Origin of the sequence: Marinomonas transparens (genome assembly GCF_016463975.1) — a bacterium.
Classification (GTDB): Bacteria; Pseudomonadota; Gammaproteobacteria; order Pseudomonadales; family Marinomonadaceae; genus Marinomonas; species Marinomonas transparens.
In genome coordinates this window covers 167,165-224,221 of record NZ_JAEMNX010000003.1, presented here as the reverse complement: position 1 = coordinate 224,221, position 57,057 = coordinate 167,165, and the positions used below count along the sequence as shown (strand labels likewise).

Sequence of the window (57,057 nt, the reverse complement as noted above, 5' to 3'; positions counted from 1 at the left end):
CTTGTTTCCATTTTCGTACCACAGACTCAGACACACCTGATAAACGTGCGAGGGCGCTCATGCCGCCCACCTTCTCAGAAAGCACATTTATACGATCTTTAAACGAGTTATACCCTGATTCGATCGGGTGTGACTCGTTGTTTTGCATTTTTTCGTTCATTTAGATCGCTCGCAAGTATCTGATTTATATCTATTTACCAAAATAAACGCACGCTAATACGAATTATTTTGGGGTGCGACCGCACAAATGTGTTGATTGGTCGTATGTTTGTGCTATCTTATTAAAGGCAAATCATGAACAGAGCCACTAAATACGGACGCTCTATAAAACTGCATAGAAGGAAGCCAAAAAAATGAGCAAGCAAAGCACTCACTCAACAACACTATCTGACTGGCATCGCCAAGACATCATGGCCGCTATTCGAAAGAAGGGAACTACCCTTGCGGAACTGGGGCGTCAGCATGGCTATGAAAGTCCTGCGGCGCTCTATAATGTCTTTAATATGTCGTATCCAAAAGTGGAGCGAATCATCGCGGCATTTTTGGAGTCACATCCCAGTGAGATATGGCCATCCAGATACCAAAAGTCTGTGGTTGATTTTAAAACATCTATTAGCTTAACGCACCTAAAGAAGTAACTGTTTACTTAGTTTAGTCAGCCTATTGTTTAACAACAAGTCGGCGAATTACAAAATGAATACAACGAAATCAGTGATTCGCTTGAATGGAAAACAAGGTAAAGGAAACACCATGACGAAGATTTCAGTGTACCGACACTCGCGTTAGAGACAACACCAATTTCATAAAAATCAAATAGATAGGCGATTCTAAGGCATCGCCCTAGGAAACGTGCGCCCAAAATTTAGGGCCGGAGAGCCAAATGAAACAGTGGTTAACAGCAAAAGAGATCAGCGAGCAGCGTTTGCCCGGTTTGCCAGAGAGCAAGAGTGGTGTGCTGCGCCACGCCAAATTACATCATTGGGAATGTCAGGCGACCTCATCTAATGGTGGTGTGAGCTATGAATTCCATATTTCGAATTTATCCAAGCAAGCTCGCGAGGTGTTGCAAGAACAGCATCGCCTTGCGGTATTGAAAAAAATGACCCTACGAGCCACCAGTTTGCAGGGCAATAACCTATTAACTTTGCCTGCGAGTAAGGCAAAAACCACCCAGCGTCAGCGAGATACGGCGAGCAGCCGTGCCATGGTGTTGCGGGCGATTCAAGCCATGGTAGAGGAAGGCATTAGCCAAGAAAGCGCCATCGCGACTATTTTGACGCAAGCCCAGTTGGGCAGCTTGGCGCAAACGAATCCTGTATTAGAAAAAGCCTTGATGGCGTCTGTGGACCCTCGTGGTCATGGTCAACGTCAGATCGCACATTCGTGTGATGATGTCGCTGCGCGCCATTGTTATCCCAGCAAGCGCAGTATTATGCGCTGGTTTTCTGAGCTGAAGCAGCAGGGTGATTTGATCCCCAAGCAACGGGAAAAAGCGCCATTACCAAAATGGCTGGCGGCTTTTCGTCAGTATTACAACGTGCCAGAAAAGCCGAGCTTAAATGGTGCCTATGAGTTATTCCGCGAAAATTGGTTCGGCGATGGGCCTTGTCCAAGCATTTATGCGGTGCGTCGTGCCATGGATAAGTTGGGTAAGGTGGAGCGTGAAAAAGGCCGCATGGGCAGTCACGATCTGGTCAATATTCGCCCCTTTACTCGCCGTCGTTTTGACCATTTATTGCCCTGCGATATTTACAGTGCCGATGGTCATACCTTCGATGGGGAAGTCTCTCATCCGTTACATGGTCGTCCATTTCGTCCTGAAATTACGACCTTTATTGATATTGCCACCCGTCGAGTGGTTGGGGTATCGGTGACGCTGGCTGAGTCTGGCATGGCGGTATTGGATGCCTTGATGGACGCCTGCAAATGTGGCGTACCGGCACTGATTTATGTGGATAACGGTTCCGGTTATGTGAACCACATGCTGAAGGACGAAGCGAAGGGCATTTTGGCGCGTCTTGGCTCGGAAATGACCCACTCGATTCCCTATAACTCGAAAGCCCGTGGCGTGATTGAACGTGTGCATCAAACCCTGTGGGTTGCCGGTGCGAAAACGCTGCCGAATTACGTGGGTAAGGACATGGATCGCCAAGCCCGTCTCGCCAATTTCAAAGCTTCTCGCCAAGGCGCGCAGAGCGATGGCCCGATCAGCACGCTCAGTTGGAGCGATTTTATGGCATGGGTGGATGGGCGGATCGAGTGGTACAACAAGCGTCCCCACAACAGCTTGCCGAAGATCGATGACCAAGGTACCAAGCGCCACCAGACGCCATTGGAAGTCTGGATGGATAAGGTTGCGACTGGTTGGGAACCCTTGGTTCTGAACAATGATGAGATTGCCCATGTGTTCCGCCCACGGGAAGAACGCACTGTGGTACGCGGCGAAGTCCGTCTATTTAACAACCGTTATTTCTCCCCTGAGTTGGAAGAGTTCCACGGCCTCAATGTGCATGTGGCCTACGACATTCATGATCCGAATCGAGTGTGGGTGTTTGACATGATCACGGGTGAGCTCATTGCTCATGCAGACTGGAACGCCAACGAAAGCAAATATTACCCCGATTCTGTACTCAACCAAGCCCGTGAGAAACGTGCTCAAGGGCGGCTCAATCGCGCCATGAAACGAGTCGATGAGATCGAAGCGGAGCGAAGAGGGAACGGGGTGTTTGATCGACCAGGTGCGATTGAGCAAAACCGCTCGGATCTGTTCGCTCAGCTTGATCAAGCGGTTTTTCAGCCGCAAGCCATAGCGCAAAAAACAGCGCTTCAGCCGCCAGTGAACCAGTACGAAAGCTTATCACCTGCGGGACGCTTTGCGCTGTATCAGGAATGCCAACACAATCAAGACGGGGCTTCCCAGCATCAAGTCTGGATGAAGACGTACCCACTGACCAAGGAATTTAAATACTTCCGCTCATTTGACGAGCAAAAACCGCTCAGCCAAGAAGACGGAACTCATGAAAAGGAGAAGTATTCATGATAGGTATCGCTCAAACTGCCAACCTCGCTTTATGCGACATGGCGATAGAACGCGCTCAATCTCGCACTGAGTCTTTGCCCGGCATGATTTGCCTGTATGGCCCCAGTGGCACAGGAAAATCTATTACGGCGAGCTTTGTTGCTCATCGGCGTCAGGCGTATTACGTGCAAGCGAAAAGCGTCTGGACGAAGAAGTTTTTTCTGCAAACCATACTACAAGAAATGGGCATCAACACGGTGAAAAGCTTGCCGGAAATGCTGGAGATGGCCGCCAAAGAATTGGCCCTATCGAATCGGCCTTTGATCATCGATGAAATGGATCATCTGGTGGATAAAGGTGCGGTAGAGCTGGTGCGAGATTTATACGAATCCAGCCAAGCGGTGATCTTGCTGATTGGCGAAGAACGACTGCCAGACAAGTTGAAAAAATACGAACGCTTTCATGGCCGTGTGCTCGATTGGGTGCCAGCACGACTGGTGGATTTGGATGATGCTCGCAAACTATCAAGTTTTTACGCGGCCAGTATTGAGGTGGCGGATGACTTGCTGGAAACACTTGTCGCTCAAGCCGCCGGTAGTATTCGCCGTCTGGTGGTGAATCTAGAACGTATTCAAGAAGTGGCCCTGTCCTGTGGCTGGACCATTGCGGATCAAACCAATTGGGCAAGTCGCCCGCTGTACACAGGTCAAGCACCAAAAAGGAGGTTGCTATGAATCATGAAGTAAATCGAGTGGAAGGAGATGTTAATCAAGAAGCAAGAGGACTGGCTATGAATCAGATCGATCTCACCCCATGGGGTAGTGAGCCCCCGCACTTTATTGTGTTGCTGGCTGACGCCGTGGCACAAAGCAGCCGTGCCACGGTAGCGCGACAAATTGGTGTCAGCCGTTCAGCGGTATCGACCCTGTTGTCGAATCGTTATCCGAGTAAAACCACCAATAAAATAGAGCGAAAAGTGGTGGAAGCCTTGGGGCGAGTTGATTGCCCGACCTTAGGGGATATCACCTCGGCGCGCTGCCATCGCGTGCGCATTCGCCCTTTTATGAGCACCAATAGCCAAACCATCGCCCAGTTCCGTGCCTGCGCCAACTGTCCGAACAACCCTAATCGTCGGAGCAACAGCTATGAGCAATAAAAGTATGAGCAGTCACCATGTGGGCAATAGAAATCTGGGTAATAGCCAAGGTAGCCAGCCGCTGGCAAAGCCAAGAGCTAGAATGAATCGGCAAAATGTCCATATGCTTAAAAGCCAACTGAGGGTGAGCCAAACCCTTAATATCTTGGTGCGTATGGGGCTGACGATTCTGGAGGTGCATCTGGGAGAAACGACACCCTTGATCATCATACAAGGTTCGGAGAAAGCTAAAAAACTTCACGCTCTGGTATTAAAAAGACGTTTACATAATGGCGTTCTCAGTAGCTATTACAGCACGCAATTAAACCAATGTAGCATCCAATGGGAGAGCAAGTATGTCCACTAATTTGACTCAGTCAAACGTTAGTCAGGGAAAGTCGTTGAACCAACTCACTATGCCGATGGGCTACCGAGAAAATGCCAGTGGTCATCTGGTGCCTGAAAGTGCCATTCGTGAGCAAGACTTGCTGCGCGATCAGGTGGTATCCGGGCTGGTACCAAAAGCATTAGAACTGCATAAAGAATTGCAGGCGTTCAAGCAGCTTGCTCTGCAAGACATAGAAGACCTGATCCAAATTGCTGGGGAACGCTACGGTGCCAAACTGGGCGGTAAAAAAGGCAATGTCAGCTTAACGACTTACGATGGCCGCTATAAAATTCAGCGTGCCTTTCGGGAGGTCTTGGCGTTTACCGAGGAAATAGAAGCAGCCAAGGCTTTGATTGATTCCTGCTTGTCCCGTTGGAGTGAAGGTGCTAGCGACAACATTCGTGCCGTGGTCAGACAGGCTTTTCGAGCCAATACCAAGGGGGAAATCAAAACCAGCAAGATTCTCGACCTGATGCGACTAAAAATCGAAGACGACGAATGGATTACCGCCATGGATGCCTTGCGGGATGCGCTTAAATCCATTGGTACCGCGGTGTATTTACGCATCTATGAGCGTATTGAAAATACCGATCAATATCGGCCTGTGTCATTGGATCTCGCCGCTTTGTAAACGGATAAAACGACTAAGCTCGTGACGTTTATCGAAATCTCTTACTAGGATGTGTAGAGGGCGAAACATGACAGGTACGTTGACAAAACCACCCATAGAGGTGGTTTTTCCGTTTCTGGCTCTGAGTATTCTGTGCTTAAAATTAAACTAGCTTACTTTTCGTAGCACGTCCGCAGAGAAATTGGCAGTTTGTAGATTGGTGGGTTTATCAGATGGATACCATTCGCAAGTGTATAGGTTTGATGTGCAGTTTGGGGTGGCTACTACGGTCATAGTGGGACCAGTGGATTTGAGTTCAATTGACCCTTCGATGTTGAGTTTAACTGAGTTACCGACAGCAAGCTTTTTAGACATAAGCATCACCTAGTTATGAATCACCTATTGATCATAGACCGAATGCTACAAAGTTACCGTAATGATAGGTAAATAAATGTGAGCGTTAGAATTTTTTACTAACGCGACCCCATGCTAGTTTTTCCTGCATGATGACTTTAGAGCCTTGGCAATCCTTATTACCCGACTCCGCGCAGCAGCTTATCCATGTGATTGGTTGGGCGGATACCGCACGCCTGATTAATGCTTTTGGTGGCACCACCTTACCCATGCCCTCTGGTGTGAACGCGATTGGTCGTGCGACCTTAGCTGTGTTAGCGCAGAAGATGGGCGATGAGGTAACGGAAAAACTCGCTCACTATTATGGTGGCGCGCCCTTGTATGTGCCACGTTGTGATGCGGCGTTACGCCGTGCCCGTGATAATGCCATTATCAGTGAATTCGAAACCCGCATTCGGGCGAACGAAACCGCTACCAAGGCGGTAAATGTGTTGGCGATTCAGCATAAGTTGACCGATAGGCGTATCTGGAAAATCCTCAAAACCACACCGCCGGATGATCCTACTCCGGATCTTTTTGCCGGTTTTTCTTAAGCACGATTACTGCGCTTGCCAATACTTCGTTAAAAATAGACTCAAAATGCTCATTTATAACCCATAAACGCGGCTTTGGCATCCTCGGCAATTGCTCCTGCATTGCCCTATTAACCACATCCGTGTGGTTATGCGTCGCCCTAACACTTACATCCATGTAAGTGTCCGCTTTTTCGTCTATTTTTGCCTCGTCTTTGCTTCGCTCGCTACATCGTCTCACTTCCTTAGTATTTATCGTAAGCGATAACTTTCTTTAATATTTTGTTGAAAGTAGAGCATCAGTTGAAATAGAGCGGCGTTTCGAAGAGGTAGGCGCTAGTTTCGATGAGAAGCGCCGCTCTGTTTAGACTATCCAATGATTCTCTTAACCTTCTTTTTTCCCGATTATAAAAAACCAACCTCGCAGAATAACGTCTTTATTTGACCTTCTATCACTGAATTCGCTCCGTCGGTGTCGGGTTCGATCTTCTTGTAACTTGTAGGAAAGCAAAAGTGGTGAGTCACGATCTGCCACGAATTTCCAGTGATGAGAAGGAGTCAATACGATGGGAGCCCGTCGAGACATTAACAGCATTAACAGTGTGGTGATTCATTGCGCCGCGACCCCCAATGGCCGCGCCTACAGTGCAGAGCAAATTGATCAATGGCACAAGGAGCGCAATTTTCAGCGTGATATGAGCATCTCACCGGGCTACAGCCCGTTGCAGCATATTGGCTATCACTTTGTGATCGAGCTGGACGGTACGCTGAAGCGCGGTAGACCACTGGAAGAAGTCGGCGCCCATGCCTATGGACATAATCAAGCCAGTATAGGTATTTGCATGGTAGGTACCGACCAGTTTGCCTTGGCGCAATGGCATACCTTGCTCAAGCTGATTCAAGGCTTAGAAGCCCATTTGGACATGATGCTGTCTTTGTATGGACATAATCAATTGAGTTCGAAAATTTGCCCAGGTTTTGATGTACCTGCATGGGTAAAACGTAAATTCCGTCCGTTAGATAAGCACCTTTTAGAGGAGGTATTCAATGGGCTGGTTTAGCAGTTTGTTTTCTTCCGGGGCTGGCACCTTGGTGTCGTCCATTGGCGAGGTGGCCGATCGTTTTATTGAATCCCCCGACGAAAAAAGCGCCTTCAAGCTGCAAGTACAGCAACTCGTCCAACAAAGGGACAGCGAGGTGGAACAAAGCCTGCGCAAAGAGCTGGAATCGAAAGAACGCATCTTGGTGGCGGAACTGAATCAAGGGGACAGTTACACCAAACGAGCACGGCCTACCGTGGTCTACGCCGGTTTGGTGTTTATTGGCATTAACTATGTGGTCTTCCCTCTGATTGGGCGCTTTGCACAGGCTTTTGGTGTGCAAGTAGACGCCACGCCATTGGCCGATTTCCCCGTGGATTTTTGGGCCGCCTGGGGAGGGATTTGCGCCACTTGGTCGATTGGCCGATCTCTAGAAAAACGTGGCAATCAAGCGCCACTGACACGACTGACGACAGGCTCTAAACCTGTATCGAAACTATTGGAGTAATAACGAATTATGGATCAACTAGATTTGGCGGCGGACTTTGAAGAGCGTTTTCGTGCCGAGGCCATTAAACAACATGTACACAGCTTTTCTGACGCCGAGGTTATTTACTGTGAAGATTGTGATGAAGAGATTCATCCTCGACGTCGTGCGGCTTTGCCCCATGTGACGCGCTGCATTGAATGCCAGCAGGATGAGGAGAGACGCTGATGGAAACCGATTGGGATCAATGGAAATTTTGGTTCGACGTGAGCCAATGGGGGGTGATGGTTGTCCTCTCAGTGTGGATATTTATTGACAAAGGTCGTGCCAAAAACAGCGACGCGATAGAGGACGTGGCGATGAATCAACAAACATTAGATAAGCGAGTATTGCGTTTGGAGAACAAAGCCGCGACCCACGAAGACATCGCCAAACTTACCGCCGAGGTGGAAGGGCTGAAAAGTACCTTAACCCGCCTTACCGTCACGACCGACCGAATACACGATTATTTGTTAAATAAAAAAGAAGGCTAGGGAATCGCTTTCCCCCCATTGGGTGAATCGCTCGCCGTTTTTTCATTAAGCTGGTTTTGTTACTCATTTTATTAAGGAGAATGTCTTGGCTATCATGACCCCCATTGAAGTATTAAACGTTATTCGTTATGAGGTGAGCGCTGCTCATAAAAATACTAATCAGGCTTCCCAGCCATCGCTAAATGCTTTTTGGCAGAAGCTCAATACGCTGCAAATCAACAGTCAAATTGTCATTAGCCATCTGCAATATGATGGCGTAGAACCCCTAGACGAATATGTTGAGCTCTGTAATAAAAGTGATCTGGTGGTGGACTTGTCTGGGTGGCAGCTCGAAGCGGGTTTACCAGACCAGTTGTTCGTTTTTCCTGAAGGCTATTTGATGCATCCTCAGCAGACAGTGCGAGTGTATACCGACAGTTCGAGTGAACTTAGTTTTCACAGTAAGAAGCCAATCTGGAACAACTCTGGTGACTGTGGCCTATTAAAAACGCCAGATGGCGAACTGGTATGCCAGTGGGCGTACCGCAATAACGCCCATGCTGATGTGTCTATTTCTCATATTCATGTGGATGGCAAAGAGCATAGATCTGAAGGCGATGAGTTTGTTGAATTGACCAATATGGGACTATCCCATCTGGATATTAGCCATTGGACACTGGTTGCTCAGCGTAACCATACCTCTTTTGAGTTTCCCTCTAAAACAGTCCTAGGGCCGCATCAGACGTTTCGGGTGTATACCAATAAAGCGGATTGCGGCGAAGGTCAGTACAGCATCAATAGCCGAGCGGCGATATGGAATAACCAAGGCGGGGCTTGTTTGTTGTGTGATGACACAGGGCGAGAAGTATCCACTTATAAGTATTAATCATAAAAAGGGGCATGTCGCCCCTTTAGCTATTCCTTTTTAACCCCATTCTATATCTGGTAAATTGCCGAGTATTTCTTGGTAAGTTGTCCATCCCGTTAGGGTTTCGGTAACCACTGATAAAGGTTCCGCTCCTATGTCCGCTAGATTGGCTTCACCTGTTGTGAGTATCGGAAAGGCCAGCTTTTCTAACGGTGGACAAAATTCCGCTGCTACACCAGGTTTATTTCCCCTCGCGTCGATTCGATACCAACCATGTTGCTTAAGATAAACCGCGTTGAGCCCGTGCAGACAAAATGGCGGCACATCGGTAATGGTTAAACGTTGATAGCATAAGCCAGCCGGAATATTATTCGCCCGCAACAAGGCCGCCAGCAAATGACTCTTGGCGTAGCAGTACCCCGTACTTTCTTTAAGCACATCCGAAGCTTTGCAAGTAATTGGGTTTTGTTTGTAGTCTAGGCTGTGATTAACCTGATCCCGCACAAACTCAAAACAGGCTTTGGCGATGTCAGCATCGTCAGACAAACCTTCCGCCAGTGACTTGGCCTTAGCCAGTACGTTTTCGTCTTTCCAATCAATGTATTCAGAAGAAGCGAGGTATTGTGTGGTTTCCATATTTGTCCTTTGCTTCTTATTAAAGTAGCTAGAATTAGTTCTTAATTTCAAATGAGAAGCGAGTAGCGTTTAGAATAGGTTTCCAGATTTAAAAAACAAGACTCGAGCCGTACAAAGCTATTTACGGACACTATAAATATTGATTGTATGCAATGACGAGGTGGAAGATATACATGGGTTGTTCAAGCTCTTATTTAGTACGGAGAGCATTTTTCTAGGTGGTCTTGATAATTAGGAATTTGCAAAGATGAATACAGTGTGCGAAAACAATAGAAAGTGATAGTTTGAATTGTATTATTAATGCAACTAAAATATAGTTGCATCTCGAAAAAGGAAGTAAGGCTTGCTATGGGGAAGCATCAAAAAATCAAATCTAAGATTTTTAAAATACCTACAAGCACTAACTTGACTTGGAAAGAAGCAAGCAGCTACCTAGAATCAATTGGGTTCACCAAGTTGGAAGGGGATGGTTCAAGGGTTAAGTATTTTCACGAACAGACTAAGACTCTAATATTACTTCATAAGCCGCATCCTGGTAATGAGTTGAAAGAGTATCTCGTGAAGCAGATTCGAGAACACTTGAAAAAGCATGATGCTAAGCTAAATGTAGGGGGCTAAGATGGCTAAAAAAGTATTAAATTATAACGGTTATATCGGTAGTGTTGATCTAAGTCTAGAAGATGAGGTAATGCACGGTAAAATTGAGTTTATTAATGACTTAGTGACATATGAAGGTCAAACAGTAAGTGAACTTAAAATGGCATTTGAATGCGCAGTTGATGATTATTTAGAGACTTGTATTCTGGTCGGAAAAGAGCCAGAGAAGAAAATGTCAGGTACTTTTAATATAAGAATAGGTGCTCAGCTACACAGAAACGCGGCAGAATCTGCACTAATCGAAGAAATATCTATTAACGATTTTGTTAAGAAAGCTATTGAAGAGAGAATTGGAGAAGGAGAAAAAAACCTTCATCTACATATTCATCCAGCTACTGAACAAAAAACGTTATTCATCAAGAAAGATGTTGACCATTGGGAACAAAAAGAAAGCCTCGAGTTCTCAACAAGTCAACCTACTTTAAGGCTAGTGAATTAAAAAGTTATGATTGAACGTATTAGGTATACAGGGGTAGAGCTCAAAAAGGCCAGCTTTGTAAAATTTGAGGTGGATTCTGAAGGTGGAACGATCGGTTTAGAAGCGACGCCTGACTTGATTGTGATAACTAGCTCAGAATTGGATGGAACTACATTTTTTTCCATCCCTGTAGAAGCAAAGATATGGGGGGAAGATAAGGGGACTGGTGATAAAGTTTTCCTTTGCGAAGCTCTTTTAGACGTTGATTTTGCTTGTACTAAAGATGATGCGAATGAAGAAATATTGAATGAATTAGTTGTATCAAAGGAATGGTATTTCAGAAACTATATTGCATTATCTGTTAAGACATCTTTAGAATCGATTTTATCTAATACTGCATATGACGGTATTGAAATTCCACTTGAGTGAGAGATATCAATACCGTTAAAAACCGCTCTTGAGGCGGTTTTTTATTGTTGTCATATCTAATATTTACATCCATGTTAATCACCTTGATTTAGCTATTGGCGAACGCATCCTGCGCTGCCATAAATTCTTATACCACAAACTTTCCTTTGAATTAATGACCTAATTTTCTCGCTTTTCTCTCGCCCTGTGTGCGTCTCTCTATGCTCAACCCTTTATGTTGTCCTGTGTTTTGCGCAAAAAGCGTTTCTAACGGGGGGCTAACGGGGTTTATGGGCACGTCTTAGTTCTGCTGCTGCCTTTTCTCTCATATTCATGACTGAACTGCCTTTCATCTTAGCGGCGTGACTGAACTGACGTTTGTCGCTTGGGTTTTGTGGATGCTTTTCTGCGTGGGCTTTTTCACTTTCTTTTCTAACGCTGAACCTCTTCGCGGTTCTTGCTCATCGGCTTGCCTTTAATCTTGCCACATCGAAATGCAACGCAATGCAGGACGTTATCGGGCTTCGCCGTTGTGGTGGGGCAAGATTCATCTATATGAGGGTTTTATTTGATGTTTGCTCAAGTAGACAGTGCGATGAAAGCCGCTATCCAAGCCGCCTTAGGCAGTCATGTTAATGAGGTAGCCACTCACCCCGGTCATTGGAGTGCGGATGTGGTGAATAGCATGTTGCTGAGCGCCCCTGCGGTGTACACCAGTTTTGACAAGGGCACCTTGCTCGATGAGAACAAGCTGAAAAGTCGCTGGCATTTGTATCTGGTGACCAAGTCTCCCGCTGAGGATGAGCAATCGTCGGCTTATGCCATGGTGACGACCTTGTTGTCGGCCTTGCATGGTTTGGATCTGGGGCAGGCGGATGAGCTGACTTTTAAGTCAGTAAAGAATCGTCCAGACCTCGCAGAAGACCAAACCGGCTATCAATGCCACGAGATCCAGTTTTGGCTGGAAATGCCTTGGCCTGATTTGGTTGAGGTCGGCACCTTGGATGACTTTTTAGGTTATCACGCAGAACAGCAAGGCGCGGATAGTGACGATGTGTTGGTCGCTGCGGATGTGACCTTGTAATCGACTTTTAGCTTAGCTTTTCACTCGGCTTTTTAGTTCAGAGAAGGAGAAACGGAGAAACCATGCAAGCACCATCAAGCACAGTAACTCAAGTGAAAGTGCGTCCCGCCTTAGGGCGACAAGTACGCAAAGAAAACGGCCAAATCATACCGACTGACGGTATTGACGTGGTGCTATCGAAATACTACCGCCGTCGCATTAGTGACGGAGACCTTATCGCCATTAATACACTAGGAGAGAAATAATTATGGCTATTTCCTTTGACAATATTCCCGCAACGCTACGCAACCCGGGTACCTATATCGAATTTAATAACGAACTAGCGGGCGCCTCGTCCACCATGTTCAAAGTGGCCGTTGCTGGTCAACGTCTAGCAAGCGGTTCTCAAGCGGCGGGCATTCCAGTTCGCGTTACTGACCCAAGCCAAGCGATGGCTTTGTTCGGTCAAGGCTCTATGTTGGCGGCACAATGTGAGGCCTTCTTGAATGCCAATACCGACACAGAAATGTGGGCGATTGCACTTGATGACGATACCAACGGCACCGCAGCGGTAGGCTCTATTACGGTTGCGACAGCACCGGTTAGCGCTGGCACCCTAGCCCTTTATGTTGGTGGCGTCCGCATCAGTGTTGGCATTAGTGCAGGTGACGATGTGGCCACAGTGGCAACTTCTATTGCGGCGCAAATTAATGCCGCATTGGATCTGCCCGTTACGGCAACCTCTTCTGCCGGTGTGGTGACGGTAACAGCCCGTCATAAAGGCGAAGTCCTTAACGGATTAGACCTTCGTGCCAGCTTCTACGATGAAGCCATGCCAGCCGGTTTAACCTTAACTTTTGCCGCTTTATCTGGCGGCGCGGGTAACCCAGATGTGGCCGTGGCGTTAGATGCGATGGGTGACGAATGGTTTAACTGGTTGGTTTGCCCTTACACAGATACCGCTAACCTAGTGCAAGTCGAAACTGAGCTGGGCGATCGTTTTGGTCCTATGCGTCAGATCGGCTGTCGTGCCTTTGTGGCTTTCTCTGGAACACATGGCGAAACCGGTACTTTCGGGTCAAACCGCAACAACCCACATGTGACTTGTATGAGCACGGGCACTAGCCCAACGCCGACTTACCTTGTCTCTGCGATCAACGCCGCTGTCGCTGCGAAATCCTTGGCGATTGACCCAGCGCGTCCGCTACAAACCTTGGTATTAAAAGGCATGTTGGCCCCAAGCCGTCATGAACGTTGGAGCAACAGCGAACGTAACTTGTTGTTATTTGATGGTATTTCTACTTTCACAGTGGGCAGCGATGGCACTTGCCGCATTGAGCGTCAAATCACCATGTATCAACAAAATTCCAGCGGTTTAAGCGATGCCAGCTACCTAGATATCTGTACGCCAGAAACCCTAGAACGCATTCGTTACGAGCAGCGTCTGATGATCTCGCAACAGTATCCACGTCATAAATTGGCCAGCGATGGTACGCAATACGGCGCAGGCCAAGCGATTGTGACACCACAAATCATTCGCGGTCAGCTGCTTTCCTTGTATCGCACTATGGAGCTGAAAGGCTGGGTAGAAGCTTACGACGGTTACGCAGAAAAATTGATCGTAGAGCGCGATATCGATGATGCGAACCGTGTTAACTGGCGTGATACCCCGAATCTGGTTAACCAGCTGCGTATTACGGCCGGCAAGCAACAATTCATTATTTAACCATTCATCATTTAATCAAGCGCTGAAACAGCGCTTAGCAAGAGTAGGAGCAATTACATGGCTAAGGTCGCAAAGAAACTGTATTTCGACATTCCTAATATCGGGCGCGTGAACTCGCTGTCTGGCGCTACGTTTAACCCCGGTGGTCAAAAGCGTGAAGCCATTATGGCCGACACTGGCGTGGCGGGTTACACCGAAGAGCCTGTGGCAGCATCTTGTGAATTCAAGATAGTGAACACCACAGACATTAACCAAGATCTACTGCGCAACTTGGTAGACGTGAACGTTACCGTACAGGACGACAACGGTAAGGTTTGGGTCATCAACGGCGCTTGGATGACGGAACCACCGGTGTTATCCGGCGGTGAATACAGCTGCAAAATGCAGGGCATTAGTGCTGACCTAGTTAACTAGGTCATCACGACACTGCCCTTTTAACAAGGGCAATAACCTAATCAACAATGCTTTAGAAGGAAACCACGATGCATCAAGTCACGTTACAAAAAGGCCTGACGGTCGGTGACAAACAACACTTAAACGCCGTTCTTCGTCCGTTGTCGGCGGGGGATATTATCGCCGCAATGGAAGAATCTGAACGCGTGATTATGGCACCGAACGCGGAGGGCAAATATGAACCGGCCCTGTTGCTATCCAACGCTTTAATGGGGGTGAACACCCTGCGTCGTCAAGTGGCGATGTTAGGCGACATTCAAGGCCCATTGGAAGTGGAGCAATTCAAATTGCTGTCTGACATCGACTTGGATCTGTTGCAAAAGGGCGTGACGGCGATGGACATGGCGACGGCTAAGGCGATTGTTGAGCGGGGGCGAGATGTCGCTACGGGCTCAGATGATTGAGCGAGCCTTGGTGCTTTTCTCAACTCAGCTTTCTTGGACTCGTAGCGATTTTCTTTCCATGACAGAGCGCCAGCTAGTGCGCCTGTCGACCAATTTGAAAAGTATAAGTAGGTAATTATGAGCGATCTAGAGGCATCACTTGCTATGAGCACTCGTGCTATGGACATTGCTGCCAATTTTTCACAGCGCACCCAGTCGTATGGCGATGCGTTGTCGAAAATGGGTCAACGCAGTCAACGGGTAATGGATGCCTTTAGTGACTCTGTGGGGCAGGCAACTCGTCTCATCGAGCGTTTGAGTGCACAGCAACCTATGACTCAAGCAGCGTCTTCAAAAGTCGGTGATACGCCAGCGAATGAGGGTGAGAGCAGCAAGAGTAGTATTTCCAGCGTCTTCCAACAGGTGGAAGACATGGCCACCGGCGTCATGACGACGGTGACAGAAGCCGGCGAGTTTGCCGACGCGGCTGCGCAAACTTGGCAGGCGGTCAAGAGCACAAAATCAAAGGGCTCCTTAGATTATTGGAGTGACCTGTATGCCAACGCGAAGACCCTGTTTAGCGAAGGCGCAGACGTATTAGAGGCCGTTGAATCCCTATCCGATGGGGTTTCAGGCAAGGCTTTGGATAAAGTTCAAGAGGATGCGTATTCATCGACCGTCTCCGCCTCTCCTTTGTCCAAAGACCTTCTAGTTTCAAGCGAATCCCAAGGGAAGATACCGGCTGCTATTGGCGAAAATAGCTCAAATGTGCAGGCGGCTCCTTTGTCCAAAGATCTTTTTATTTCTAACGAATCCCAAGGGAAGATACCTGCTGGTGGGGAAAATAACTCAGACGTTCAATCTGTCTTTGTGGTCAACATGCCAGAGTCTGGTTTTGTCGCTAACCATCAAAATACCAGCGCACAAACCAGTAACACCAGCGGGCAATCTTGGATGGATCAGCTAAAAAGTGCGGTCGACCTTGGTAAAGATATCGTCGACTTAGGCAAGGACCTTGGAGAATTTCGAGGTCGTATAACAGGTAAGTCGAAAGCTAAAGCTGAAGTGAATATGCCAAGAGTATTGCCTCGTATAGCGGAGCAAGTGGATGCGGACTTTGATCAACCTAAGACGCCGAGTAAGCAGATTACCTCATCAAGATGGGGCAAATTTGGCAAATTCAATAGTGTAGTGAATGCGGCGGTTGGCGTCGCTGAAATGGGCCGTGTTTGGTCCAGTGATGCCAGTACCCAAGACAAGGTGCAAGCCTCGGGCGGCGTCGTTGGCTCAGTCGCAGGCTCAGCCTTAGGCACATGGGGCGGTGCAGCGGCAGGAGCGGCGATTGGCTCTGTGGTGCCGGTTATCGGCACGGCCATTGGTGGTCTTGTCGGCGGCGTGATTGGCTCCATCGGCGGCGGTTTTGCCGGCGACATGGTCGGCAGCAATATGGTTGGCAACAACATGATCGATGGCTTCATGGGCCTGTTTTCAAGTAATGATGACAAGTCAGCAGCGGATGCCAAACAGCGCGCCTTACCGAGCGAAGAAAGCGTCAGGCAGGCTCTCGCTGAGTTGAAGATCAGTGTCGAGGACAAGCGCGTCAGCGTGTCTTCGATCAAAACGGACAAGCTGAATTTAGAAATCAGCGGTAGCTCTATGGGAGGTCTGCAATGACATGGCGTAATCGATTACAACAGGGCTCGTTCCGTGAAATCGCTTTTTTCACGGATCAAGCCAGCGGACAGGCAGGACGACGGGTTGCGGTGCATGAATACCCGCAGCAGGAAGCCTACTTTGCCGAAGACCTAGGTAAAAAAGCCGAAACAGAACGCCTAAAAATGTTTGTTTCTGGTGAGGACTATGACCTTACCCGTGATCGACTCATGAAAGCCTTGAATAAGCCGGGCGTCGGTAAGTTGGTGCACCCTTATTTGGGCTCCATGATGATTCAGGTAACGGATTATGACTGGACCATCAGTACACAACGGGGCGGCTATTGTGAGTTCAATGTGCAATACGTGCGTGCCGGTAAGCGCTCTTATCCACTGTCTAGTAACAACAGTGCAAGTATCTTGTCCGCTGCCATTGTTAAGGCAAAGGACACGGTTAGCAAGGATTTCGCTAAGACCTTTAGCGTCGATAACACCGCCTCTTTTGTGGAAGACGCGGCAAGACAACAGCTTAGCGAAGGGGTAGCCGTATTGCGTACCTTGAATGGTCAGATCACAGGCTACCTCAACCCCTTGTCTAATGTGGCGAATAAAATTGACGACTTTGTCGATGAACTGGACGACAAACTCGTGCAGCCGAAAGCCCTAGCAGACGCTTTGAATAGTGTGGTTGAAGAGGTGTTTGATGACATGGACGAGATGAAAACCGTGCTGTCTGGTTACCAACATACCCTAGACACCTTTGTGACGACCACTGTGATTGGCAGCATTAACGACGTCACCACCGCCCTTGTGACGGAAGTGAATACCGTGATTGGGGGCATTGACGAGACGGCGACCAAGCTGACCACTCAGATGAGCTCGGCCATTGATGTTGTCAGCACCACGCTGACAACACAGGTGGATGCACTGGTGGATGAAATAGAAGGGGCGACTGAAGCGCTGGCACAGGACATCAATAGCGCCGTTGAAGAGACAGTAACCTCCCTTAGTACGCAAGTGAACAGCGTGGTTGATGACATCACCACCACACTGAGTTCTGAAGTGACGCGGGTAACCGGCCAAATTGATGAGCTAGCCACCCTGCTAGAAGAGCAGGTGGACGAGGCGGATGAAGCGCTTAATGGGTTAACGACCTCCCTCACGGAAAACGTCAATGCCGCGAAGCAGACAGTGGATGCCATGGTGGTTTCCTTAGCGGCAGAGACTAAGGCGGTGATTAATGATGCCGTGCTGGCCCTAGAAACCGAAGTGAGCCGAGTGGTGGCCGAAGCGGGCGACGAAGCCGCTTCCCTTGCGACAGATGTGGAAGCTCTGATTGAGGAGATGGAAACCCGTCTCACGGATCAGGTTAAAACCGTGATTGTGGAGACGACGGAGTCGATTACCACTCAGGCAAACGCCGTGATGAACAAGGCTAACGCCATGGTGGCATCCATCAATGCCGAGCTGAAGAAGGAGATCAAAACCTTTAACCGTCAGCAGGAAGCCTTGAATAGCGCAGCGATGAATACCTTGTTTACTGCCACCTCAACCTTGGCGATGGCTAAGTCCATGGTGGAACAAAACGGCTTATTCACCACTTTGAGCGAAGCGAAAAAAGCTCGGGATCTGGTGTTGTCACACATCGACGAATTGATTGAAGTGGGCACGGATGAAGCCTACGAAGCCTGGGCCGATTTACAAACCGCCATTATGCGCCGACTCGACGAGCTAGAGCCTAACTTGGCTAAAGAAGCGAAGACGCAGATTGAGCAATCTATGCCGGCCTTGGTGATGGCTTACGACCTGTACGGTGACGCCCGCCGCGAACTGGAGTTCATTCGCCGTAACGGCATTGTGCATCCTTGCATTGTACCGGCTGGTGTCGACTTGGAGGTGTTGCAATGAGTGGCCTTGTGGATGCGTCTTTGGCAGATGAATTGATCGTTCATATCGGCGGCAAGGTGCATAGCTACTGGACGCAAGCGACGATTGCTCGTTCCATGGAGCGGGGTGCCCATTCCTTTGATTTGTCTTTAACGGACAGTTTTGAGATCGCCGACAGTGCCATGCAAAACGCCCTAGTACGCAGTGTGCAACCGGGCATGGACGTGGCGGTGCTGATTAACGATGAACAGATTGTGGCCGGTTATGTTGACGATGTGAATGTCTCCTACGATGGCAAAAGCCACAGTTTGAATATCACCGGACGTAGCAAAATAGCGGATCTTATTGACTGTTCCGGCGCAGGGCAACAATTCCAGCTAGGCCAAAGCTTAACCGACATAGCTAACACACTTTGTCAGCCCTTTGGTATTCAGGTCAGCGTGGCGGACAGCGCAACCAGCGCCGCCAATGAGCCTTTTAAAAGTGATCAAATGCTCGACCTGGGACAACCAATCTGGGAATTTCTCGAAGGCTTGGCGCGCCTAAAAGCCGTGCTCTTGGCATCCGATGCGGATGGCAATCTCGTCATCACTCGGGCGGGCGCCAAGATGGCCGACGTGGCGCTGGTATTGGGGGAAAACATCAAAACCGCCTCCAGTACCTTTAGCGATCGCAGCGTGTTTAGCGAATACAGCGTCTATGGTCAGCAGGCGAAAAACCCGTCGACCAATCAGGATGCTAAGGCCATCACCCAGAATAAAGGCAATGCCAGCGCCGAGGGTGTGCGTTATCGGCCTTTCGCCGTCAGTGCGGACATTCCGTCCGATACGGCGGCCTGTGAAACCCGAGCGAAATGGCAAAAAAACGTGTTTGAAAGCCGTGCCAAAAGCATGACCTACACAGTACAGGGCTGGCGTCAGAGGCCGAATGGCAAGTTATGGGAGCCCAACGCCTTAGTGTCTGTTGAAGACCCTTGGCTGGGGTGGGATGGGGAATTGCTTATTACCGAAACCCGCATCACCTTGGACGAAGGCGGTTCGAACACACAAATTCATCTGATGCCGAAAGGGGCGTTTGACCTCTTGTGATCAAACACTGGTTTTTAGCGGATTGAGAGAGGCTAAGGATAACTATGTTAAACACGTTAATACGCAAAATCCGCCGCTTGGCGGGTCGCGCCTTGATTCGTCGAGTGCGCTACGCCAACAAGGTGCGCTATTTCCAAATACAGCAAGAAGACGGAATGCCCCTCGATAACGTGGAGCATTTCGAACCCTTTGGTTTTACCTCGCATCCCTTGCCGAACGCGGAAACTGTGGTACTGGCCTTTAACGGTAACGGCTCCCACAGCATCGCCATTATGGCGGGTGATCAGCAATATCGCCTTGAAATCGAAGAAGGGGAAGCGGCGATCTATAACCATTTGGGGGACAAGGTACACATCAAAAAAGACAGCACCATCAGTGTGGAAGCGGCAACCAAAGTTGAGCTGGTCACCCCCCATACCCATATCACGGGCAAGCTTACCGTGGCAGAAACCATTGACGCCACCGGGCAGATTACCTCGGCTGACAACATTACTGCCGTAGGCATAGTGCAAGGGGCGAGCCTAGTAAACGCCGCTGGTTCGGCGAGCATGGGCGAAGGCGGCACCATGCAAGTGACCGATGTGGTTGCGGGGGGCATCAGCCTGACAGGCCATACCCACAGTAATGGTAACAATGGCGGCAATACAGGAGGTCCACAATGATCATTTCTTTAGGTTACAGCGATGCGCTGGGCGGTTTGGATATAGTCCCCGCCACGGGCGATTCGCTGACCTGGTTAAACAATGCCATTTCCATTTCGCTCTTTACCGATGCCCGTGCCAGTGATGACGACACCTTGCCTGACAGCCGTCAGGACAGGCGCGGCTACTGGGGCGATATGGATCTGGATGACAATCAAAGCTTGGGCAGCAAGCTATGGCTATTGAGCCGTAGCAAGATCACCCAAGACACCTTGAACGCCATGCACGACTACCTCACTGAGGCGGTGCAGTGGCTAATCGACGAAGGCCACCTGTTGGCGATTAAGGTCACAGTGGAACGGGACACCCAAGGAATACAGGGGGCTGGCGATCAGAATCGAGTTAACTTTCGCCTCGATTGTCAGCTTAATGATGGTGAGTGGGTGTCGGTTTTTAGAGCACACGAGATAACCAACGGAGACGAATAGAATGGCTTTTTCACGCCCAACACGAACAACAATTCAAGCACGAGTCGCCGCTGACCTAGAGCGACACAGTGGCCAAAAGGCCACTCGACGTGGCGATGTCTATTATCCCTTAGCGCAAGCGCTGGCGGGCGCTTCCCATGGTTTACATGGGCATTTGCAATACAACGCGGATCAACTGTTCGACGACAGTTGTGATGACCAAAACCTACTGCGCCGCGCCGCTGAGCTGGGCATTTATCAAACCCGCGCTTACCGTGCTTCCGGTAGCGCCACCATGACAGGTAACGATGGCGCTAAGGTGCTGGCGGAAACCCTGCTGCAAACCGATGACGAGGTGAAGTACCGCATTACCGAACAAGCCAGCATAGACGGTGGCACAGCGACGCTGAAGATTACTGCTGTGGAGGCGGGCAGTGCTGGCAACCTAAAAGCCGGCAGCAAGCTGCGCTTTATCAGCACGCAACTGGACATTGATGTGGAAGTGACGGTGGTCAGCTTAACCGGCGGCAGTGATATGGAAAGCATTGACCGAGTCCGCGCGCGACTTGCCGAACGCCGTAAAAACCCCAGTATGGGGGGCAACAAAGCGGACTATATCACCTGGACCCTAGCGGCCCACAGTGACATCACTCGCGCCTGGTGTTACCCGAACGAAGCGGGTTTGGGCACGGTCACCGTGCGCTTTGTGACAGAAGATCTTGACTCGCCGGTACCGAGTGCTACCCATATCGAAGCGGTAGAAAACTACGTGGACGAGAAGCGTCCAGTGAGTATGAAGCGTTTTTATGCCTTACCTATCTCACCGAAACCTCTGGATATTCAGTTTGTTTCGCTGACCCCCAACACGGCTGTAGTGCAGGCTGCGGTAAAGGCTGAGTTAAAAGACCTATTGCGTCGCCAAGCAGAGCCGGGTGGCACGCTTTATCTCAGCCAAATTCGTGAAGCCGTGTCACTGGCGACGGGGGAAAGCAATCATGTCATTAATCTGACTGAGGACGCGACCTGTCTAACGGGTGAGTTCTTTGTATTGGGAGACATTACATGGTCAGCCGATTAACGCAACAGATCAGTGAACAAGCCAGCCAATATCAGCAAACCCTATTGGCGCTTTTGCCACAGGGCAGCGCATGGCCACGTAATCCCGATTCGGAACTGGGCAAGCTCATGGCGGGCTTGGCTGAGGAACTGGCTCGTATCGACCAACGTGCCTTGGAGGTATTGAACGAGTCTCACCCAAGTCAAGCCTATGAAACCTTTGCCGAATGGGAAGAGGAATACGGCCTACCAGACCCATGCAGCGGTGCGAATCCGTCGTTTCAAGAGCGCCTTGCCGCCCTGTTACAGACGTACCGTATGCAGGGCAGCCAGAATCGAGAATTCTTTATCGAGATGGCGTCCATCATGGGCTATGAGATCACCATTACGGAATATCAAACTTCCATGTATGGGGAACGCTTTGGTGGCTTATACGGTGGGGAAGACTGGGCTTTTACTTGGCAAATTAACGCCGCCAGCATCAACTTTAAAACGCGACATTATGGTGACCCGTGGGGCGAAGCCTACCGTACTTGGAGCAATCAGCGCCTTGAGTGTGTGTTTAATCGCTTAAAACAAGCCCATACCCACCTTATTTTCAGCTATCAATCAGAGGAGGTAGTGAATGAACTATCCGGATAGAGACGACCTTTTTCTCGGCAAATTTACCGATGGCGACCCGCTTACCGATGTGGATTCCAGTGTCGCTTCATCGGCGGACATGAACGCGCTGTATGACGAGTTAATTTATTTGATTCAACAGGGCGGTTTAACGCCAGAGGTTGAATCTTACAATCAGATTGCACAGTCTGTTGAGAATCAAATTCGCGCCGCAAGCCCTTCTGTGCCGGTTACCTCCGGCTCAGCGGATGCCATCATCTTGACCACACCTGTGGGCAAACAGCCGGTGATTGAGTTGCAAAACTATGACCAAGTGCGCTTTGTGGTCGCCGCCAACAACACGGCAGACGTGACCATCGCCATAGACGGTTTGCCAGTGGTGAACCTGTCGTTAGCAGGCATCGCCGATCAACTGCTCAAAGGCGCGTTAGCGACTATTACCTATATTAACGGCCGCTTCCACCTAACCCAGCAGATCAACCCGCAAACCGGTAATGATGTTAAAGACATTGCCAAAGTCATCACCGACTCATTAGACAGGGTAGAAAACGGCGAAATCGCCTTTGATGGCGCGACACTAAAACGCGCCGATCATCCGGTGTTCTGGTCAAAAGTACAGACCAGCTCTAACCTGATCGACCAAGCCACAAAAGACGCCGAAGCAGAAACCTACGCAGGCTTCTACGGCACAGGCGATGGCAGCACCACCTTTACTATTCCAACCCTAGGCGGCGAATTTATCCGTGGCTATGACAACGGCCGTGGCGTGGATGCAGGAAGGGAGTTTGGTTCCCACCAAATGGGTTCTATTGTATATCAACCCGGTTATATAGGTGGTGTTACTACTCGTTCACCATCAAGTGGTTATTTCGATGGACATCGTATTTTTGGCGATACATATGATGATGGTTTTCAGCCTAATATCGCACAGGGTACTGACATTCAAGGGTATGGGATTAAGGCACCAAGTTATCCGCAGCCTTATGCAAATTATGATGGCGTAGCAACCAGTGGAAATACTTACAATGTTTATAAAGGAACTAGGCCTAGGAATATCGCCTATTTCTTCAAAACCCGAGTGTAACAGGAGCTAACTTATGAACTACCCAGAAAGACCAGACCTTCATCAAGGCAAGTTTAGCGACGGTGACCCGGTTGAAGGCATCGCCGCTAGCGTTATTTCTGCCGAGCAAATTAACGCCGTGTACGACGAAATGATTGCGGTGATTGAAGAAGGCGGTTTAACGCCAGATGCAGGCAAGCAAGATCAACTAATACGTGCCATGGATAGCCTGTATAGCAAGCGTAGCAACCTAGCAAAGCTACCGATTTCTCCAGAGGTAAAAACACCTGATAATCGATTAACTGTGATTGTGAATGATGAAGTATTAACTATCACAGCAGGTCAAGTGATGAGGCTGCATGGTCACTCGGATTATATCTCTTCGGATTACCCGAGCGAATTCAGCATTGATGCGACGAAAGACTACCATTTACGTTTTGATGTCGAGCATGGCTTTAGGCTGATGGACCTAGCGGATCTTGATTACAACCCTGATGGGTTGAATCATAAAGATCCTAGCTTCATTCATTTGTTTAACGACATTTTGCTCGGTGGTGTGATTCAAGGCGACTATATCGCTTCGGTTGTTACCCCAAACAAGAAGTACAGTTATCGCCCTGTTGGCACTGGCACTCTGTTATTGCCTGTTGGCTACACAGATAGCGCGATCAAAATCATCACTCAATTGTATCAGTCAATAGGAAATATATATTTTCCTGATAACTGGGGGCATCATTTGTATATGGTACGTTATGCATCTGGGGATATGGCCACTCAGGGAACTGCGTGGCATAAAAATGGGGGGATTATTACAAGTAATAACCATGTTCTGGAAAGCTCTGTTTCATCCATATCTGGCCTGATTTCAAATGGAGTTTTCCATTATCACCTACATCAATCCGAAGACGGTGCCGTGGATCAGGATAATGCTGAAGAGCTGTTTTCACAAGGCCGTAAAACGCTAACGTTAAGCGAGAAACAACAAGGAATTCCGTTGACGTTTACCGGTGTGGCGGACTGTTCTATTTATGTGGAGGTGGCGTAAATGTTGATTGAAAACCAAGTATGGATCGATGGTCAACTCCATTCGATTAAAGAAATAACTCATTTTTACATTGATGAATCTGGTAACAAACATGTCGATCAAGATGATTCAAGCTGGCAAGAACTTGAATGTCAGTATGAAGATGCATTGGTTTATAGTGAGTTGAATTGGCGTTTGAAAAATGAGCATGATGCCTTTTTAGAGCAACAAAAGAAGGCAGTAGAGAGCATTGAAGAATTGGCTTTTTCAATACGCCGTGAAACCATTGGTGTGGCGGATTATTATGAAACTGCAGGCTGGGCTGAGAAAGCAAGACGTGCAGAACGAGTTGTTTCGGATAATGAATCAGCCGAAGATTTAGCTATTCTGCAAGCTGAAGTGACTCTCAGAGACAAAAATGAAACGCCAAAACAACTAGCACAACGTCAGCTAGAAAAGGCAAGTTCCTTTGCCATGTCGACCTCTGTAATAGATGGTTGGGTATCTAGGTCAACGCGTCTCATTATGGCGCTGGAAACGGAGAGTGAAATTGCTCCATTGGTTGCTGAGCTAAAGCAAAGTATACAAGCTGAGTTAGCGGCTTTGACTGAGGAAATAGAGTAACCCTATCACTGAATCCCACCAGACAGTCTCTGACCTTATCGTTGGGTCACTATAGACAGGAAGAGAGTGGCACGTCGATTAACATCGGGGTGTCACTCTTTTATTCTTTTTATAGATAGAGGCTTTTACACGGCGTTACGAGCGAAGCAAAGACGAGGCAAAAACAGACGAAATAGCGCAGTTTATGGGTTATAAATGAGCATTTTGAGTCTGTTTTTAACAAAGTATTAGCAAGCGCAGTAGTCGTGCAAAGGTCTCGAATAGGAGACAGTCGATGAACTACCCAAACAGCAATGACCTTTATCAAGGTAAATTTACCGATGGCAACCCAGTCGCCGGAATACGCCCCAGTATTGCCTCAGCCAATCACATGAACGCCTTGTACGACGAGGTGATTCAGGCCATTAAGGAAGGCGATGTGACAGAAGACCGAGGCGTCTTGTCACAGCTTGCCTTGTCCATGAGTAACCAGATGCGGGCGAAAAAAATCTTTCTCACTACTGGCACGGCCAATGACATTGTATTGACCACGCCAGCAGGCAAACAGCCGGTTAAGGTTCTGCAAGATAATGATGAAATTCACTTCACCGTGGCGCTGACCAATACCAGCACCATTAGCGTTTCGGTCGATGGATTAGCCCCGATTGCCGTATCCAATATCGTATCTGCCAACCAGTTGTTCAACGGTGCCTTGGCAACCATTAGCTATATTAATGGCGCGTTTTGGTTAACCAAACAGATCAACCCGTTAACGGGCAACGATGTCAAAGACATGGCGAAAGTCATCACCGACTCGTTGGATATAATCGAAGTGGGGGAAATCGCCCTAGATGGTGCCGAACTCACGCGTGCCGAGCACCCAGTCTACTGGGCCAAGGTGCAGGCTACCTCTAACCTAATCGACCAAGCTAGCAAAGATGCCGACCTAAAAAACTACGCAGGCTACTACGGCGATGGCGATGGTGAGACTACCTTTACCTTACCAACATTAGGTGGGGAGTTTATCCGTGGTTACGACAATGGACGTGGGGTGGATACTGGAAGAGGGTTTGCGAGTTTTCAGGGGGATGCGATTCGGAATATAGTTGGGGAAATTGGTCGTGAGTCTCATACTGGCGATGCAATTTTTGGTATAGATAACGTTTCAGTATCAGGGGTATTCACTCAAGAAGAGAATGAATCAACAACAATTCAAGCCGATGGAGTGCGAGATCAAAATACAGTAAAAGTATCATTTGATGCATCTCTTGTTGTTCCAACCGCAAATGAAAACCGGCCTCGCAGCATCGCGTATTTTTTCAAAACCCGTATCTGAGTAAAGCACCTTCCGTAAGTTATTTTTAATTATAGTTAACCGATAAAAACGCCTCATCTAAGCTGATGAGGCGTTTTTTTGTGTCTGATTTTCTTCCCCGAGTTTTATAGTTTCTTCAATCTAAATAGTTGGCTTAGGTTGCAGTTTGAAACGCCTCTGACACTGAACCTTATCAGGCGGTTTTCGCTTTTTCATCGCGTCATTATAGAGGGATAGAGAGAGCGGGGTATGCATGTTGATTTATGAAACCGGCTCTCTCTTTCTTTGCATTAGACGGCTCTATAGAGCTGATATCTAGAGATTTATAAAAGGAGAAAGTCGATGAACTACCCAGACACGAAGGGCCTTTACCAAGGCAAATTTACCGATGGCGATCCGGTGGCTGGCATCCCCGCCAGTATCGCCAGCGCCGATCACATGAACACCGTATACGATGAACTAACCGCCGCCATTGTGGCGGGTGGCGTGGTGCCAGATGCAAATGATGTGACGCAATTGGCCCATGCCATTGGCAAGCAGTTGCGATCCAAGAGGCTGTTGGAAGTATCGGGTACGGCGAATGCCATTATGCTCACCACACCAGAGGGCCAACGGCCAGTGACAGGGCTAAGCGACTATGACGAATTTTCATTTATTGTGGCCGCAACGAATACGGATGTGGTCACCATACAAATCGATTCTTTAGCGGCTGTGCCGCTGTCCGGCGTCGTATCTGATACACAAGTATTTGAAACCGCTCTGCTTACCGTGCAGTACATTGCAGGATCTTTTTATATCGTCAATCAAATTAACCCCAAAACAGGCAATCCGGTGGCCTTGATCGGTAACCTGATTACGTCGCCATTTGCAGCGGTTGGGGCTTGTAAAATGCGCTTTGATGCTGGCGATTTGAGCCGTTATACCCATCCTATTTTATTTGCCAAAGCACAGAAAACCGGGCTGATTGACCAAGCAATAAAAGATGCAGACCTGCAAACCTATGGCGGTTTTTGGGGGGATGGGGATGGCGCCACAACCTTTACCAGCCCAATTTATGACGGGGCCTTTGTGCGCTTTTCAGACAACGGCCGTGGGTTAGATGTTGGGCGTGAGTTGGGCAGCTGGCAAGGTGATGCGATTCGAAATGTTGTTGGTAATTTCGGCAATATAGCATATCAGTCGGGGCAAGTAGGAGGCTCTGGGAGAGGCGCGTTTATAGGAGAAACGGGAGTTTTTGGAAATACACATACTGTGAATAATCTGGAAAGCACTACTGGAGATGGCATTGGTTTTGACGCGTCTCGTGTCGTGCCGACAGCAGATGACAACCGTCCAATGAACTATGCCGTCAACTCTGAATTTTTAGTCTAGGAGACAATCATGACCACACTATACACATTTGATAGATCGACAAAATACTGGCTGTTTACTGGGGTGGTGGAGCAGCAACTGGATGCCATCAGCGGCGACCCTATCCCATTACGCAATGCCACCCATAAAAAAGTCATCAAGGAAAAAGTAGGCCATGTGCGCGGTTTTGTGTCTGGTAAATGGAAGCACTATGTCGATCATCGCGGTACAGAATACTGGCATGAAGACGGCACTAAACACAGTATCACTGAGGTGGGGGAAGCGGTGCCAGAAGGCGCGCTATTGGAAGCGCCCGTTATCTTGCCAACCGACGAAGAACTCGCCGCCGCGGCCCGCGCTAAGCGTGATACCTTGCTCAACGATATGTCATGGCGTTACGAGCGCCATGCCGGTGAGACCCGATTAGGCTTGCCGACCACCGACGCCATTGAAGCATTAGACGAGTACGCGCAAGCGCTACGAAATATCACCAATAAAACGAAATTTCCTAAAAAGATAAAGTGGCCAAAAATACCAGCTTAAGAGCTAAAAATCGGATAATTCTTTTAAACTAACTTGCAACGATAAAACCCAAAAGCGCCTCATTCAAATCGATGAGGCGTTTTTTTTGTATTTGCAATTAAAAAGTGTTTTTAGATAGTCGTTTAAAAAGCCTCTAACACTGAACCTTATCAGACGGTTTCATCTTTTCTCGCAGGTCACTATAGGGGAATAAGAGAGAGTGAACGACTTCCTGATTAGCAGAGAATAATTCGTTCTCTCTTTCTTTGTATTGGAACCCTACTAAATTCAGAAAGGAGACAGTCGATGAACTACCCAGAAATGAGTGGCCTGTACCAAGGCAAATTTACCGATGGCGATCCTGTGGCGGGCATACCCGCCAGTATTGCTAGCGCCAAGCACATGAATGCCGTATACGATGAACTAACCGCTGCCATTGTGGCGGGTGGCGTGGTGCCAGATGTAAATGATGTGGCGCAATTGGCCCATGCCATTGGTAACCAGTTGCGATCCAAGAGGCTGTTGGAAGTCTCAGGTATATCGGACACCATCATATTAACCACCCCAGAAGGCATGCCGCCGGTAACAGAATTAAAGACGATGGATGAGTTTTCATTTTTGGTGAACTTCACTAATGTGACCCCCTCTGTAACTATCCAGATTGATGGCCTTGCCCCCTTGCCTTTATCTAGCGTTGTGGCGTCCCATCAAATCTTTGAATCCGCATTACTGACGGTAAGATACCTAGATGGAGCCTTTTATATCGCCAGTCAGGTCAACCCGAAAACGGGTAATGATACAGGACTAATTGGAACCTTGATTGTGGATACCATGGACGTGGTAAGAACAGGTGAAGTGGCTTTTGATGGGGCTGAGTTGAGCCGTACAGAACACCCTATACTCTGGGCCATCGCCAGTGCCGCCAGTAACTTGATAGATCAAGCAAGTAAGGATGTAGACTTAATAACATATAGCGGGTATTACGGAGATGGCGATGGGTTAAGAACCTTCACTTTACCTATTTTAGGTGGAGAGTTTATTCGCATGTATGACAACGGTCGTGGGGTCGATAGTGAACGTATATTTGGTTCTTCACAAAGAGGGACAATTATCGCAGGCAATGACGATAATGATTCTGCAAACACATCAATGCAAAACATTGATGAACATAGAGAACTTTTCGGTTGGGAGCAGGCCGATTTGAGAGGTGTTCCTACGAATATTGGTCTTGTTAACTGGGTAGCAGGTTCTCCTAAAACGCTTGATGAGGTAACTAATTTAAAAGAGTGGCTTGGGACACCTAGGCCAAGAAATATAGCGTATTATGCTAAAACCCTTGTCTAAATAAAGCCACTTTAACACTTTATCTCTAACGATAATCAATAGATAAAAGCGTCTCATCTGTCCAGATGAGGCGCTTTTTTATGCTTGTTTTTTGCGCCCTGCCTTTATCGTTTCTTAAATCAAAAAGCGGTCTCGAATAACGGTAAAACCCGTTTCTCACACTGAATCGAGTCAGGCGGTTTCAGCCTTCGTGTTGGGTCAATATGAGGAATAAGAGAGAGCGGATAACTTTGTACCTGATGAATTAGGTATAAAGCCTGTTCTCTCTTTCTTTGTATTAGACGGCCTCATAAGGCTGATTTAGTCGTTAATCGAAAGGAGAAAGTCGATGAACTACCCAGAAACGCACGGCCTTTATCAAGGCCGATTTACCGATGGCAATCCGGTGGCTGGCATTCCTGCCAGTGTCGCCTCGGCCAAGCATATGAACATGATCTACGATGAGCTGATTACCCTGATCGAAGGGGCTGGTGTTACGCCAGACGAAACTAAGCAAAATCAGGTGTTAGAAGCCATCAATACCCTAAGAAAAGACGAGCTTTACGATAAGGCCACGGACTACCTTGCTACCCAAGGTCGCAAAAATATCCTGATCAATGGCAAACCGCAAGTGTGGCAAAATGGCGAGAGCTTTACGGCAACCGGCTATACCGCGGATCAATGGTATACCGTGCTGTCTGGTGCGACTTGCATCAAGGATCCAGACCCTAGAAAAGGCATGTTGGTTACCGTAAACAGCGCTGATGGCTATGGTCAGTTCCATCAACTTATCGAAAGCTTGGAAGTCAAGAAACTGCAAGGTAGAACCTTAACCTTCAGCGTGGAATACGCGGTGAATGCCACTTTCTCTGGCGAGCTAAGGCTGGAAGTTTTTTACTCCAATAGCAGCGATCTGGAGACGGAAGTAAAAGCCTCGGTTGCGGCGAAACACTTCACACCAACACCGTCCGCCAGTGGTATTGAATCCTTAACCTTTGACGTCCCCAATGATGCCGTGGGTTTGCGGGTCGCACTATTAACCGTGACGGGGCAAAGTGTCGGTTCTGAAATGGCATTGTATGATGCACAACTGGAATTGGGCAATCTACCTACGCCATTTGAATACAGTCCTTATGTTGATGAACTCAGGCGCTGTTGTCGTTATTTTTATGAATCTGAAAGTTTGCATTGCACACATCATTACAAAAGGGAAATCGGGCCTAGCTGCAATGCGGATGTGTATTTTCCTGTCCCTATGCGAATAAGGCCAAGCATCATTCCTATTTTTCTTGATGACCCTTTTAGAGTAGCTGTATGGGGAGGTATACACGATACCTTGTATAAGTTTCATATGAACTCTGGAGACTATACATCTTATATTAAGGGCTATACAGCCGATGCGAGGTTATAAAATGAATATTCAAACAGTGAAATCGACAGGCAATAGTTATTTGGTAAATGGTGAAATGGTTGTTCCCCGTGAAGAGAGCAATGCTCATTATATAAAAGTGCAGCAATGGTTAGCGGCGGGTAACCCGCTGGAAGCGGAATTTACCGAGGCTGAGTTGTTGGCGCAACAGCATGCTTTAGCTAGTTCTGAATGCACTCGTCGTATCAATGCTAAATGGGATCCTATTGGGCAAATGAATGCTTCATTAGGGATTTACAGCGATGAAGAATGTGACGCCTGCGCCGATTGGATCGCCCAGCACAGAGAGGCTCTGGCGGTTATTCTTGAACGGGAAGACCTGATCGACCTAGAGGTAGAAAACGACCAATACTGGCCAGTCTAGAAAAGACACAGATTAGGTCTTTAGAAAACTCACAAAGCGCCTATCTCATTTATTAAACTCAGTTACTTAATTTGAGTAAGATAAGTGCGATGAGGCGCTTTTTTGTATGCCAAGATTGTAGCTAAACATAGCCAAATATCCCGCCGCATTACATGGGGGTGAATAAATGGAGTGTTAAATGCTCAAACGTAAGATGTTTTTTTAAATGAAGGTAAGGGGAAGTAGAGAAGGTTTTGTGCCACAACCAAGCGATTGTTGTGGCACAAGAAAGGTTTAGTTGGATTTAACCTTGAGAGGAGCTTGGTCTACGGTTACGACGCGCTGGCGCCAGTGGCTTGCTGCGTAGGCCTTGTCCCGGTGTTACGTCGGCTTTTGGTGCTGCTGGCTTTTTGCCCTTTGAGCGGGAGTTACCGCCATTAGCAGACGGCTTATTACCTTGAGGTCGCGCTCCGCCACCACCATGTGAGCGAGGATCTTTTGCTCTTTTTGGTCGGTTTGGCTTGATGGGGCGATTGTCCAACGTGGTATCTGGCAGCATATGGGTTGGCATGAAGTCATCTTCATAGCGGCGTTCAATCAGTTTTTGCGTCAAGCGCTCAACGGCTCTGAGTAGATCTAACTCATCGGCACAGACTAATGAAATCGCTTGGCCAGTTGCACCCGCACGGCCGGTACGGCCAATACGGTGAACGTAGTCTTCCGCCACATCAGGTAGGTCAAAGTTCACCACGTGGGGCAGTTGTTCTATGTCTAAGCCACGGGCGGCAATGTCGGTCGCCACAAGAATGCGGATGCGGCCTTCTTTAAAGTCAGCAAGGGCACGGGTACGCGCGCCTTGGCTTTTATTACCATGAATGGCGCTGGCACGGATGCCGACATCTTCAAGGCTTTTTGTGATCTTGTTGGCGCCGTGCTTGGTGCGAGAGAAAACCAAGGCTTGATCCCAGCGGCCTTCAGAGATCAATTGGATTAACAGTTCGGTTTTGCGCTTTTTATCCACTGGGTGCAGCCATTGCTCAACGGATACCGCTGTGGCATTGCGTGGCGTGACGGAAATCTCAACCGGGTTGTTCACCAAGCCTTTGGCAAGTTGGCGAATTTCTGGCGAGAAGGTGGCAGAGAACAATAGGTTTTGACGTCGTTTTGGCAATACGGCGAGGATTTTTTTGATGTCATGGATAAAGCCCATGTCCAACATGCGGTCCGCTTCATCTAATACTAGAATTTCTAGGTTATCGAATTTCACCGCTCTTTGATTGTATAAATCCATCAAACGACCGGGGGTAGCGATAAGAATATCGGCACCGCGACGTAGCGCCATCATTTGCGGGTTAATTTTCACGCCACCAAATACCACAGTGGATTTTAGGCCTAGGTGTTTACCATAATCTTTTACACTTTCAGCCACTTGCGCCGCAAGTTCACGGGTTGGCGTGAGTACAAGGGCGCGAACTTGGTTACCTGTCGCGTGCTCACCTTGGCTAAGGCGCTCTAGCAGCGGCAAAGTAAAGCCGGCGGTTTTACCTGTACCCGTTTGGGCAGCGGCCATCACATCTTGACCTTCAAGAACGGCTGGAATGGCTTGAGCCTGAATAGGAGATGGCTCGGTGTAGCCTTTGTCTTCAATGGCTTTTAAGATGGGGGCAGACAGCCCAAGGGTGTTGAAACTCATAGAGGGTACTCATGTTTTTATCTAAATAGGAGGGCGCATTGTGGTTAAAACTCAAGCAATGCGTATATTTTCGTGGAGCTTACCCTATATCGTGCCTACATGCCATTGTGATAGCGCTAGAGGCTTGGGTTCTTTGGTGTTTTACTGGCTAGGAAAGAGAGATAAAGCAAAAATCATCATCTTTGCTTTATCTGAATACATTTGTTACCGATATTAGCGCCTTTGTACATCGACAGAGACAGCCAATTGCTGAGAGCCCCCGCCTTCAAAAATGACTCCTTGTAATGGCGTGACGTCCGCATAGTCTCGTCCCCAAGCGGTGACTATGTGCTGGTCACTTGGCATGATGTCATTGGTTGGGTCAAATTCAACCCAGCCTAATTCCGGAACAAATACGGCAAACCAAGCGTGGGAAGCATCCGCGCCGACCAATTTTTCTTGCCCCGGTGGTGGCAAGGTTTCCAAATAGCCGCTCATATAACGAGCAGGAATACCCACTGAGCGTAAGCAACCAATGGCAAGGTGAGCAAAGTCTTGGCAAACGCCACTACGTTGTTCAAGCACTTGTTCAAGAGGCGTTGCCACTGTGGTGGTATCTGGGTCGAATTTGAATTCGGTGAATATTTTATGGGTAAAGGCTAAGGCTGCGGATAGAAGCGGTTGATCGTCCGTAAAGGTTGCCTGAGCATAATCTTTTAACGCTTGTGAACGGCGGATTTGTGGCGAATCTAATAGATATTCCTTCGCCATATGCAAATCCGGTGTGTTTGGCGCATTGAGCATGGCACGTAGTTCGCCGCAGGTGAGGCTGCTTTTGGCTTGCCACTGTAACGCGTCTAACGGTGTGATTTCGAAGTCACTGGTGACATCAATGACGAGCTTTTTATGGGCCTCTTGAATCGAAAAATAGAAGGTCTGATTGCCAAAGTAATCCTGCCCTTCGTTTTGATAAACTGGCGGAGGGTTTATCTGTATTTTGTGGTTGAGACAGCGCTGGTTTCGGGTGTCTCTTGGTAATAAGTGGGCCATGTTGTAACACAGGCTGACAGGGGCACCGTAGCTATATTCCGTTATGTGGCGAACTCGGTATCTCATAGGTTCGCCTCCCAGTTGTTTTTGATTAATGGCTGTGGCCTCTCGGTATGATCAAAATATTTATCACTGATTAAGGCGGTAAATTGTTCAAGTTGTTCCAGCAGCTGGGTCATGAGTTGTTCTAGTGCCAGACGTGTTTGTGAACTTTCATCTACTTGTGAAAGTGCCTCTAAATCCGCGAGCTGTATGTCGTTCAGAGATTTAATGATTAGGCGGTTTTCTGGGCTTAATCCAGCAGTGGGAACATCGTTTCTTGGCAACTCTTTCATGTATTTGCGCAGTTGTTCCACTTGATACAACAAGGATCTTGGATTAGAGCCGTCGATCATTAATAGATCGAGTCCATAGGCGACTCTTGAGCGATTTCGATAGCGACGGCGGAATGAAATTAACGCTTCGACGCTTAATAAAACGGACTCAAGTATTTGTTTTTGCTGTGCGCCGGGTAACGGTTTCGTCAAGGAAGAGCGCAATAGCTTGGCGGTTTGCAAGGCCCGCTCGGTGCGGCGGCCAATTTCTTGGAAGGTCCAATCTAAGCCACGCAGCATGCTTTCGTGATTTAAGCCTGATAGGGCTAATAGGGAGGTAACCAAGCTATCTAATGATTCTTCTGGCGCGGGTGGCAAGCCATTAATATAAGCCCGGTCCAGATCATGAATGTGGTCACGTAGTTCGTTAATGATGATGCGCGTATCTGCGGAAAGCATTTCTTTTACTTGTTCACCGCAGCTTAACATGGCGTGTAAATTGGCTTTGATTGACCCGGGACGAGTGGCGTCTGTGATGATGGCGACGAGTTCTTCATCTGGGTTGGCCAGTAGTGCTGCATCGGCATCAATGAAACCCGGTAAGCACTCGGTTTGGGTAGAGACCGTTTCGAGCAATATGCGCAGGCTGTCTTCGGGGAGGGGGTCAATACCATTCATTTGTTTGAATAAGGTGCGTAATAGACGCATGCTGATTTCAGCACGCTCCGCATAGCGTCCCATCCAAAATAGATTTTCTACCACACGACTGGGTAAGTTGGTTTGCAGGGCTTCGTCTTGTAGAAGGGTATCTGCAACGAAGGATTTTGGTACTTCTGGTTGATTACTGAGTACCCAAGTATCTTTGCTTTGTGATTCCGATAGGTTAGAAACAATGCTCTCTTTTGAGGTGTCACCAACACGGGATAAGCCGCCCGGCATCACTGCAAAAGAGTCGTCATCTGCCACGGTGAAGGCACGTAGTAAACTCGGTCTAGCCTGTAATTTACCCTCTCGCCAAATAGGTGACATAGAACCCGGCACATAGCTTTGTGCCACATAAAGATGGGGCTGTTTCTTAATCATCTCAATGGTGTTGGCTTTTGCTTCGTCCGTTAGGGTATGGCCATAGACACTGTTGCTATTATGGCGACGAATAGCGGGCTTGATGATGAGTTGGTTGATGTTGGCTAGGACATAGTTTAAGTCCTCGCTATCACCACACCACCAAGTCGCCACAGAAGGAAGCGCTAGGGTTTCACTGGTTAAAAATTGGCTGATAGCAGGTAAAAATTTCAATAGGGCTGGTGCTTCTAAAATGCCGCTGCCTAATGGGTTGGCAATGGCGACATTACCGGCACGTGCAACTTCCAGCAGACCTGGTACGCCTAAATAGGAGTCGGTTCGTAATTCGGCTTGGTCGCAGTAGGCGTCTTCCACGCGACGTAGTATCACATCAACACGGGCAAGTCCGTTTAAGGATTTCATCCACACGGCACCATTTCGAACCGTTAAGTCACTGCCTTGAACTAAAGGAAAGCCTAGATAGTTTGCCAAGTAAGCTTGTTCAAAATAGGTGCTGCTCATGGCACCGGGGCTGAGAAGTACAATGCGCGGTGTATCCGTCCAGCCGCTGGCTAGCTTTGATAGCATGCCTTTGAGGGTTTGAAAAAAATGGGATAAACGGTGTACTTGGCTATCGCGGAAAATACTAGGGATGACGCGCGAGACAACGGTGCGGTTTTCTAAGCTATAACCAGCGCCACTTGGGGCTTGGGTTCGGTCACCAATGATTTGAAATTGGCCTGTGTTATCACGCACCATGTCCACCGCGTGCAATAGTAATTGGTGTGGGCCGGGCACAAAAACTTCATGACATTGACGTAAAAATCCGGGGTGACTAAAAATAATTTCGGAAGGAATAATGCCGTTTTTAAGCAGTTCTTGCGGGCCGTAAAGGTCTTTAAGAATCAGATCGAACAGTGTAGAGCGTTGCACTAAGCCTTTTTCGATGGCTTGCCATTCTTGGTGATGAATAACGTTTGGAATAAGATCCAGCGACCAGACACTGGGTGTCAGTGGGTCGCTGGTTAGGTTATAAGTGGCGCCGTCCTCACGCAAAATACGTTGCGCACGGCGCTGTTTATTAAGCATCTCTTCATCGCCCAAAGCGCGTACACTCTTGAGTAAGTGCTCCCAATGTGGCCGTGGTTGGCGGTTCTCCTTGAAAGCCTCATCATAGGCATTGATCGGTTGATCGTAGCTTGAAACCTGCGCAGGTACGACGTCTGCCGTATTCATCTGCGCAACAGGAGAACCTTTTTGAGATTGCATAATGTACTTGAGCCTAACTATTAATTAAATATCAGAGCATATTATACCTCTTACGCAGGTCTAATGTATGCGGATATTCACCTGTTGGTTCTTCAGCGGGTGGTGACATAGGTTGAGGTACGTAGGCATTTGGATAATATTCGCCCAATGCGCCAAATTCCGGTGCTGGAGATAGGCCTCCTTGGGTGAAGCCATGATCCCAAAAGCGATTAACGCGGCGGGCTTCTGCCTCGTTGCTGTTAACCGGTACGTTGTCATAGGTTCGTCCACCTGGGTGTGACACATGATAAGTGCAGCCGCCTACTGACAAGCCATTCCAAGTATCAATTAAGTCAAATACCAATGGCGCATCGATACCCAGTGTTGGGTGTAATGCGGAGGGTGGCGCCCACGCTTTATAGCGAACCGCACCAACAAACTCACCTTTTTTGCCGGTTGAACGTATGGGGACACGTCTGCCATTACAGCTAAGAACATATCTGTCTTCGGTTAGGCCGGTGACTTTCACCTGTAGACGTTCGACAGAGGAATCCACATAGCGTGCCGTGCCTGTGCCAGTGATTTCTTCGCCTAGTACATGCCAAGGTTCAATCGCCCAGCGCAGTTCGATTTCCATGTCATCGATCTGTTTACGACCATAATGTGGGAAACGGAATTCTTCAAATGGGGCCAGCCATTCTAATTTGAATGGGTAACCATGGCGTTGTAAGTCTTCCACCACTTCTTTTACGTCTTGCCAAACAAAGTGCGGCATCATGAATTTGTCATGCAAGCTGGTGCCCCAGCGAACCAAAGGTTTTTTGTAGGGCTCTTTCCAGAAACGTGCGACTAAACAACGTAACAACAGCATTTGAACCAGAGACATGTGTGGATGTGGTGGCATTTCGAAACCACGGAATTCCAACAGGCCTTGGCGGCCACTGGCACTGCCTGCGGCATAAAGTTTATCGATACAAAATTCCGATCTATGGGTGTTACCGGTAATGTCCACCAAGAGATTTCGCATCAAGCGATCCGCTAACCAAGGTTCGTTAACAAAGCCTTGCGGCATGTCTTGGAAGGCTATTTCCATTTCATACAAGGCTTCGTCGCGGCCTTCGTCTGGACGTGGCGCTTGGCTGGTTGGGCCAATAAACATGCCAGAGAAAAGGTAAGACAAGCCCGGATGATGTTGCCAGTAAGTCACTAAGCTTTGCAGTAATTCAGGACGACGTAGTAATGGACTGTCTGCTGGAGTGAGCCCACCAAGGGTCACATGATTGCCACCACCTGTGCCTGTGTGACGGCCATCCAACATGAATTTTTCTGCACCTAGGCGAGTAAGGTAAGCTTGGTGGTATAAGGTTTCCGTATTGTGAACCAGTTCTTTCCAGCTTGCCGCAGGATGAATATTGACTTCGATAACACCTGGATCTGGAGTGATGAGGAATTTCTGTAAACGCGGGTCTTTTGGCGGCTCATAACCTTCAATAATAATCGGTAGATCTAATTTTTTGGCAACCGCTTCAATATGATGTACCGCACTGACGAAATGCTCTAGATGGGTCATTGGCGGCATGAAAATATGCAAAATCCCATCCCGTGGCTCAATACAGAGCGTGGTACGAATGACATTTTTTACTACTTTTATGGGCGCTAATGGCTTTTCTTCTGATTGTGCATAGTGCTGCTTGGCCACACTTTCTAGAACATCAGCTTGAGCATTATCGGCATTTTTTGACAAGGGCTCACGGGGATCGAATGGGTCTCTTTCAGGAATGACCTCTTCTTCTACCACGGCGGGTAGAGAGTTCAATGGCAAGCGATAACCCATAGGACTATCACCCGGAATCAAGGTGATGACGTCACTGCGCATTGGCCACAAGGAGCTGTTCCAAGTATTTTGGTAACCATCAAATTCGAGTGGCAGAACGTAACCTGTGACCTCGCTCAGGCCACGGTTTAGTAGCTTGGCTAGGCGACGGCGTTCTAAATCATCTTTTAGGTCGGCTTTTTTGGGGTCGGCTTCCGCAGGGAGTGATTGCTCCATCCATAAATAATATAGGGTGTCTTCGAAGGTGCTTTGTAGGTAGCGTTTATCGAGGGCAAGGGCTTCACATAGGTGCTCACCAAATGCTTGGGCATCTTGGATGGTATGGTTGTAGTTGTTATCAACATTGGCTAGGTAGTTGGGATCATGCCATAGGGCTTCGCCATCGGTGCGCCAGAAACAACCTAATGCCCAACGGGGGACTTCTTCGCCCGGATACCATTTACCTTGTCCGTGATGAAGTAGGCCGTTGGAGCCAAATTCTTGCTTCATCTTAATCAGTAGTTCTTTCGCGAGTCTGAGTTTATCTGCACCCAATGCTCCCGTATTCCATTGATCGGAATCCATGTCATCGATGGAAACAAAGGTTGGTTCGCCACCCATGGTGAGGCGAACGTCGCCGTATTCCAGTTCTTGATCGACCGCGTAACCCAGTGCTTTGATGGTTTCCCATTCGCCTTCCGCATAGGGTTTAGTGACACGAGGGTCTTCATGGATACGAGTCACGGTATTGGAATAGCTGAATTCACATTCACATTGATCGACTAATCCGACAATAGGGGCTGCCGATGCGGGTTCAGGAGTACAGGCTAATGGAATATGACCTTCGCCAGCGAATAAGCCAGACGTTGGGTCTAATCCTACCCAGCCCGCGCCCGGTAAATAGACTTCACACCAAGCATGTAGGTCAGTGAAATCTTCTGCTGGGCCCGATGGACCATCGAGTGCTTTCACATCCGCTGTTAATTGCACTAGGTAACCAGAAGCAAAGCGTGCTGCGATGCCTAGACTACGGAAAATTTGTACCAATAACCAAGAAGTATCACGGCAAGAGCCTTTTTGCAGGGTAAGGGTTTCTTCACAGGTCTGTACGCCGGGTTCTAAACGAATACCATAGCCAATATCCCCCGCCAAGCGGCTGTTGATCGCAACAAGGAAATCGTTGATTGGCGTTTCTGTATGGTCAACGGTCGATAACCATTCGTCTAATAGTGGGCACGACTCAGAGATTTTTAAGTAAGGTTCAAGCTCTTTGTCCAGTGCTTGGTCGTATTTGAATGGGTAGTTTTCCGCATAGCTTTCAACAAAGAAGTCGAATGGATTGATGACCGTCATATCGGCGATCACTTCCACAATGAACTCAAGCTTGTTGGTTTTTTCAGGGAAGACTAAACGTGTTTGAAAGTTGCCAAACGGGTCTTGTTGGATATTAACAAAGTGCTGTTCCGGCAAGACTTTAAGGGAGTAGTCATGGATTTTGGTACGAGAATGCGCCGCAGGACGCAAGCGTAAAATATGCGGTGCGACATCGACAAATCGGTCGAAATCGTAAGTGGTCTTGTGTTGAATCGCGACTTTTATTGTCATGCTGCGTCTCCTTGCCGAAAATGAAACCAGTTTTCGGTAATCTGGTGACCAATTTCTATAATGTCCAGTTGCACATCATTTAGATAATCATGGAACTCGTTATTTAAATCTTCTGATGTACCTATTTCATAGTGCTTAGCATGTAGCTTATCGATATTGGCGACAATTATGCCAGCACGAGGCAGCTTGGTCGCGGCTTCACGCATTTGGTTTAGGCAGTAGTTGAGACTTCTTGGGAAGCAAGCATCACGCAATAGGAAGCTAACCGCTTTGGCACCATTAATGGATGTTCGTATCGTGCGGCGATAGTCCAAATAAGCGCTTTGTGATTTGAGGACTTTCGACCAGACCACTTGCCCTAGTTGCACACTTTCTTCTGCTTCTGACTGTAGCATCAGAGAAACCGCCGCATCTAAAATACGTGTGCTCATATCAGCACGTTCGACATAACGACCCATGGTCAAAAAATGCCACCCGCTGTCACGGCTCATGGCACCCGCTAGCAAGCCAATGATTTTTTGGCAGCCTTCAATGATGGTATTGATGAATACGTGACGTTCTGAACGGTTAATGCCTTGTTTAATATTTTTCTGGGCGTATAGGTCTAGTTCGTTGATAAGCTCCCACATTTCTTGTGGTACTACATCTCGGGTCGTGCGAATGTTTTCACGCACCATTTTTAATGAAGACAACATAGAGCTTGGGTTGCTGTCATCAGCTAATAAAAATTTTAATACATTGTGTTCGTTTTTGACTTTATAGCGTTGTTCAAACAGTTCTACATCACTGTTTATTTCAATGAGGTTATACCAAGAGACTTTCACATCTCTTGGTAAGTCGAACAGTAGATCGTCATAGACACTGACCAAACGGGCAGTGTTTTCGACACGCTCTAAATAGCGTGCGCTCCAAAATAAGCGTTCTGCGACTCTAGATAACATGATTATTGCCCCTTAGTTTCTACGATCCAAGTGTCTTTACTACCACCACCTTGTGACGAATTGACGACCAAGGAACCTTTTTTCATGGCGACTCGAGTTAATCCACCGGTGGTCACATAGGTGTCTTTGCCTTGAAGAATAAATGGTCTTAGATCTAGGTGGCGAGGTTCTAGTGTGCCTTTCGATATCAAGGTTGGTGCGGTAGAGAGTTTTAGGGTGGGTTGTGCGACGTAATTCCTCGGGTTGGCGGCAATAAGGTCGGCAAAAATAGCCTGGTCTTTTTTGCTGGAGTGCGGCCCCACTAGCATGCCATAACCGCCAGACTCGTTAGCGGGCTTGACCACCAGTTTGTCTAGGTTAGCGAGCACATAAGCCTGTTGTTCTGGGTCTTCGCAGAGGAAGGTTTCGACATTTTTAAGGATGGGTTCTTCTTTTAGAAAATAGCGAATGATGTCTGGTACATAGGCGTAGACCACCTTGTCATCGGCAACACCGGCACCGGGAGCATTGGCTAAAGCCACATTGCCTTTTCGCCATGCTCTCATGAGCCCAGGAACACCCAACACAGATTCTTTATCGAACACTTCTGGGTCGATAAATAAGTCATCAATACGGCGATAAATAACGTCAACACGCTCTGGCCCGTCAATGGTTTTCATGTAAACACAATCATCGTCATCGACAAATAAGTCGCTGCCTTCAACCAGTTCTGCGCCCATTTGCTGGGCCAAAAAGGCGTGTTCGAAATAGGCTGAATTATAAATGCCGGGTGTTAACACAACAATTTCTGGGTTTTCTATGTCTCTTGGTGACAGGGAAGCTAGGGTGTCGAACAGTTGTGAGGTATACGAACCAACTGGCAAAATGTGCTCGTTTTCAAACAGTTCCGGTAGAACTCGCTTGGTAATGGCACGGTTTTCTAGCATGTAAGAAACCCCGGAAGGGACTCGTAAATTATCTTCTAATACATAAAATTCACCATCGCCAGCACGGACTAGGTCGGTACCGCAAATATGGGCCCATACCCCATGGGCTGGTGATACTCCAATGCATTCCGGTCGAAAGTTCTTTGAGTCTTTAATGATATGTTCTGGGACAATGCCATCTTTGATGACATTTTGATCGTGGTAAAGGTCGTCGATAAACATGTTGAGCGCTTTTAAACGCTGGGTTAAACCTTTTTCTGCAATGCGCCAATCAGAGGCTTCTATGGTCCTAGGGACGATATCAAAAGGCCATGCTCTGTCTATGTTGCCTTCCTCTGTGTAGACGGTAAAACTAATACCCATTTCCTGAATAGTGGCTTCGGCGGTGAGTCTACGTTTTTCTAATTCTTCTTCTGATAGGCTGTTCAAATACCCTAGCAGTTGTTTTGCAGGAGATCTGGGTTCTCCTTTTGTGTCTATCAGTTCATCAAAAAAATCGGATGACTGGTACTGGCTCGTTAGATTTTCCATTTATACCTCGTTCTCTTTGTAAAGCTAGGGTGACATGCACTGAAATAGTACGGTCCTCTGTACTTTTTTTGTGCTCTGCCCCACTTAGGGGAGACTTCTATGTTGTATGAGGTAAGGCAAAAGGCCGAATTTCATTGCCTTACCTCTTCGACAGTAGCCGTTTTAAATTCCTTTGGGAAGTCAGCAAGTATCGCGCCATAGTGTTTTCGCTAAATAAATAAGAAAAGGAAGTGTTTTAAATAGGTTTTTGATGATTTAACTCTGTTTTATTGCGTATGAGATTCGTTACTATGCTTGCGCATGACCGTAAAACGTGGAGAAACGCCTGAGTGAGTAACATGAATAGTATTTTGATTGCTGGTGCCGGGATCGGTGGTTTAAGTGCAGCACTGGCATTGGCTCAGGCTGGCTTTAAAGTGACCATGTGTGAGCAAGCTTTGCAGTTAGGTGAGGTTGGCGCTGGTTTACAAATTAGTCCTAACGCATTAAAGGTATTACAGAAGCTGGGTGTTGATGAGGGGCTTAGTCAGCATGCTTTTGTCCCTCAATATGCCACCATGCGGAATTTCAAAACGGGTGAATATTATCTCAAAATGCCATTGGCTAAGTCCGCTGTTGCTCGCTATGGTGCCTCCTATTGGCATTTGCACCGTGCTGATTTGCATAGGGTTTTGTCTGACGCCTGCGAAGAAATTGGCGTAGAGTTGATGTTAAATGCCACGGTTTCTGAGTATCGACAAGCGGTTGATCAGGTGAGTTTGGTGCTACAGGATGGTCGAGAGCTCACCGCAGACTTGTTAGTTGGCGCAGACGGTATTCGTTCCATTATTCGTGAGCAGATGCTAGGTAAAGAAAAGCCTACCTTTATGGGGCAAGTCGCATGGCGCGGCGTGATTCCTGTGAGTGATTTGAGAGGGATCTCTATTAAGCCTGATGCCTGTGTTTGGGTTGGCCCAAATCGTCATTTTGTCAGTTATTACCTGCGCGGTGGCGAGTACGTAAACTTTGTGGCTGTGGAAGAACGTAGCGATTGGCAGTCTGAGTCGTGGCGCGAAGAAGGTGATGTACAAGAACTGAGGCGCGCGTTTGCCGATTGGCACCCTGAAGTCAGCGAATTATTACAATCTGCTTCAAGCACTTTCTTATGGGCGTTGAATGGGCGTGATGAACTACCAAGCTGGCACCAAGATCGAGTGGTTTTATTGGGTGATGCTTGTCATCCTATGTTGCCTTTTATGGCGCAGGGTGCCGCTATGGCGATTGAAGATGCTTATGTTTTAGCGCAGTCTTTGGTGAAGTTGCCGTTGGCAGAAGCGTTGGACCATTACGAAAAAATGCGTAAACCAAGAGCGACTAGCGTACAGAAAATGTCTAAGGATAATGCAGCTTTATATCATATGCAGGGCGGTATTCTTGGCAAAATGAAACTCAATGCGATACGAATGGCCTCTCAGTATATGCCTAGCATTATTCAATCCAAGCTTGATCCTGTCTATGCTCATGACGTGACACTTTAAGCGTTTGTATTGGTTTTTATTTATCTATAATTAAGTCGCTGAAAACTTTCTTTTCGTATTCTTCCCGCCGATAACAAAACGTCATATCTTTGCGGATTATTATAAACTAACTTAATAGTTCTCATTTATTTGCACGTTTAGTCGTATATTGGTACTGGTCGTTGAATTATAGTGAAGACGAACGTTCGTTCTCACTATAATTTAAGGATTTCTCCTCGATGTTGTCTAAATTTAAATATGCTTCAGCTGCTTTCGTGTTGGCGCTTCTTGTAGGCTGTCAGGAAGACGCAAAACCAAGTGCGGTTGCTACTCCCAAAGCCGCACCTAAAGTTCAGGTTGGTATTGTTGTTATTCAACCTCAGAAAGTTGAGTTGATGACAGAGCTTCCAGGGCGCACAGCGTCAAGTTTGGTTGCTGAGATTCGACCACAGGTTGGTGGCATTGTAGAAAAACGCCTGTTTGATGAGGGCCAAGACGTAAAAGAAGGAGATCTTCTTTATGAGCTAGATGATTCTGTTTATGTGTCTTCTTATAAACAGGCTCAGGCGGATTTAGAATCGGCCAATGCGAGCATGAAATCGGCGAAGTTGAAATTTGACCGCTATGCCTCGTTACGCAAAAAAAATAATGTATCCCAGCAAGACCTAGATGATGCTCGTGTTGCCTATTTAGAAGCAAAAGCACGACAAAAAGGCTCTGATGCGGCTCTAGAGAATACGAAAATTAATTTAAGTCATACGAAAGTTCGTTCACCCATTAATGGTCGCATTGGTATTTCTCAAGTGACGGTGGGCGCCTTGGTGACTGGAAGTCAGGCGACTGTGATGACAACTGTTCGCTCATTAGATCCAATATTTGTCGATTTATCACAAACCAGTTTAGATCAATTGAAGCAGCGTAATTTATTGGCTCAAGACGATGTAGAAAAAGGCAGTAACCATGTTTCCTTGATTTTGGAAGACGGTACAAAATATCAATATGAAGGGTCGTTGAAAGCTCGCGAGGTGAGCGTTAATGAATCTACTGGTAGTGTGACCTTGCGTGCTGAGTTCCCCAATCCGGATAACTTGTTATTGCCTGGTATGTTTGTGCGTGGTGAGATCCATGAAGCGACTTACAACTCTGCGTTATTGGTGCCTCAGCAAGGTGTGGCTCGTGATGTAAAAGGCAATCCGGTTGCTTATGTTGTCAACAAAGATAATGTGATTGAGCAACGCATTCTAAAAACAGATCGAGCGGTTGGTAATCAATGGCTGGTTGTCGCTGGTATTAAAGCTGGGGATAAAGTGGTGGTTGAAGGGTCGTTAAACGTTCGACCTGGTAGTGGTGTTACTACTGTTGAGTTGAAGCTAGACTCTCAAACTGGTGCTATGATCGCTCAAAAAACCGCAACGACATCATTGTCGAACTAAGGGAGTTACATTATGTTAGCTCACTTTTTTATTAATCGTCCGGTTTTTGCTTGGGTTATTGCGATTGCCATTATGTTGGCTGGGCTTGGTTCTATCTATACCTTGCCTGTTGCTCAATACCCTAATGTTGCGCCACCTTCAATCAGTATTTCTGCTACTTACACTGGGGCTTCTGCTGAAACGGTAGAGAATAGTGTTACTCAGGTGCTTGAGCAGCAACTTACTGGTCTTGATGGTCTATTGTATTTTTCTTCGTCAAGTACCTCAAATGGCAGTGCAAGTATTACCGTAACTTTTGAGCAGGGTACTGATCCTGATATCGCTCAGGTGCAAGTTCAGAATAAAGTTCAACAAGTGAATTCGAGTCTCCCTGAAATTGTTCAACAAAATGGTGTCACGGTAAAAAAGTCTAATACCGATTTTTTGTTGATTCCTGCTATTTACGACGAAACCGATACGGATTCTGCTTCTGATATTTCTGACTTTTTGGTATCGACGATACAAGATCCTATCGCTCGTGTAGATGGTGTTGGTAGTATTCAGGTGTTTGGTTCCCAGTACTCGATGCGTGTTTGGCTTGATCCTCTAAAGCTGGCGTCTTATAAGCTAATGCCTTCCGATATATCGAATGCTATTAGTGCGCAAAATACTCAGGTTCCTGCCGGTAGTCTTGGAGCTTATCCAGTTGCTAAAGGGCAGGAGTTGAATGTTACGGTTACTGCGCAATCTAAGTTGCAAACGGCAGAGCAATTCCGTGACATTATCCTGGCCTATGATGACAGTGGCGCTACGGTTCGTCTTAGTGATGTAGCCAAGGTTGAGTTGGGCAGTGAGTCCTATAATTTCATTGCTCGTCTGAATGGTCACCCAGCGTCTGGTTTGGCGGTTATGTTGTCGCCAGGAGCAAATGCATTATCGACTTCCGAAGGGGTTAAAAACGTATTGGCGGAAATGGAAAAAGATTTTCCGGCTGGGTATAAATTGGCTTACCCAGTAGATAATACCGCCTTTATCAAAATCTCTATTGAGGAGGTGATAAAAACTCTGTTTGAAGCGATAGCGCTTGTTATTCTCGTTATGTTTATTTTCTTGCAGAATTGGCGCGCTACTTTAATTCCAGCGATTGCGGTTCCTGTTGTGCTTTTAGGAACCTTTGGTGTTCTAGAGTTGTTTGGCTTTTCTATTAATACCTTGACCATGTTTGGTATTGTTTTATCGATTGGTCTTTTGGTCGACGATGCGATTGTAGTGGTGGAGAATGTCGAAAGGGTAATGGAAGAAGAGAAGCTTCCCCCTAAGGAAGCGACACTCAAGTCGATGAAAGAAATTACCAGTGCCTTGATTGGTATTGCAGTGGTATTGTCGGCTGTATTTTTGCCTATGGCTTTCTTTAGTGGCTCGACGGGCGTTATTTACCGTCAGTTTTCTATCACTATTGTGGCGGCAATGGTGTTGTCTGTTGTTGTTGCCCTAACATTAACGCCAGCGTTGTGTGCGACCCTGCTTAAAGCGAAGGATCATAATGCTGAACAAAAGGGGTTAGGAGGTTGGTTTAATCGCAATTTTGATCGTGCAACGGGTGTGTATTCTGGCCGCGTTGAACGACTTGTTAAGCAACCTGTTCGCTGGATGTTGGGTTATGGGGTTATTGTTGCTGGTTTAGCTTATTTGATGATGAGTTTGCCGACAGGCTTTTTGCCTACCGAAGATCAGGGGCGAATCATTGTGATGGTGTCTTTGCCAGAGGGGGCTTCTATGTCTCGCACAAATGAAGTGATGCGTGAGGTAGAGCATCACTTTTTAGTCGATGAGAAAGCCAATGTGGATGCTTTGTTTACCATTTCTGGTTTTAACTTTATGGGAACTGGGCAGAATGCAGGTCTCGCATTTGCGGCATTAGCTGACTGGTCTAAGCGCCTTGGCCCACAGAATAGTGTTGGCGCTATTGTTGGGCGCTCATATGGTGCTTTGGCTCATATTCGCGACGCAAGAATTTTTTCTCTGATTCCGCCTTCGATTCAAGGTCTTGGCCAAACGAATGGCTTTTCATTTGAGCTTCTGGCATCAGGAAATACAAGTCGTGATACCTTGCTAAAAATGCGTGATGCTTTATTGAATAATGCTCGTACTAGCCCGTTATTGGTGGGTGTTCGTTTAAGTAGTCAGTCTGAAGCGCCGCAATTACATATTGATATTGATCAAGAAAAAGCTTCGGCGCTTGGCTTGTCTTTATCTGATATTAGCAATACCTTGAGTAGTGCTTGGGCTGGAAAGTATGTCAATGACTTTATTGACCGTGGTCGAGTGAAAAAAGTTTATATGCAGGGAGAGGCGGAATATCGTTCGACTCCTAATGACTTACAGCATTGGTATGTACGTAGTAACGATAATACAATGACACCTTTTTCAGCGTTTGCATCGAGTGAATGGACTTTTGGTCCTAAGACCTTGTCGCGCTTTAATGGGGTGGCGTCTTATGGTGTGCAGGGTGCAGGTGCTCCTGGTGTGAGCTCTGGTGCGGCAATGGACGAAATGCAGCGCATTGCGGATAACTTGCCTCCTGGGACTTCAGGAACCTGGAGTGGTCTGTCTTACCAAGAACGCTTATCCAGTGGCCAGACGTATACGCTTTACGGTATTTCTATTCTTGTTGTTTTCCTCTGTCTAGCCGCTTTGTATGAAAGTTGGACTGTGCCTTTCTCTGTGGTGATGGTGATTCCTCTTGGGGTGATCGGCGCGGCAGCAGCGGCGCACATTCGAGGCTTGGAAAATGATGTTTATTTTCAGGTAGCATTGTTGACGACCATAGGGTTGTCATCAAAGAATGCCATCTTGATTGTGGAGTTTGCTGAGGCAGGTTATATGCGGGGTCTCAGTGTGTGGGAAGCGGCAGTAGAAGCGGCTCGCCTGCGTTTGCGTCCGATCATTATGACGTCGATGGCCTTCATCGTTGGTACCTTGCCTTTAGCTGTATCCACTGGAGCAGGGGCTAATAGCCGTGTTTCTATTGGCTCAGGTATTGTTGGTGGTACCTTGACCGCAACCGTGTTAGCGGTTTTCTTTGTACCTTTATTTTTTGTGATCGTGCGTCGTATTTTCCCAAAACGTAAAGATAACCTAGTAAAATAGAAAGTTCATACTCATTGTTATTGAGTTAATAAAAAGGAGCCCCTATATAGGGCTCTTTTTTTTGGGGTGGTCGAAATGGATGGTTTTATGATGTGTAAAGTGAGCTTTTGCTATGCTCAGAGGTGGCTCTTTTATAAGCATTGATTGTGCCTAACTGGAAAATCAGCGAAAATGGCGCCACTTATTTTAATCTCATTTATACGCTTCTCACTTTGAGAGGTGTCTTATGTACAGTAGAAGACTAGAAATCATGTCCCAAGAGTTTATTGACCAAGTCGAACAGCGGCGCACCTTCGCGATCATATCTCACCCTGATGCCGCCCAGCCTTTCAACGCTTAAAAGCACCTTTCATTGCACACCATAATCACATCTCTACATACTGAATTTAAAGGCTTTTTGTCTTTTTCTCGTTTCTTTGCTTTTCAATGATGTTCAAACGTAACCTCGGAAAGTGTGTACAAACTTGAGTACAAATCACCATATTTACCGTTTTTAGCCAAATTCCATGACACAAACCTAGCTGTAGGCCTTGTGGTTACTGGGTTCTGGCCAAAACTTACCTATATTTTTCATGCGAAAAATCGAGAAATGATGGTAGGACGTTCGCGATTATCTCTAATTGTTTGCCGGTTGAGTTGGTTACCGGTTTTTTTCCTGCTGTCCTAAAAGTTCATTTGTATGGACCTGATCTTCTGAACAAATCATGCATCTTTCTGACCATCAACAAATGATGAATCAGGCGATGATAGCTTTACATTGATTTTCAGGAGAATGCAGATGACAGCAGTAGCTCACCAAGTAACCCCTTTCCTAACGTCTTACGAAGTTATGGCTCGTTACCACATTAGCTATACGACGCTCTGGCGAAGAATAAAAGATGGCAGCTTGCCGCAACCTCGTATCAACCGAAATACACGAAACAAGCTGTGGCACATTGAAGACTTGGAGGAGTACGAGAATAGTGAAGGTTGAGCAGGGTTTAAAGCGTTAAGGGCAAAGCACCGCCCTTAACCTCTTAACAATATTATTCGTTGATGTTGTCTGGCTTGTCGTGATTTGGATTGTTTCGGGCGTACTCCACACCATTACGCTGGTAAATGTGCGTGTCTGGATGTTTGCCTTCCTTAACTTCACGAACCAGTGTTTTTCGACTTACTTCGCCGCGACCTGTAATTGTGTAGCTATCATTTCCACCATTTTTACCGCCATTGCCGTTGATACTTGAACCTTTCGCCATTTGGAATCCTCAATAAATTGAATCTAACTGGAGGTGCATTCAAGAACAGCAATGGAACCCAAGGTTTCACTTCCTAAAGCACTACAAATTAAATGTGGTTTCAAACTGAGAAACTCAAGAGTTCAGGCTGAAAAATGACCAGATTAAACCCTGATGATAGCTATGCGGCTTAAGCCTAGTTTTAAAGCGACCAGTCAAAAAACAACATTGAGAAGGTTTTTGACGTGGTCACAATAAGGAATCCCAATCTCCTGGTAGCGGTAGCGACAAATTCTTACTGTCCGAAACGCCAGTTGAATGGAAAGCCTGTCGGCTCGATGATGGTTTCTAGCTGTTGATACCAAACGTCGTAAGCATGACGCATTTCATCCAGGTACTGATATTGGTTGTAGATAGCATCCAACCCTTTTTTGCTGTGGCCAATCATCAACTCGGCAACTTCTTGCGTCGTGATGGCAGACATTCGCGTTCGCATCGTTCTTCGAAGATCATGCATAGACCAGTGTTCCATCTCAATACCAAGCGATCTGCGAGCCCAGATTTTCACATTGTTAGAAATAGTGGTATCAAAGCCATTTGTGGCAAGCTCTTCTTGTCCGTTCGCGGGAAACAAGTAAGTTGATTTGCTCATCTGCATCGCTAGTTCAATCAGCTCAATAGCTGGCTTAATCAATGGCCGCATGATCGGCGCTCCAATTTTCTCACCTTGTTTGCGGATCTCTATGGGCACTGTCCACATTGCAGATTGCAAGTCAAAGTGATGCTTTTCAGCTTGTATGAGTTCTCCTTTGCGACCGCCCAATAGCAGAAGCAGCTTTATGTAGATGCGATTCTTCTCAGTGATTTTTGACTCGTGCAAATAGCGCCAAAGTATCCTGATCTCGTTGTCATTTAGCACCCGAGTTCGTTTGCCTTTCTTACCGCCAACCTTCTTTGCTGTGATCCCAGCAGCAGCGTTAATTTCCAAAATTTGTTCATCAATCAGCCAGTCATAAAACTTATGCAGCACAGACACTAGACGTTCTGTGTTTGAAGGAGACGACTCCGAAACCTCACGAAGACAGTTTCGCAAGGACAATTCATTGATGTCAGTTAATGGGTACTTGCCAAGTCGGGGCAGCAAATATATTTCACTGCTGCGTTTTTGGTAGTGCCACGTTTTCTCCTTTAGCCCTTGCTTACCGGCAGAGTCTATCCAGTCTCGAAAAATCGATTCGAAGCTTTGATTGGCAGAATACTTGGCCCGTTCCTGCTGTAGGTAGAGCTTGGGGTTTCTGCCCTGGTCGAGCACCGCTCTTAACCTATCCAGCTCATTCCTGGCTTCAGCAAGTTTCATAAGTGGGTAAGTACCTATGTCTACCCGCTGTTGCTTGCCATCGAACCGATAACGAAACTGAAAAACAATTTTGCCCTTGGGCGATACCCGAGCACTTAGTCCATCTCGATCAGCTTTTACTACGGTTTCTTTTGCTTCTTTATTTAACCTGGCATCGAGCCAGCTAACTGATAACGCCATGTTATAAGCCCAGCCCTAGTTTTGATTTTAATGATTGTTTACGTGATTCTGCTTTGGGTTCTGGCGCTTTACTCACAGAAGTAATTTCAACTTCTGGAGCATGGTCATCCACCTGTACAGATGTCGTGGATAGATTGGGTTGGCTCATGTGAATTAACCCAAAGGTGGCCAGCATCCGCAGACGCTCAGCGCGTTCCCGTGGTGGCGTCTTTTCCAATTCTTTGAGTAGTTCTGGGTGGCTCCCTGGGGGAATGTTGACGACAACTCTCATGATCAGGCCCCATAAAACCAGAAGCCTCGGACGTTCGCCAAAACAGACTGCTCAGGCACGATGATCTTGCTTCGTGAAAAAATCTCCTTGGCCGCTTCCTTATAAGCCAAGGCTCCACCTCCGGCGATCAATACCAAGTCCGCATTAATGCTTTCGTCGCGCATAGATTGGCGCATGGCTGTGAGAGCAACAGGCGCTACCTTTTTCATGGCAGCATTCAGATAAGGTGAAATATCGACTTTTTCTCCAAATAGCAGGACCTGCAAGTCTCCTGTTCTCATGGCTTTTTCAAGTCGATCCATACCTACTTTGGCACCGTGATCTTCCGAAATCAGCTTATCAATAGTTTCCAGTAGAACGGACATTGCCTGAAGACTGGTTCCTGATGAGCTGTAGCGAATTTCTCCGGCCTCAAGGGCAACCCAGTCAACAGAAAAGAAGCCGGGATCTATGACGACGACGCGACCTTCTTCAATCAAGCCCAGATCACCACCTGTTTGAACCAGATCCATATAGGCACCGGCAGGCTGTGGTAGTACTTTGACGTCATGAACGGTGATGCTGCGCTTAGGCGTCACTTGATGGACACCTTTTAAACGCTTCACAAGGTCAGACTTGCGTTGTGGTTCATGAAACTGGGAAACCGGTAATCCAGTGACAACCAAATCGATGGAGTCAGTTTCAGTCATTAACAAGGCGGCATGAAAAAGCGCCTTATAGGTTTTTGTGGTGGGATATTCCGGGTGAAGCTCTCGTTCCCAGCCTTGAAGGCGTCCAGCAGGCACACCAGCCGCCCAACGCTCATTATCGACAGACACATACAAACAAGTTTCATCATCGCCTCCACCGATACGCTCCGGCATACGATCCGCAGGACCGGCACCCGCAGGCAGAATAATGGTTTTCGGTTCACTGCCTGATTGGCCAATTGCCAGCTTCAGGTTCGAGTAACCGATATCTACGCCTAGTACAAACATACTTATCTCCTGTGCACTCAAAGTGCTCTAACGGTTTTCAATCAACCGCGCTGTTCACGCTTGGGCTATTCCAAGTGCTCTGGCGGTTCACTCAAATGTCATTATCAGGATTCGGTGCACTGGCGGTGGGCAGAAAGGTGACAAATCCTTTCATCTATCTGCCTATTGCATTTTCGCAAAAGTATGAGAATAGGCTCTGTTTGGCGGCGGATAACAGAGCCAAAAAAATCGAGACGCCAAACGTCGTTTGCATTCTAGCCTGAACTCGCCAAACGGTTTGTATCTTCATGACGATACGTCTTTTTAGGCGTTTTTAAGTAAAATCGGGCTGTATCCCTTGTCAGGTATGGGATTGCGCGAGTTGATTTATATCGAGACGCCAAACAGTGATTGTTACGGCAGTTTTACGTTTGGCGTTTCGATCCAAAAGCCAAACGGATAGTGGTTTTGGCTTTTGGGGTTAATTGGATGGGGAAATTGGTTTGGTAGAAATCGTCAATGAACAATGGAAATCAGAAGTATCAAATTTATTGCAGCAAGAAACGGACAGGCTAAAAGCGCTGGCAAGAGCTGAAGTTGATGACTTTTGGGTTACCCATTACAAGGTTCGTGAGAATGAGCCCTTTAAAGACTGGGGGCTGCTTGGTGTCCGTATCAGAGACTTTAAGTATGGCTTTGGCATTGAGTGGTACATCAACAGCTTTCACGGTCAACGAGGTAAGCGCGTAGTCTTTAGTAAAGGACTGCGTATCTCAAAGACGAAGCTGAGATACTCATTTTTGGACTGCCAAGGTTTGGCCAAAGAATGGGAGTTAGCGCTGGCTATGGAGAAAGAGGAATTTTTCAGTGATATTCGACGCCAGGTTGATAAGCTCAACATGCTGCGTCGCAGAGTGAATGCCTACTGAGTTAACTGCGCTACTTAACTCGCGGTAATTGGTCCCAGCGTGTTGTATAAGCGGGAGATAAATGCTCTCGCTTCATCGACCAATCTTTCTTCGTACCTTGTCCAGCAAAGAAAACCTTTCCGGCACCGCTTTGGTTAATGGTGTCCAATACAGACATTAACTGCTGGCTATTAGAGCGGGTCGATACGTCATCGAATAGTCCTGGTTGAAACATACCAGGATCGTAAAAGTCAGACAGCATGACGCCCGCTTTGGCATAACGAAAACCATCCTTCCAAATCCGCTTGAGTAAGTGATTGGCCAGCTCGATAAAGTCCCGCGTATCGCAACTGGGGATTAGCAATTCACCCGATGCAGAGTTGCTGTACTGCGGCTCGTTGTCCTTAAAGGGGCTGGTACGTATGAACACGGTCAGCACTTTGGCTTGCTGCTGTTCTTTGCGAAGCTTCTCAGTGGCGCGGGTTGCGTATTCGCATACGGCCTCACGTAACAATTCAAATTGCGTTACTTTTATGCCAAATGAGCGGCTACAGACGATTTGTTTCTTAGTTGGCGGGATCTCTTCAAGTTCAATGCACGACTCACCATTGAGTTCTCTGACGGTTCTCTCTAAAACCACTGAAAACTGGTCTCTGATGGCTCTAGGTGAGGCATTGGCGAGGTCTAGGGCTGTGGTGATACCCAGAGCATTTAAACGCTTAGAAAGCCGTCTACCAACGCCCCAAACATCATCAACCTGGACTAATGCGAGCAATCGACGCTGCCGATCTGGATTGGTCAGGTCTACAACCCCCTGAGTGGCGGGATATTTTTTGGCGGCATGGTTAGCCAGCTTGGCGAGTGTTTTAGTCGGTGCAATGCCTACACAGACGGTGATCCCAATCCAGTGGCCTATGCGCTCTCGCACTTGTTGTCCGAACTCGAAAAGGGATATGGCAGACTCAATACCGGTTAAGTCCAAAAACGCTTCGTCAATGGAGTAAACCTCTACTCGTGGTGCCATCTCTTCCAAAGTGCGCATCACTCGACTGCTTAAATCCGCATACAGCGCATAGTTAGACGAGAATGCCAAAATGCCATGGCGCTGCATTTCAGATTTGATCTGAAAGACGGGTACGCCCATTTTAATACCGAGTAACTTAGCTTCACGTGACCGTGCAACCACGCAGCCGTCGTTATTGGACAGCACCACAACCGGCGTATCTTTTAAATCAGGACGAAACAGCTTCTCACAACTGGCGTAAAAGTTGTTGCAGTCCACCAAGGCAAATACAGGCATGTGATAGTCACGACTTGCGGCGCATGTTTCGCACCACATTGGTGACCACACCAAATATCTCTAACTCTGTCCCTTCGGGAATATGGATGGGTTCATACGCCTGGTTTCTTGGGATCAGCTTGACGCATGGCCTTAGTTGAAGCTCCTTTACCGTGAGTTCTCCATGAATACCAGCGATGACAATGTCACCGTGTTCTGCTTGGACAGAGCGATCAACTACCAGAATATCATCTGGGTAAATACCGGCATCAATCATTGAATCACCTTCAACACGCACAAAGAACGTTGCAGCCGGTCGCTTGATGCAAAGCTCGTTAAGGTCGAGCGTTTGCTCAACATAATCCTGCGCTGGGGAGGGAAAACCAGCGGAAACACGTTCCATGAACAATGGAATACGAAGGCGCTTGGCTTTGATGAAGGCAAGTGCGCCGCTACGGCCTATCAGCGAGACACTCATGACGAACCTCGAAAAATCACAATTGGTACTGTTTTTTTATACAGTATCTAATGCTATGCTGATTTCTACAAGTAAAATTGTAGGTAAAACTGTAGTTGTTCGAGTAAGACGTTGTGTCGTGGGTGAATTCTTTTTTGTGTTGAAAAGCTTGATGTGGGGGATCGCTCGCCCTCGTCAAAGCCTGCAAGGCTTGGACAATACTGCTTCTGCCTACTGCCTACTGCCTACTGCTCTTGTTTCTGTTACTGATCCTGTTACTGCTACTGGTTAACGCATGGGTCAAGTAACCGTCAGACAAGGCTTGTTGAACCCTTTGCAAAGGGTTTAAAAACAGTTAGTAAAATTCTGCTTCGTATTGAATTTACTGGCTTAAAGCGAAGTCAGGAGCATCATTAAAATGCTCAGTCGAACTCAGTTCAAGCCTTTTTCAACCGTTTGAAAAGGGGTTGGCTAAGCCAAACTTGAAGGGTATCGGTAAGGGTTACCTAAACGGTTTAGCTAAGACTTTCTGAAAGGCTTAGTCAAAGCCTTCATACATAGGTTCACCCAGTAGAAAGATTAAAAAAACGCTGAGGTATCCAAGGTGCATTTTGTACAACCTGTGGCACAGTGAAATAACCCAAAGCGAACAATAGAATTGAAGAGGAACCATCAATGACAAGAGTCCCTGCGCCATTTCCGCTAGAGCGCCTCACGGATATCCCAGAAAGACCAGAAGATTTTAGATTGCTGGAGTGTATTCCATTAACGCGTGAGCTGCAGTCCTGGCCACTTGTACTTTCTCCTATGGTCGGTGATGAACAGCCAATGGTGCTGCTCGATACAGAGACAACCGGACTGTCTGCCGATGATGAGTCCATTATTGAGCTTGGTATGGTTAAGGTGCTTTACAGCCCCTCTGCTCAGCGGATTGTTTCGATTGTTGATGTGATCAGCTTGTATGAAGATCCCGGCAAGCCAATCCCCGAGCTGATTACCGAGTTAACCGGTATCACCGATGATATGGTGCAAGGCCAGCACATTGATGATTCACTGGTAGCGAGTTGGTTATCCGATGATCCGCTGGTGGTTGCACACAATGCACAGTTTGATCGTCCTTTCTTTGAAAAGCGGTTTGCTGCATTAGGCCATCTATCTTGGGCCTGTTCAGCCAGTGGCATAGATTGGAAGGCGCTAGGTTTTGAAAGTCGAAAGCTTGAGTACCTGCTGCTTCGCTTAGGTTGGTTCTATGAAGGACACCGAGCTGCAACCGATTGTTTGGCGATGGCCTGGTTGTTCTATTTGTTGCCCGAGTCCGTTGCAAACTTGTTGTCTGAAGCAGACAGGCGAACTGTGTTAGTTCGTGCGTTTGGTGCGCCGTTTGACGTAAAGGACTATTTAAAAGAGCGTGGTTACCGCTGGCATGACGGTGTTAAAGGTGCCAACAAACATTGGTGGCGCGAAGTCAGCGAAGACGAGTTGCCGCAGGAACAAACTTACCTGGATGATTTGTACCATCGTGGCTCAGAACATGCCCACTATGACTACAAAGATGCCCGCAATCGATTTAAAGCTTTATCATAGCCCCTTGCATATTTGAAAACCTCTGGAAAATGGAAAGTGAACTCATGGTTTAACCAACAAGAGGAATCTTTCCATGTACCAAGACACCTACATTGAATACTGGGGCGAAATCTTCGTCTCTGCCCGCATCATTGAATTTGGCATCACGTTCGAGCGCTTTCTTAAAGATCCATGGAAGCATTTGATGTCCTGTGGCCAAGAGTCTGCACCGGACGCGATTGCTGAAGGGATGCTGCCATTGCTACCAGCCCAGGCTGAAGTTGCTAGGCGCATTCGGGAGAGTGAGCAACGAGCCCTGATGTCTAAAGAGACGGATAAAGGTGTATCTCATCGCGGTAACATCGTGGTGCCGCTGGTTCGGGTAGCGCATTAATAGCGGCTATCAGCGATGACACGAAACAATGTCTTCACGCCCATACCTGAGCGGCAATTGCAATCCAGATCAAAAAGTTGCCGCTTAGTCTTCCCTACAAAATAATTTGTGATAGATAGGATGATACCTAATAAAATTAATT

59 protein-coding genes (1 of these 59 running past the window's edge) are annotated in these 57,057 nt (G+C 47.4%); 44 read left to right on the top strand and 15 right to left on the bottom strand.

Annotation, left to right across the window (positions count from 1 at the left end):
- Positions 1–160: the beginning of an XRE family transcriptional regulator gene (locus tag I8J31_RS05765; protein WP_199467321.1), read on the bottom strand. 545 nt of this gene lie to the left of the window's left edge; the window shows 160 of its 705 coding nt (coding positions 1–160); it begins with the start codon at positions 158–160; its stop codon lies off the left edge, out of view.
- 193 nt (positions 161–353) lie between these two features.
- Here I8J31_RS05765 and I8J31_RS05760 point away from each other — a divergent pair, with 193 nt between their 5' ends.
- The 6 genes from I8J31_RS05760 (at position 354) to I8J31_RS05735 (ending at position 5,173) form a co-directional block, all read left to right on the top strand.
- Positions 354–638, top strand: a complete 285-nt coding sequence (locus tag I8J31_RS05760; RefSeq protein ID WP_199467320.1) for a helix-turn-helix domain-containing protein — start codon at positions 354–356, stop codon at positions 636–638.
- Between the two features lie 242 nt (positions 639–880).
- A complete protein-coding gene (locus I8J31_RS05755) occupies positions 881–3,040 on the top strand; it encodes a Mu transposase C-terminal domain-containing protein (RefSeq protein ID WP_199467319.1) in 2,160 nt (719 codons plus the stop codon).
- Positions 3,037–3,753, top strand: a complete 717-nt coding sequence (locus I8J31_RS05750; RefSeq protein ID WP_199467318.1) for an AAA family ATPase — start codon at positions 3,037–3,039, stop codon at positions 3,751–3,753. The genes I8J31_RS05755 and I8J31_RS05750 overlap by 4 nt, the downstream gene beginning before the upstream one ends.
- Positions 3,750–4,175: a hypothetical protein gene (locus I8J31_RS05745; RefSeq protein ID WP_199467317.1), complete on the top strand. Its 426-nt coding sequence runs from the start codon at positions 3,750–3,752 to the stop codon at positions 4,173–4,175. The genes I8J31_RS05750 and I8J31_RS05745 overlap by 4 nt, the downstream gene beginning before the upstream one ends.
- Complete coding sequence (locus I8J31_RS05740) at positions 4,165–4,521, top strand: hypothetical protein (RefSeq protein ID WP_199467316.1); 357 nt, start codon at positions 4,165–4,167, stop codon at positions 4,519–4,521. Before I8J31_RS05745 ends, I8J31_RS05740 begins: the two co-directional genes overlap by 11 nt.
- Positions 4,511–5,173, top strand: coding sequence for a DUF3164 family protein (locus I8J31_RS05735; protein ID WP_199467315.1), 663 nt, complete (start codon positions 4,511–4,513; stop codon positions 5,171–5,173). The genes I8J31_RS05740 and I8J31_RS05735 overlap by 11 nt, the downstream gene beginning before the upstream one ends.
- Before the next feature lie 147 nt (positions 5,174–5,320).
- On the opposite strand, the gene I8J31_RS21190 is transcribed toward I8J31_RS05735, so the two are convergent.
- Positions 5,321–5,527 carry a DUF2158 domain-containing protein gene (locus I8J31_RS21190; RefSeq protein ID WP_199467314.1) on the bottom strand — a complete coding sequence of 69 codons (207 nt, stop codon included), beginning with the start codon at positions 5,525–5,527 and terminating at the stop codon, positions 5,321–5,323.
- A gap of 128 nt (positions 5,528–5,655) precedes the next feature.
- Here I8J31_RS21190 and I8J31_RS05725 point away from each other — a divergent pair, with 128 nt between their 5' ends.
- The 6 genes from I8J31_RS05725 to I8J31_RS05700 all read left to right on the top strand — a co-directional run bounded on the left by I8J31_RS05725 (position 5,656) and on the right by I8J31_RS05700 (position 9,003).
- Positions 5,656–6,099, top strand: coding sequence for a Mor transcription activator family protein (locus I8J31_RS05725; RefSeq protein WP_199467313.1), 444 nt, complete (start codon positions 5,656–5,658; stop codon positions 6,097–6,099).
- Between the two features lie 545 nt (positions 6,100–6,644).
- Positions 6,645–7,139, top strand: a complete 495-nt coding sequence (locus tag I8J31_RS05720; protein WP_199467312.1) for an N-acetylmuramoyl-L-alanine amidase — start codon at positions 6,645–6,647, stop codon at positions 7,137–7,139.
- Positions 7,126–7,626 carry a 3TM-type holin gene (locus I8J31_RS05715; protein WP_199467311.1) on the top strand — a complete coding sequence of 167 codons (501 nt, stop codon included), beginning with the start codon at positions 7,126–7,128 and terminating at the stop codon, positions 7,624–7,626. Before I8J31_RS05720 ends, I8J31_RS05715 begins: the two co-directional genes overlap by 14 nt.
- A 9-nt stretch (positions 7,627–7,635) precedes the next feature.
- Positions 7,636–7,833 carry a TraR/DksA C4-type zinc finger protein gene (locus I8J31_RS05710; protein ID WP_199467310.1) on the top strand — a complete coding sequence of 66 codons (198 nt, stop codon included), beginning with the start codon at positions 7,636–7,638 and terminating at the stop codon, positions 7,831–7,833.
- Positions 7,833–8,138 carry a DUF2730 family protein gene (locus I8J31_RS05705; protein ID WP_199467309.1) on the top strand — a complete coding sequence of 102 codons (306 nt, stop codon included), beginning with the start codon at positions 7,833–7,835 and terminating at the stop codon, positions 8,136–8,138. Before I8J31_RS05710 ends, I8J31_RS05705 begins: the two co-directional genes overlap by 1 nt.
- A 94-nt stretch (positions 8,139–8,232) precedes the next feature.
- Positions 8,233–9,003: a lamin tail domain-containing protein gene (locus I8J31_RS05700; RefSeq protein ID WP_233402618.1), complete on the top strand. Its 771-nt coding sequence runs from the start codon at positions 8,233–8,235 to the stop codon at positions 9,001–9,003.
- A 39-nt stretch (positions 9,004–9,042) separates the two neighbouring features.
- Here I8J31_RS05700 and I8J31_RS05695 read toward each other — a convergent pair whose 3' ends face one another.
- Positions 9,043–9,621, bottom strand: coding sequence for a transglutaminase-like domain-containing protein (locus I8J31_RS05695; protein ID WP_199467307.1), 579 nt, complete (start codon positions 9,619–9,621; stop codon positions 9,043–9,045).
- A 300-nt stretch (positions 9,622–9,921) separates the two neighbouring features.
- On the opposite strand from I8J31_RS05695, the gene I8J31_RS21185 reads away from it, so the two are divergent.
- The 24 genes from I8J31_RS21185 to I8J31_RS05575 all read left to right on the top strand — a co-directional run bounded on the left by I8J31_RS21185 (position 9,922) and on the right by I8J31_RS05575 (position 31,134).
- Positions 9,922–10,239: a type II toxin-antitoxin system HicA family toxin gene (locus I8J31_RS21185; RefSeq protein WP_369122883.1), complete on the top strand. Its 318-nt coding sequence runs from the start codon at positions 9,922–9,924 to the stop codon at positions 10,237–10,239.
- Position 10,240: 1 nt separating this feature from the next.
- Entirely contained in the window at positions 10,241–10,717 is a 477-nt protein-coding gene (locus tag I8J31_RS05685) for a type II toxin-antitoxin system HicB family antitoxin (protein WP_199467305.1), read from the top strand.
- Between the two features lie 6 nt (positions 10,718–10,723).
- The gene (locus tag I8J31_RS05680; protein ID WP_199467304.1) at positions 10,724–11,125 is read left to right on the top strand and encodes a hypothetical protein; all 402 of its coding nucleotides are present in this window, start codon (positions 10,724–10,726) and stop codon (positions 11,123–11,125) included.
- A gap of 550 nt (positions 11,126–11,675) precedes the next feature.
- Positions 11,676–12,188, top strand: a complete 513-nt coding sequence (locus I8J31_RS05675) for a phage protein Gp37 (RefSeq protein WP_199467303.1) — start codon at positions 11,676–11,678, stop codon at positions 12,186–12,188.
- 62 nt (positions 12,189–12,250) lie between these two features.
- Complete coding sequence (locus I8J31_RS05670) at positions 12,251–12,433, top strand: DUF2635 domain-containing protein (RefSeq protein ID WP_199467302.1); 183 nt, start codon at positions 12,251–12,253, stop codon at positions 12,431–12,433.
- Between the two features lie 2 nt (positions 12,434–12,435).
- Positions 12,436–13,893, top strand: coding sequence for a phage tail sheath subtilisin-like domain-containing protein (locus I8J31_RS05665; RefSeq protein ID WP_199467301.1), 1,458 nt, complete (start codon positions 12,436–12,438; stop codon positions 13,891–13,893).
- 57 nt (positions 13,894–13,950) lie between these two features.
- Positions 13,951–14,307, top strand: a complete 357-nt coding sequence (locus tag I8J31_RS05660) for a phage tail tube protein (RefSeq protein ID WP_199467300.1) — start codon at positions 13,951–13,953, stop codon at positions 14,305–14,307.
- Between the two features lie 68 nt (positions 14,308–14,375).
- Complete coding sequence (locus I8J31_RS05655) at positions 14,376–14,750, top strand: phage tail assembly protein (RefSeq protein WP_199467299.1); 375 nt, start codon at positions 14,376–14,378, stop codon at positions 14,748–14,750.
- A gap of 117 nt (positions 14,751–14,867) precedes the next feature.
- Positions 14,868–16,403 carry a hypothetical protein gene (locus I8J31_RS05650; protein WP_199467298.1) on the top strand — a complete coding sequence of 512 codons (1,536 nt, stop codon included), beginning with the start codon at positions 14,868–14,870 and terminating at the stop codon, positions 16,401–16,403.
- Positions 16,400–18,289, top strand: a complete 1,890-nt coding sequence (locus I8J31_RS05645) for a DNA circularization N-terminal domain-containing protein (protein WP_199467297.1) — start codon at positions 16,400–16,402, stop codon at positions 18,287–18,289. Before I8J31_RS05650 ends, I8J31_RS05645 begins: the two co-directional genes overlap by 4 nt.
- Positions 18,286–19,356: a phage baseplate assembly protein gene (locus tag I8J31_RS05640; protein ID WP_199467296.1), complete on the top strand. Its 1,071-nt coding sequence runs from the start codon at positions 18,286–18,288 to the stop codon at positions 19,354–19,356. The genes I8J31_RS05645 and I8J31_RS05640 overlap by 4 nt, the downstream gene beginning before the upstream one ends.
- Positions 19,357–19,400: 44 nt before the next feature.
- Complete coding sequence (locus I8J31_RS05635; protein WP_199467295.1) at positions 19,401–20,018, top strand: phage baseplate assembly protein V; 618 nt, start codon at positions 19,401–19,403, stop codon at positions 20,016–20,018.
- Positions 20,015–20,485, top strand: a complete 471-nt coding sequence (locus tag I8J31_RS05630; RefSeq protein ID WP_199467294.1) for a phage GP46 family protein — start codon at positions 20,015–20,017, stop codon at positions 20,483–20,485. Before I8J31_RS05635 ends, I8J31_RS05630 begins: the two co-directional genes overlap by 4 nt.
- A gap of 1 nt (position 20,486) precedes the next feature.
- Positions 20,487–21,542 (top strand): baseplate J/gp47 family protein, encoded by a 1,056-nt coding sequence (locus tag I8J31_RS05625; RefSeq protein WP_199467293.1) that lies wholly within the window; start codon positions 20,487–20,489, stop codon positions 21,540–21,542.
- On the top strand, positions 21,527–22,162 hold the full coding sequence (locus tag I8J31_RS05620) for a YmfQ family protein (protein ID WP_199467292.1): 636 nt from the start codon (positions 21,527–21,529) through the stop codon (positions 22,160–22,162). The genes I8J31_RS05625 and I8J31_RS05620 overlap by 16 nt, the downstream gene beginning before the upstream one ends.
- Positions 22,146–23,225: a hypothetical protein gene (locus tag I8J31_RS05615; protein WP_199467291.1), complete on the top strand. Its 1,080-nt coding sequence runs from the start codon at positions 22,146–22,148 to the stop codon at positions 23,223–23,225. The genes I8J31_RS05620 and I8J31_RS05615 overlap by 17 nt, the downstream gene beginning before the upstream one ends.
- 13 nt (positions 23,226–23,238) lie before the next feature.
- A complete protein-coding gene (locus I8J31_RS05610; protein WP_199467290.1) occupies positions 23,239–24,249 on the top strand; it encodes a hypothetical protein in 1,011 nt (336 codons plus the stop codon).
- Positions 24,250–24,852, top strand: coding sequence for a hypothetical protein (locus tag I8J31_RS05605; RefSeq protein WP_199467289.1), 603 nt, complete (start codon positions 24,250–24,252; stop codon positions 24,850–24,852).
- Between the two features lie 274 nt (positions 24,853–25,126).
- Positions 25,127–26,167 (top strand): hypothetical protein, encoded by a 1,041-nt coding sequence (locus I8J31_RS05600; protein ID WP_199467288.1) that lies wholly within the window; start codon positions 25,127–25,129, stop codon positions 26,165–26,167.
- Positions 26,168–26,488: 321 nt separating this feature from the next.
- Entirely contained in the window at positions 26,489–27,517 is a 1,029-nt protein-coding gene (locus tag I8J31_RS05595; protein WP_199467287.1) for a hypothetical protein, read from the top strand.
- Positions 27,518–27,526: 9 nt separating this feature from the next.
- Complete coding sequence (locus tag I8J31_RS05590; RefSeq protein ID WP_199467286.1) at positions 27,527–28,039, top strand: phage tail assembly chaperone; 513 nt, start codon at positions 27,527–27,529, stop codon at positions 28,037–28,039.
- 285 nt (positions 28,040–28,324) lie between these two features.
- Positions 28,325–29,362: a hypothetical protein gene (locus tag I8J31_RS05585; RefSeq protein ID WP_199467285.1), complete on the top strand. Its 1,038-nt coding sequence runs from the start codon at positions 28,325–28,327 to the stop codon at positions 29,360–29,362.
- Positions 29,363–29,690: 328 nt separating this feature from the next.
- Positions 29,691–30,752, top strand: coding sequence for a hypothetical protein (locus I8J31_RS05580; RefSeq protein WP_199467284.1), 1,062 nt, complete (start codon positions 29,691–29,693; stop codon positions 30,750–30,752).
- 1 nt (position 30,753) lies between these two features.
- On the top strand, positions 30,754–31,134 hold the full coding sequence (locus tag I8J31_RS05575; protein ID WP_199467283.1) for a hypothetical protein: 381 nt from the start codon (positions 30,754–30,756) through the stop codon (positions 31,132–31,134).
- A gap of 283 nt (positions 31,135–31,417) precedes the next feature.
- Here I8J31_RS05575 and I8J31_RS05570 read toward each other — a convergent pair whose 3' ends face one another.
- The 6 genes from I8J31_RS05570 to I8J31_RS05545 form a co-directional block, all read right to left on the bottom strand.
- Entirely contained in the window at positions 31,418–32,806 is a 1,389-nt protein-coding gene (locus tag I8J31_RS05570; RefSeq protein WP_199467282.1) for a DEAD/DEAH box helicase, read from the bottom strand.
- 213 nt (positions 32,807–33,019) lie between these two features.
- Entirely contained in the window at positions 33,020–33,901 is an 882-nt protein-coding gene (locus I8J31_RS05565) for a transglutaminase family protein (RefSeq protein ID WP_199467281.1), read from the bottom strand.
- Positions 33,898–36,480, bottom strand: coding sequence for a circularly permuted type 2 ATP-grasp protein (locus I8J31_RS05560; RefSeq protein ID WP_233402605.1), 2,583 nt, complete (start codon positions 36,478–36,480; stop codon positions 33,898–33,900). Before I8J31_RS05560 ends, I8J31_RS05565 begins: the two co-directional genes overlap by 4 nt.
- A gap of 31 nt (positions 36,481–36,511) precedes the next feature.
- Positions 36,512–39,877 carry a transglutaminase family protein gene (locus tag I8J31_RS05555; RefSeq protein ID WP_199467280.1) on the bottom strand — a complete coding sequence of 1,122 codons (3,366 nt, stop codon included), beginning with the start codon at positions 39,875–39,877 and terminating at the stop codon, positions 36,512–36,514.
- Positions 39,874–40,818 (bottom strand): alpha-E domain-containing protein, encoded by a 945-nt coding sequence (locus I8J31_RS05550; RefSeq protein ID WP_199467279.1) that lies wholly within the window; start codon positions 40,816–40,818, stop codon positions 39,874–39,876. Before I8J31_RS05550 ends, I8J31_RS05555 begins: the two co-directional genes overlap by 4 nt.
- Positions 40,819–40,820: 2 nt before the next feature.
- Positions 40,821–42,275: a circularly permuted type 2 ATP-grasp protein gene (locus tag I8J31_RS05545; protein WP_199467278.1), complete on the bottom strand. Its 1,455-nt coding sequence runs from the start codon at positions 42,273–42,275 to the stop codon at positions 40,821–40,823.
- A 338-nt stretch (positions 42,276–42,613) separates the two neighbouring features.
- Here I8J31_RS05545 and I8J31_RS05540 point away from each other — a divergent pair, with 338 nt between their 5' ends.
- The 4 genes from I8J31_RS05540 (at position 42,614) to I8J31_RS05525 (ending at position 49,306) form a co-directional block, all read left to right on the top strand.
- The gene (locus I8J31_RS05540) at positions 42,614–43,792 is read left to right on the top strand and encodes an FAD-dependent monooxygenase (RefSeq protein WP_199467442.1); all 1,179 of its coding nucleotides are present in this window, start codon (positions 42,614–42,616) and stop codon (positions 43,790–43,792) included.
- A 218-nt stretch (positions 43,793–44,010) separates the two neighbouring features.
- Complete coding sequence (locus I8J31_RS05535; RefSeq protein WP_199467277.1) at positions 44,011–45,204, top strand: efflux RND transporter periplasmic adaptor subunit; 1,194 nt, start codon at positions 44,011–44,013, stop codon at positions 45,202–45,204.
- A 12-nt stretch (positions 45,205–45,216) separates the two neighbouring features.
- Complete coding sequence (locus I8J31_RS05530) at positions 45,217–48,333, top strand: efflux RND transporter permease subunit (protein ID WP_199467276.1); 3,117 nt, start codon at positions 45,217–45,219, stop codon at positions 48,331–48,333.
- 778 nt (positions 48,334–49,111) lie between these two features.
- Positions 49,112–49,306, top strand: coding sequence for a helix-turn-helix transcriptional regulator (locus tag I8J31_RS05525; RefSeq protein WP_039995236.1), 195 nt, complete (start codon positions 49,112–49,114; stop codon positions 49,304–49,306).
- A 52-nt stretch (positions 49,307–49,358) separates the two neighbouring features.
- On the opposite strand, the gene I8J31_RS05520 is transcribed toward I8J31_RS05525, so the two are convergent.
- From I8J31_RS05520 to I8J31_RS05505, 4 genes are all read right to left on the bottom strand, one after another.
- On the bottom strand, positions 49,359–49,571 hold the full coding sequence (locus I8J31_RS05520) for a hypothetical protein (protein WP_023584020.1): 213 nt from the start codon (positions 49,569–49,571) through the stop codon (positions 49,359–49,361).
- Between the two features lie 274 nt (positions 49,572–49,845).
- A complete protein-coding gene (locus I8J31_RS05515; protein WP_199467275.1) occupies positions 49,846–51,087 on the bottom strand; it encodes a tyrosine-type recombinase/integrase in 1,242 nt (413 codons plus the stop codon).
- A 1-nt stretch (position 51,088) separates the two neighbouring features.
- A complete protein-coding gene (locus I8J31_RS05510) occupies positions 51,089–51,358 on the bottom strand; it encodes a hypothetical protein (protein WP_039847056.1) in 270 nt (89 codons plus the stop codon).
- A 2-nt stretch (positions 51,359–51,360) separates the two neighbouring features.
- The gene (locus I8J31_RS05505; RefSeq protein ID WP_014703154.1) at positions 51,361–52,335 is read right to left on the bottom strand and encodes a ParM/StbA family protein; all 975 of its coding nucleotides are present in this window, start codon (positions 52,333–52,335) and stop codon (positions 51,361–51,363) included.
- A gap of 464 nt (positions 52,336–52,799) precedes the next feature.
- Here I8J31_RS05505 and mobI point away from each other — a divergent pair, with 464 nt between their 5' ends.
- A complete protein-coding gene (gene mobI, locus I8J31_RS05500) occupies positions 52,800–53,243 on the top strand; it encodes a conjugative transfer protein MobI(A/C) (protein WP_008305549.1) in 444 nt (147 codons plus the stop codon).
- A 10-nt stretch (positions 53,244–53,253) separates the two neighbouring features.
- Here the strand turns inward: mobI and umuC are convergent, their stop codons facing one another.
- Positions 53,254–54,561, bottom strand: a complete 1,308-nt coding sequence (gene umuC / locus I8J31_RS05495; RefSeq protein WP_438941488.1) for a translesion error-prone DNA polymerase V subunit UmuC — start codon at positions 54,559–54,561, stop codon at positions 53,254–53,256.
- Positions 54,530–54,979: a translesion error-prone DNA polymerase V autoproteolytic subunit gene (gene umuD / locus I8J31_RS05490; RefSeq protein ID WP_108717265.1), complete on the bottom strand. Its 450-nt coding sequence runs from the start codon at positions 54,977–54,979 to the stop codon at positions 54,530–54,532. The genes umuC and umuD overlap by 32 nt, the downstream gene beginning before the upstream one ends.
- Between umuD and I8J31_RS05485 the strand changes: the two genes are divergently transcribed.
- From I8J31_RS05485 to I8J31_RS05475, 3 genes are all read left to right on the top strand, one after another.
- The gene (locus I8J31_RS05485; protein ID WP_199467448.1) at positions 54,978–55,250 is read left to right on the top strand and encodes a hypothetical protein; all 273 of its coding nucleotides are present in this window, start codon (positions 54,978–54,980) and stop codon (positions 55,248–55,250) included. The two genes, umuD and I8J31_RS05485, sit on opposite strands and share 2 nt — an antisense overlap.
- Positions 55,251–55,633: 383 nt before the next feature.
- Positions 55,634–56,542 (top strand): 3'-5' exonuclease, encoded by a 909-nt coding sequence (locus tag I8J31_RS05480; protein ID WP_199467274.1) that lies wholly within the window; start codon positions 55,634–55,636, stop codon positions 56,540–56,542.
- 73 nt (positions 56,543–56,615) lie between these two features.
- Positions 56,616–56,915 carry a hypothetical protein gene (locus tag I8J31_RS05475; protein ID WP_199467273.1) on the top strand — a complete coding sequence of 100 codons (300 nt, stop codon included), beginning with the start codon at positions 56,616–56,618 and terminating at the stop codon, positions 56,913–56,915.
- Positions 56,916–57,057 lie beyond the last annotated feature (142 nt).

Coding starts and splice junctions, on each gene's coding strand:
- I8J31_RS05580 (WP_199467284.1), top strand. CDS start 29,691: ATGAACTACCCAGAAACGCACGGCCTTTATCAAGGCCGATTTACCGAT.
- I8J31_RS05510 (WP_039847056.1), bottom strand. CDS start 51,358: ATGAGAGTTGTCGTCAACATTCCCCCAGGGAGCCACCCAGAACTACTC.
- I8J31_RS05615 (WP_199467291.1), top strand. CDS start 22,146: ATGAACTATCCGGATAGAGACGACCTTTTTCTCGGCAAATTTACCGAT.
- I8J31_RS05565 (WP_199467281.1), bottom strand. CDS start 33,901: ATGAGATACCGAGTTCGCCACATAACGGAATATAGCTACGGTGCCCCT.
- I8J31_RS05520 (WP_023584020.1), bottom strand. CDS start 49,571: ATGGCGAAAGGTTCAAGTATCAACGGCAATGGCGGTAAAAATGGTGGA.
- I8J31_RS05655 (WP_199467299.1), top strand. CDS start 14,376: ATGCATCAAGTCACGTTACAAAAAGGCCTGACGGTCGGTGACAAACAA.
- I8J31_RS05505 (WP_014703154.1), bottom strand. CDS start 52,335: ATGTTTGTACTAGGCGTAGATATCGGTTACTCGAACCTGAAGCTGGCA.
- I8J31_RS05720 (WP_199467312.1), top strand. CDS start 6,645: ATGGGAGCCCGTCGAGACATTAACAGCATTAACAGTGTGGTGATTCAT.
- I8J31_RS05700 (WP_233402618.1), top strand. CDS start 8,233: ATGACCCCCATTGAAGTATTAAACGTTATTCGTTATGAGGTGAGCGCT.
- I8J31_RS05675 (WP_199467303.1), top strand. CDS start 11,676: ATGTTTGCTCAAGTAGACAGTGCGATGAAAGCCGCTATCCAAGCCGCC.
- I8J31_RS05560 (WP_233402605.1), bottom strand. CDS start 36,480: ATGCAATCTCAAAAAGGTTCTCCTGTTGCGCAGATGAATACGGCAGAC.
- I8J31_RS05680 (WP_199467304.1), top strand. CDS start 10,724: ATGATTGAACGTATTAGGTATACAGGGGTAGAGCTCAAAAAGGCCAGC.
- I8J31_RS05745 (WP_199467317.1), top strand. CDS start 3,750: ATGAATCATGAAGTAAATCGAGTGGAAGGAGATGTTAATCAAGAAGCA.
- I8J31_RS05605 (WP_199467289.1), top strand. CDS start 24,250: ATGTTGATTGAAAACCAAGTATGGATCGATGGTCAACTCCATTCGATT.
- I8J31_RS05545 (WP_199467278.1), bottom strand. CDS start 42,275: ATGGAAAATCTAACGAGCCAGTACCAGTCATCCGATTTTTTTGATGAA.
- I8J31_RS05600 (WP_199467288.1), top strand. CDS start 25,127: ATGAACTACCCAAACAGCAATGACCTTTATCAAGGTAAATTTACCGAT.
- I8J31_RS05525 (WP_039995236.1), top strand. CDS start 49,112: ATGACAGCAGTAGCTCACCAAGTAACCCCTTTCCTAACGTCTTACGAA.
- I8J31_RS05705 (WP_199467309.1), top strand. CDS start 7,833: ATGGAAACCGATTGGGATCAATGGAAATTTTGGTTCGACGTGAGCCAA.
- I8J31_RS05660 (WP_199467300.1), top strand. CDS start 13,951: ATGGCTAAGGTCGCAAAGAAACTGTATTTCGACATTCCTAATATCGGG.
- I8J31_RS05650 (WP_199467298.1), top strand. CDS start 14,868: ATGAGCGATCTAGAGGCATCACTTGCTATGAGCACTCGTGCTATGGAC.
- I8J31_RS05575 (WP_199467283.1), top strand. CDS start 30,754: ATGAATATTCAAACAGTGAAATCGACAGGCAATAGTTATTTGGTAAAT.
- I8J31_RS05710 (WP_199467310.1), top strand. CDS start 7,636: ATGGATCAACTAGATTTGGCGGCGGACTTTGAAGAGCGTTTTCGTGCC.
- I8J31_RS05480 (WP_199467274.1), top strand. CDS start 55,634: ATGACAAGAGTCCCTGCGCCATTTCCGCTAGAGCGCCTCACGGATATC.
- I8J31_RS05620 (WP_199467292.1), top strand. CDS start 21,527: ATGGTCAGCCGATTAACGCAACAGATCAGTGAACAAGCCAGCCAATAT.
- I8J31_RS05635 (WP_199467295.1), top strand. CDS start 19,401: ATGTTAAACACGTTAATACGCAAAATCCGCCGCTTGGCGGGTCGCGCC.
- I8J31_RS05610 (WP_199467290.1), top strand. CDS start 23,239: ATGAACTACCCAGAAAGACCAGACCTTCATCAAGGCAAGTTTAGCGAC.
- I8J31_RS05515 (WP_199467275.1), bottom strand. CDS start 51,087: ATGGCGTTATCAGTTAGCTGGCTCGATGCCAGGTTAAATAAAGAAGCA.
- I8J31_RS05585 (WP_199467285.1), top strand. CDS start 28,325: ATGAACTACCCAGAAATGAGTGGCCTGTACCAAGGCAAATTTACCGAT.
- umuD (WP_108717265.1), bottom strand. CDS start 54,979: ATGAGTGTCTCGCTGATAGGCCGTAGCGGCGCACTTGCCTTCATCAAA.
- I8J31_RS05750 (WP_199467318.1), top strand. CDS start 3,037: ATGATAGGTATCGCTCAAACTGCCAACCTCGCTTTATGCGACATGGCG.
- I8J31_RS05755 (WP_199467319.1), top strand. CDS start 881: ATGAAACAGTGGTTAACAGCAAAAGAGATCAGCGAGCAGCGTTTGCCC.
- I8J31_RS05595 (WP_199467287.1), top strand. CDS start 26,489: ATGAACTACCCAGACACGAAGGGCCTTTACCAAGGCAAATTTACCGAT.
- I8J31_RS05640 (WP_199467296.1), top strand. CDS start 18,286: ATGAGTGGCCTTGTGGATGCGTCTTTGGCAGATGAATTGATCGTTCAT.
- I8J31_RS05725 (WP_199467313.1), top strand. CDS start 5,656: ATGATGACTTTAGAGCCTTGGCAATCCTTATTACCCGACTCCGCGCAG.
- I8J31_RS05540 (WP_199467442.1), top strand. CDS start 42,614: ATGAATAGTATTTTGATTGCTGGTGCCGGGATCGGTGGTTTAAGTGCA.
- I8J31_RS05550 (WP_199467279.1), bottom strand. CDS start 40,818: ATGTTATCTAGAGTCGCAGAACGCTTATTTTGGAGCGCACGCTATTTA.
- I8J31_RS05715 (WP_199467311.1), top strand. CDS start 7,126: ATGGGCTGGTTTAGCAGTTTGTTTTCTTCCGGGGCTGGCACCTTGGTG.
- I8J31_RS05760 (WP_199467320.1), top strand. CDS start 354: ATGAGCAAGCAAAGCACTCACTCAACAACACTATCTGACTGGCATCGC.
- umuC (WP_438941488.1), bottom strand. CDS start 54,561: ATGTGGTGCGAAACATGCGCCGCAAGTCGTGACTATCACATGCCTGTA.
- I8J31_RS05625 (WP_199467293.1), top strand. CDS start 20,487: ATGGCTTTTTCACGCCCAACACGAACAACAATTCAAGCACGAGTCGCC.
- I8J31_RS05555 (WP_199467280.1), bottom strand. CDS start 39,877: ATGACAATAAAAGTCGCGATTCAACACAAGACCACTTACGATTTCGAC.
- I8J31_RS05685 (WP_199467305.1), top strand. CDS start 10,241: ATGGCTAAAAAAGTATTAAATTATAACGGTTATATCGGTAGTGTTGAT.
- I8J31_RS05590 (WP_199467286.1), top strand. CDS start 27,527: ATGACCACACTATACACATTTGATAGATCGACAAAATACTGGCTGTTT.
- I8J31_RS05735 (WP_199467315.1), top strand. CDS start 4,511: ATGTCCACTAATTTGACTCAGTCAAACGTTAGTCAGGGAAAGTCGTTG.
- I8J31_RS05570 (WP_199467282.1), bottom strand. CDS start 32,806: ATGAGTTTCAACACCCTTGGGCTGTCTGCCCCCATCTTAAAAGCCATT.
- I8J31_RS05645 (WP_199467297.1), top strand. CDS start 16,400: ATGACATGGCGTAATCGATTACAACAGGGCTCGTTCCGTGAAATCGCT.
- I8J31_RS21190 (WP_199467314.1), bottom strand. CDS start 5,527: ATGTCTAAAAAGCTTGCTGTCGGTAACTCAGTTAAACTCAACATCGAA.
- I8J31_RS05630 (WP_199467294.1), top strand. CDS start 20,015: ATGATCATTTCTTTAGGTTACAGCGATGCGCTGGGCGGTTTGGATATA.
- I8J31_RS05740 (WP_199467316.1), top strand. CDS start 4,165: ATGAGCAATAAAAGTATGAGCAGTCACCATGTGGGCAATAGAAATCTG.
- I8J31_RS05695 (WP_199467307.1), bottom strand. CDS start 9,621: ATGGAAACCACACAATACCTCGCTTCTTCTGAATACATTGATTGGAAA.
- I8J31_RS05530 (WP_199467276.1), top strand. CDS start 45,217: ATGTTAGCTCACTTTTTTATTAATCGTCCGGTTTTTGCTTGGGTTATT.
- I8J31_RS05475 (WP_199467273.1), top strand. CDS start 56,616: ATGTACCAAGACACCTACATTGAATACTGGGGCGAAATCTTCGTCTCT.
- I8J31_RS05670 (WP_199467302.1), top strand. CDS start 12,251: ATGCAAGCACCATCAAGCACAGTAACTCAAGTGAAAGTGCGTCCCGCC.
- I8J31_RS21185 (WP_369122883.1), top strand. CDS start 9,922: ATGCAACTAAAATATAGTTGCATCTCGAAAAAGGAAGTAAGGCTTGCT.
- I8J31_RS05485 (WP_199467448.1), top strand. CDS start 54,978: ATGACGAACCTCGAAAAATCACAATTGGTACTGTTTTTTTATACAGTA.
- I8J31_RS05665 (WP_199467301.1), top strand. CDS start 12,436: ATGGCTATTTCCTTTGACAATATTCCCGCAACGCTACGCAACCCGGGT.
- I8J31_RS05535 (WP_199467277.1), top strand. CDS start 44,011: ATGTTGTCTAAATTTAAATATGCTTCAGCTGCTTTCGTGTTGGCGCTT.